Here is a 57671-nt window from a genome sequence, read left to right as displayed (position 1 = left end):
GTTCAACCAGCTAACATTTTTATCAAAGAAATTAATGTAAAAAACGTAATTGACGTTTTAAATAAAGAACAACCAGACGCTCTTATTCCAATTACAGGTGGACTAAGGGCTGTTCATGTTGCTCAAGAATTGATTAATCAAGGAATCCTGGATGACCTAAATGTAAAAGTATTAGGTATTTCAAAGGAATCATTAAAAGTTTTAAATAGTCCAGATAAAATGAAAACTGCAATTAACCGCGTTTCTGAACCTGCAGTTCCATCTAAAATAATTCGCAGTGAATCAGAAGCTTTTGCGGTGGTTAGAGATATTGGTTTTCCGGTTAACATCAAGAAAGTTAACCAAAGAGAAAGCACTGAAAGAATCATTTGTAATAATGCTGAAGATTTATCCGATTTACTTGAAGATGAGTTTAAAGACGACAGTGTATGCGTAATTGAGAAGAGCATTGTTGGATACAAACAGGTCGAAACAGTAGGGGTTAGAGATCAAACCAACACTAAAATACTAATTGCTGGACTTGAAAATATTGATGCTGTTGGAGTCCATTCTGGAGATTCAATGATTATCACTCCAGTTCAAACTTTAAATGATATTGAATATCAAAATATTAGAACTGCGACCTTCAAGATTATGGATTACTTAAACATTATTGGACCTTGTCATATTCAATTTGCTTTAGATACCAATGATGGATCAAATTACTACGTAACTAAAATTAACCCGATTATTAACAGTAACACTGCTTTAGCGGCTCGTTCTACAGGGTATCCGTTGGTTTATGTATGTACTAATTTATTATTGGGTAACTCATTAAATGAAATTAAGTTGCATAATAATTACCATCATTTAACTCCAATTATGGAACCAACTTTAGATCACGTTGTTGTTAAAATGCCGGTTTGGCCATTTGATAATATTCAAGAAGCTGATCAACATCTTGGTACAAAGATGAAATCTGTCGGTTCTACAATTGGTGTGGGAAGAACTGTTGAAGAAGCGTTACTAAAGGCTCTTAGAAGCTCTCAATTTTCTCCTAGAGATGTATTACCAAGTATGAAAGAAATCAGTAATGACGAATTGATTAGTCAATTAATTCATCCAAAGTCTGATCGTTTACTAGTGTTAATTGAAGCCCTTAGACGTGGATATCAAATTGATGAATTAGAAGAGTTAACAAAGATTGACCAATTCTATTTCTATAAGTTAAGAGCTTTACTTGATGTGGAAGAGCTCATTATTAAAGAACCAATGAAGCTTAGCACTATCGAAGTAGCACATGATTTCGGTTTTGGTGATGGTATGATGGCTGAAACATGGCAAGAACCGATTGAATCAGTAAGATCTTTATATCATGCTGAAAATGAATATCCAACTTACAAAACAATTGAACCTTCAGCTGGAGAGTTTGATCAAAATATTAGATCATTTTACAGTAGTTATGAAGTTGAAAACGAATCGCATCAAGAATCTGAAAAGACAGCTTTGGTAATTGGACGTGGGGGAAATAAACTTGGTCCAAATACTGCAGCTGACTATTATACAGCTGAGATGTTAATTCAACTTCATAGAATTGGTTACAAGACAATTGTAATGAACAATAACCCGAATGCTTTATCATTAAGCCCTCAAATCAGTGATAAACAATACATTGAACCAATTCAATTAGGAGCTATTCTTAATATAATTGAACTGGAAAAACCGGTTAGGGTATTTATTCCTGGAAATCGTCACTTCTTATTAAAACAATTAAAGCAATATACCAATTTAAACGTTCAAGTACTTCCACCTGATCAAGAAACAGGGGTTGTTTTACCCAAAGACGTTACTTATGCATTAAATTTCTTTGTTACTAAAGAAGATAGTTACTTCATATCTACTGAAAAGCTTATTAGTAATAATAAGAGTGACTTAGACTATGTTACTGCATATGAAACTCCGTATGTCTTAGATGATAGTACTTTGGAGCAAGATATTAAGCTATCTAAAGAGCATATCGCTAGTTCTAATTGGATTGGTTTAGTTCAAATCTTGTTTAATCAAACTAAAAATGGCAAATCTGAATACGTTGGAATCAGGCCACTAAGACTTACTGAAACCATTTTCCTAAGCAGGGCGACAGGAATTAATTGGGTACGTGCCCTTGTCAGATTCTATACTAAGAAATTAGATATAGACGCCCTTATGGCTTCTATGCCTGATGTTTCAAATAGAACCACGCAAATGCAAGCAACATTCCCATTTAAACAATTAAACGTCAAAGTTGATCATGCGAATAGTTCTCAAGAAGTAGGGGCTAGAATAAAATTTAAAATTGAAGATTAAAAAAGACATTTCATTTTTGAAATGTCTTTTTTATTAATTGTTTTCAAAATATTTATCATCAGGTGTTCGCCCAGTGTTATTTAATACGACACTAATACCATTAACGGATCTGTTATCGCTATCATTTGTTGGTTTAGCTGATACCTGAGCTTGAATGTTATTATGACTATCTAATTGTAAGTTAGAGAATGTTATTGTTAAGGATTCACCATTTGTATCATCACCATCACTGGGTTGATTGATAATTAATTGGTTATTACTTAAACTGTATGAACATTTTTCACCATTAGTCCACTTATCATATTCTGGATATTTATAAGCCATTGAGAAATTACTTAAGTCATCTGAATATAAAACGTCTTTATCATTAAGAAAGTATAAATAAAAGTTATTATCATTGTAAGAAAATGTCCAAATGGTTTTCTTTTCAGTAGTTTCTTGAATGATTTTAGCTGGGGTAGGTCCCAGTTGTGTAGGACTACCGTTAACAACTTGATTTCTAACACCAACAACAACTGTAACTGAAATCAAGACAGTAATTAAATAAAAAAGGTTTTTATGTGCTTCTTTAAATGCTGAAATAAATCCCATAATGTTCACTCCTAATCGTCAGAAATTTTATCACCGGTATTTTTAATGGTTACTCTTTGATTACCTAAAGTAGCGTCGATGTTTTTACCGTTGGTCTCTAAATCAGTGAACTTTAAAGAAGAAAGACTAAAGCTATCATCTGTTAATTTATAATCAGTTGAGTTTGAAACCATTGCAATATGGTATTCATCATCTTTATAATGAGCTTCATCTGAATCCAAATAGAAGTAGATAGTGGCGTCTTCGTTATCTTCATCTTTATATGTAACTTTCCATAAAGTGTGATCTTTAATAGATTGCTTAATTAAAGATGTAGGTGCTTCTGATGCGCTAAAAACATTTCCACTCGTAATAACATTTTTTACTCCGAGCAAAATTAAAATAACGATAACTGCAATTATCGCATAAAAAGCATTTTTATGTGATTTCTTAAAGTTTGTAATATTAGACATATATGAATCCCCCTGTTTTTATATATAATCTATCTATAAGTATATCATAATAAAGGTGAATAATATATATCCATTAGTTTTAATGTATAGATGTATGCAAAATAAAAAGACCACCTTTATATAAAAAGGGGTCTTTAATCAATAATTTATTTAATATATCCATCCTTGCTGATTGTCGCATTTTGTTTAAAGGATGTACTTTCAGAATCAGTTTCAATAACTCCTTTAAATTTGTTATTGTTAACCTTCTTCAAGTTATATATCTTAATGTTGACTTGTTCTTCATCATACTTGATGTTAAACGTGATTTCGCCACCATTATTTTGATATGTTCCAACGTCATCACTGTAATTATTAGGATTCTTGTATATTCCATTTAAATCTGATTTATCTTCAGCAATTAAAACTTGATTATCCTTATTAAAGAATAAATATGTAACGTTTGAGTCGCTGCTTCTAAGCTTCCAAATAACTTTTCCTTTTTGATCAGCCTTAACTAGCAAGCTAGCATTATTATTGGTAAATTGATAGAACTTACCATTATCAATCGTGTTTCTAATTCCCAATCCAATTAAAACAATCACTACAAAAGCAAACAGATAAAATTTTCTGCTTCGTTTAAATATTTTCATAATAACTCTCCAATTCCATAATATGTATGCATTCTATCATATGAACCTTAAAACTAAGATTAATTTGCCTTCAAAAATTAAATAAAAATAAAAGGGCGCATTACACTGCAATTTAATGTATAACTATACACATTAATATAAAAACTCGCAGCACAGAGCTCCCTAAATTTCACCTTATTTATGATTAATCACATCTACAGATATTCCAAGTAACTTATTCGCATAAAGATAATCATCCTTAGTACAATCTTTATTAGAAGTAAGTAGGTGGAACTTTTCGCCAGAATCAATTGAAAATAAGTTTGTGTCAATTAGTCCATTCTTGATATAAAAACGATATCTAGCATCACGTTGTTTAGAATTAGCAAAGCTACCAATTGTAGATTCACATTCTAATATAAAACCATCCTTAAATTTGCTATTTAAAGCATTAAGAACCAATTTACCAAGTCCTTGGCCACGAATACTAGAATCAATAGCAAAGTATAAAATAAAGGCCTTATCATTTAAATCAACTAGATATAAGATACCAGCATGTTTATTGTTATGCTTAATCAAATACATTTTAATACGATGATCAGAATCAGCAAGCTGTATTAAATCATCAAATGAAATTTTTTCATAATCTGGAAAAGAGTCATTATATAACTGATGCCAATAATTTGACTCGTTTAAATCTTTAATTTCGGAAAATGAAATCATATAAAAATCCTTTCAACATTTTATACAAGTTTAACATATTATTTACGAAATCAATAATTACAGTAATAAAATTAAAAATGCTGTTTCTTTCTTACTTTTTAGGTTACTTCGCATAATATATATTATGTAAAGTAGATAAATAAAATTAAACAGAGACATATTTCACATATTCCCCCTTTATATATTTGCAATTAATTAATAGTAAAAATAAAAAAGCATCCAATTTAATGGATGCTTTTAATTATTGATTAAGTTCACTAATAATATCTTGTTCGAACTTACGAGGATTCTTTAATGGTGAATATCTTTTAATAAATTCACCATTCTTATTAATTAAAAATTTAGTATAGTTAAACTTTATACGGCCTTTACCTGAAGCATTTTTCAAGTAAGTAAATAATGGTAATTCATCTTTACCGTTAACTTTCACTTGTTTGCTCATTGGGAAAGTTACACCGTAGTGTAATTGGCAATATTCACTGGTTTTTTGATCATCTTTTAACTCCATGTGGAATTGATTTGATGGAACGCCAATGATAACAAAATTATCGTCTTTATATTTATCGTATAAGTATTGTAGATCTTTTAATTGTCCTGCAAGACCACACTTACTTGCTGTATTAACAACAAGTACTACCTTACCTTTTAAATCATTAAAATCAATGTTTGATCCATTCATTTCAGTTAACTTAAAATCGTAAAAATTTTTAATCATATAACTTCACTCTCAATCGAATTTATTATTTCCAACGAGACTTAATTAGTTTTTGCATGATTGGGTTACCTAGAACAACAACAAGTAATACCATTTGAATTGGTGTTGTAATAACTTGTTTTACTAGTCTAGTCATGATAAATACTTTAAAACTGTATCCTGATGTTAATGGTGATAAAGTTAAGAATAAAGTATTCATAAATGTGTTTACCAATAAGGTAATAATTAATTGAGCTACAATTGCTTTCCATGGGCTGAATTTTTCATTTTTGTATAAAAATAGTCCAAAGATAAATGCTGCTGTCATTGCTGATAGAGTAAAACCTGGTAAGTACATTTGTCCACTCAATAGTGTAAACATTACATCACAGACCCCTGCTACTACTGCTGAAATGATTGGTCCATACATGGATGCCATTACAGCTGTAACTAGGAATGAGAAAGTAAATACAACGATTGGAGTGTGTATTCCAAATTTTCCTAATACATATGACAATGCCATTAAAATAGCAATTGTTGATGCGTCCCTAACGTTAATACGTGGAACTCTAAATAAAGTTGAAGCATTCATAAAAACAAGACATCTCCTAGTGGAGCTGCCACTAAATCATTATAAAAACGATATTATAAAAACGTTGTGGCGAATGCGGGATATACATCGCAACCGTAGTTTTCGTCTAGCGTTCACATTCCGTTCCACTAGCACTTTACGCATATAACCCTACTCCTAAATTTTTTTGCAAAATAACTTGCAACATCTATATTATCATTTATAAAAACATAAAACAACTAACATTTTATACTTTTTGTTCAATTAATGTTTGTGTTTTGGTGAATAATAACCCTAAAATTCTAATTAAGTACGTTTATTTAATGTAAAATATTAACTTATTTGGTTTCTGTATCAATCATCCAGGCTAATGCTAATGATTTATTTCCTAAATGAGTTCCAATAACTGGACCAAAATAACTTTCTTCAATCTTCATATCAGGATAAATAGACTGAATACTTTCTTTCCATTCGTGTCCAGCTTCAGGATCATTTCCATTAATAACGATGGCTTTTACTGGATAATCAACTTTATCAATTGCTTCTTTAAATAGTTCTTCAGTTCTCTTTAATGCTTTTTTACGAGAACGAACTTTTTCAAAAGCTACAATTTCGTTTGATTGCTTATCAAATGTTAGAAGAGGTTTAATTTTTAACAAACTACCTAAAAACGCTGAAGCATTTGACAGTCTTCCACCTCTAACTAGGTTTTGCAAATCATCTACAACAAAAATTTCATCAATGGTATCTCTAACCATATCTAAGTGTTCAATAACTTCTTCAATTGATTTACCTGCTTCAACCTGTTTAGCAGCTTCAATTACCAAGTTCCCCATTAATTTTACTGTAATTTTTGAATTGTAAGGAATTACTTTAATATTTTCAATAGTGGGTGCTAACGCGGATAGTGAATTAAAGAACCCAGAAATAGTACTTGCTAAATGAATACTGATAACTGCATCGTATCCCTCTTCAGCTAGACTATTGTACATATTGATTAATTCTCCCATAGCAGGTTGAGAAGTACTTGGGAATGATTGCGAATTCTTCAATTTTTCATAGAATTCCTCGGTTGAGATATTTACCTCTTCTTCATAACTCTTACCATCAATCATGACAGGCATTGGAATAATATGAATGCCATATTTTTCTTGCTCTTCTTTTGATAAGTAAGAAGTACTATCTGTTACGATTGCAATTTTCATTATTTATCATCCTTTTAATCTTAATACGATCTTTTAATTTATATAAAAATTATAACATTAAACCAGTTTTATATCATGAGAACTCTGTTATTTTTGCTAAGTATAGCTTATTTAAGTTATACTATATTATAAGATTTTTAACGAAAGAGAGATGATAAAATGTCATTTGATGGTTCATTCACACATGCTATGGTCGCTGAATTAAATAACCTAGTTACTGGTGGTCGAATTTCAAAAATTAATCAACCTTATGATAATGAAGTCGTTATCACAATTAGATCTAACCATGAAAATTACCCTATTTTAATTTCTGCGAACCCTAACTATGCACGTGTACAAGTTTCAAGAACTTCATATGTTAATCCCAAGGTTCCAACTAATTTTACAATGACATTGAGAAAACATCTAAGCGGATCAATTTTAAAAAAAGTTACTCAAATTGATAATGATCGAGTAATGGTTTTTCATTTTACAACACGCAATGAAATTGGTGACCTCAAAGAAATGATGTTAGTTGTAGAAATTATGGCTCGTCATAGTAATATTATTTTAGTAGATACTCAAGATGATATGCGTATTATTGACGCTATTAAACGCATTGGTGCTGATAAGAATAGATATAGAACCATTTTACCAGGAGATACCTACATCACCCCTCCAAACCAAAATATGATTAATCCATTCAGTGATGACTTTGACTTTAACATAGTGGAAACATTGCTTTCTAACTATCCTAACCAAGAAGTTTTATCTACTGAATTTCGTAAAACATTTCAAGGTTTAGGAAAGGATACATCACTATTTTTAGCAAAAATGATGCATGTTAGTACAAATCATAGAGATGGATTCAGTGAATTCTTTTCATTTTTTGATAATCCAAATCCTACACTGATTGAACATAATGGATCAGCAATTTTTACAGTTTATCCTTTTGAAGAAAAAGCTACAACCTTTAACTCTTTAAGTGAACTTCTTGATCATTTTTATGAAACTAAAGCTAGATTAGATCGCGTTAAGCAACAAGGTAGTGTTTTAATCAAAGTGGCTAAATCTGAACTTAAGAAAAACAAAACTAAAAAGAAAAAGTTGGAAAAGACTTTAGAAAACACGAAATACGCTGATGATTATAGAATTAAAGGAGAAATTTTAACGACCTATCTACATGAAATTAAAAAAGGGATGACTAAAATCACCCTTCCTAACTTTTATGATAATGGTAATCCGATTGAAATTAGTATTTCTAACCAAATTTCTCCATCAGAAAATGCACAAAAGTATTTCAAAAGATATCAAAAAGAAAAGAATGCTGTATCTTATGTTACTGATCAACTTGAAAAGACGAATAATGAAATCAATTATTTTGATAATATCTTATCTCAAATTGAACTTGCTAATCCATCTGACTTAGATGACATAAAAGTTGAATTTGAAAATGAAGGTTATTTAAAACATCATAATAATCATTCAAACAAAAAAACTACCAATACTAAAATTAGTAAGCCTGAAGAATTTATTACTGATGAAGGTGTTCATATTCTTGTTGGTAAAAATAATTTGCAAAACGATAAGTTAACAATGAAAGATGCTGATAAACGTGACACTTGGTTGCATACTCAAAAGATTCATGGATCACACGTTATTATTAAAGACTTTAATCCGGATGATAAAACGATTGAAGACGCTGCTATGCTTGCAGCATATTTCTCTAAAGCACGTGATTCAGCAACCGTTCCAGTTGACTATGTTCAGGTTAAAAAAATTAGAAAACCTAACGGATCAAAACCTGGCTTCGTTATATATGAAGGTCAACAAACAATTTATGTCACTCCTAGCAAAGAATTCGTTGATAACTTAAGAAAGAACAAATAAAAAAAAGATTGCCGATTGGCAATCTTTTTTTGTTATCTAGCCCATTTTGTATCTTTAAATTGTTGACGACCACCTAATTCTTCTATTTGTGCTCGTAATGGGTTCTTTTTGTAGAAGTCTTGGTGATAATCTTCAGCTGGATAGAATGGTTTTGCATCTTCAATTGAAGTAACAATTGGATCATCAAACATGCCACTTTCAGCTAAAGCTTTTTTAGAAGCTTCTGCCACTTCTCTTTGTTCTTCGCTATTTACGAAGATTACTGGACGGTAGCTGTCACCACGGTCTTGGAATTGACCAGCAGCATCAGTTGGATCAGTTTGTCTCCAGTAAATTTCAACAAGTTCTTTGTATGAAATAATTTCTGGATCAAATGTGATTTCAACTGCTTCAGTATGACCAGTAGTATGGCTACATACTTGTTCGTATGTTGGGTTGGCAACGTGTCCTCCAGTATAACCTGAGATTACACTTTCAATTCCTGGTTGTTGATCAAATGGTTCAACCATACACCAGAAACAACCACCCGCAAAAATTGCTGTTTCTTTACTCATTATAAAATCCCCCTTTTATTTAAATTCAGCTGCGTATTTACCGTAGCCTTCTTCTTCTAATTTATCAACTGGAATAAATCTTAATGAAGCTGAGTTAATGCAGTATCTCAATCCACCCTTATCTTGTGGTCCATCTGGGAAAACATGTCCTAAATGTGAGTTTGCTTCACTACTTCTAACTTCATTTCTAATCATTCCGTGAGAAGTATCTAGATTGCTCTTAATACTGCTTTGTTCGATTGGTTTAGTGAATGCTGGCCATCCACATCCTGAGTTGTACTTATCTTTTGATGTAAACAATGGTTCACCTGAAACAATATCTACATATAATCCATCTTCAAAAAAATCATCGAATTCATTTGTAAATGGTCTTTCAGTACCAGCGTTTTGAGTAACTTCATATTGTTCGTCTGTTAAACGACTTCTTAATTCTTCTTCACTGTATTTTTTCATAATTAACAGCTCCTTTGCTTAATTATGACATATCAAATGCTGATATATCGTACACGACATATCTATAATGATAACGAATATTGAAAATATTGCAACTCATTAGCACAATATATTATTCGGCATCCTTACCCCAATATGCATTACCAGCAAGTGCCATTAGAATGTAATAAATGTATTTTCCAACGTTTGCAAAATTAAATTGACTAAATGCCTTAGCTAATTGAATAAAGTCGTATAATAGCCAGAATTTCCATTGTGTTGAAATCTTCATGGCATTCATAATATTTGCGATTAATGAGATTCCAAATACAAAACTAGTTAATACATATAGGACAGAATCAGATGAATTTAGTTGACCGTATCCAATGTAATTGATACCAAAACTAAATAACAATGATAATAGAGATAAAATGACAAAAAGTATTTTTCCCTTAGCAGTATTCATTAAGTTTGATTTCTTAAATTTATCAGAATTAGTCCATGTCTTAATTGCCCAGATCTGGATAATAAAACTAATTGGGTAAGTTAAAATTGCACCATGATTACCAAGTAAGTAATCAATAATACAACCCAAGATAATCTCAGGAACTCCTATCCAATTACCCCAATTACTAAATCGACCAACTAATCTAGTAGACATAATAGACATACAAGCATCAAATGCACTAATTAAACCAAATGGAACAAAAATTGCCCAGTGTCCCCAATGAGTCACATCATTAAGTGATTCAAATAGATATCCTGATAGAAATGCACAAATAAATATAATTACAATTCCTAATAAATCCATCACTCTTGAAGTTGCTAAATTTCTTAATACTTTTACCATTTTGAAAATCTCCTATTGTTTTTATTTGAGACAGCCGTATTCCGGATGCAACGCTGTCAGATATTTTATATAAATAAAAAGCACATCTCTAGGATGTGCTTTTTACCGTCCTAATACTAATCTAAAACATCAGTTAATTGAGGAACAACTTGTTTCTTTCTTGATACAACACCTGGTAAGGCAATTGTGTCGTCAGAAATAGTTTGGTTAAATGCTTTTTCAACAGCATCTTTAGGTTCACCATATACAATGGCTTCTGAGTTGCTGTCTAAAACATTAGTAGCAATAACTAAGAATAAATCATATCCTTCAGCTTTTGCTTCTTCTTCCATAGCTTTTAGTAAATCAGCTTTACGTTTTAAGACGTCGTTAACATCAACAGTGTTAATTTGGTCGATACGAACAGCTTTACCACCCATAGTGAATGACTTAGCATCACCGTCAATTAGGTCTTTATCAGATCTAGCATCAACGTTAGTACCAGCTTTTAGCATCTTGATACCGTATTCTTCGTAGTCAACATTAGCAATCTTAGCTAATGCTTCAACTGCTTTCTTGTCAACATCTGTAGTTGTTGGTGATTTTAGTAATAATGTATCAGAAATGATTGCTGATAGCATTAGTCCTGCTAATTTTTCAGGAATTTCAACATTTTTTTCGTTAAACATTTCAAAAATTACAGTACTTACACAACCAACTGGTTCTGCGCGATAAAATACTGGTTTTTCAGTATTAAAATCTGCAATTCTGTGATGATCAACAACATGAGTTACAGTTAATTTATCAATATCTGAAACACTTTGTTGAGGTTCATTATGATCCACTAGCATAACAGATTCAACTTCAGATGAAGCTTCACTAATTACACGAGGTGTATCTTGTTTAAAGTAGTCTAAAACAAATTTAGTTTCTTCATTAGGTGTACCTAAAGCAACTGCTTCAACATCGTAACCTAATTTGTTTTGTAGATATGCATATTCGATAGCTGCACAAATTGCATCAGTATCTGGACTTTGGTGTCCGAAAACTAATTCTTTAGCCATGATAAAACTTCCTTTATCTTTTTAGTAGTTGTCCTTTAATCTTGTTAGGTAGTCTCTTTCATCTAAGAATTTATCAAATTCTTCTAGGAATGAACCCACACGAGGAATCATTTTCTTATTTGTTCTGTAGACGAATGCTAGATCAAAATTAATGTTTGGATTCAAACGGGCAACCCATGTATTATTATCTTCCAATTTTTTAACATCTTTGTCAATCATAAATGAACTTGGAAGTGCAGTATTTAATCCAGTGTTAACTGCAAAGCGTAAGATTTGTTCTGGAGTTGAGAAACAAGCACCACTCTTAGGACTATCTAGTAGTTGATCCTTGTATTCAGTTTTTAGAATTGAATCTAAGAAGTAATCTTCTGGATAAGTAACCCATGGTCTATCCAATGTGTCCTTAAATTTAATTTTATCTTTTCCAGCAAATTTTTCATTATGGTGAATGTACATTAAGTCATCACTCATAATCTTTTGTGCTTCATATGGCTTCCAGTTCTTAATTGATGAATCTGGTAAGTACATAATTGCTAAATCAATACGGTTGTTTTCCAAGCTTTCCCAAATTTCCTTACGGGTTAACATTCTTAAGTTAATCTTCAATTCAGGATTCTTTTTGTATAATTCAGCGATGAACTTTTCAAATACTTTAACTTGAATTGATGATAAAACACCAATGTTAATATCACCAGTTGAAGCGCTGTTTGATTGTTCAATTTCGTCAGCAGTTTGGTTTAAAATTTCATAAATATCTTTTGTAGACTTTAGCATAATGTTACCAGCTGATGATAACTTTAATTTTTTACCAATTGAATAAAATAATGGTGCCCCAACAGTCTTTTCAAGCTTTTTAATTTGTTGAGTAAGAGCTGGTTGAGTAATTCCCAAAATTTGTGCTGCTTGAGTGTAATTCATAGTTTCTGCTAATTGCAAAAAGTATGAAAGTGTTTTTGAAGAGAAAATATTTTCTTGCTTAGTTTTTTTCATTTTTTACCCCTATTTATCCATAAAATTATCATATAATAAATTCTTCATTAGAATATAATAACCTAATCATCATAAAATAACAATAAATTTTATGATTTTGATAATAATTATTCTATAGATAATATTACTTAATATTAGCCACTACTTCAGGATGTAATACCATCATATTTAATGGTTGTCCTTCAGCATCAACATCTAATAAAGCAGAACCATTTGATTGTCTATCGTTAATTGGATGTTCCGAAGGCATAATGTCATGGGTACGACGTCTATCAGTAACCACTTGAATTGGATTGTAACTGTCGTTAGATTCTTCAAGCTTAACCAAGTCCACTAATTCATGTGGATTCTTCTTAAGTGGTTTTAGAACTTGAACCCCTCTACGTGCACGACTTGCTAATGGAACTTCACTAACTTTCATATTCTTGTAGAATCCACGTTGGGTAATCATCCCCACAACATCATCTTCTCTTACCAATGCGACATTAGCGACAAATTCATCATCCCTAATATCCATTGATCTAACACCAGTTGAACGAGCACCTGAATAAGATACTTCATCTAATTCAAAACATGTTGCTAATCCGACATTTGAAGCAATAAACACTAATGGATTATCGTCTTGTTTTTCTACATATTCCACATTTAATACATAGGCACTATCATCTTTTAGCTTTTCATAAACAGCTGGTCTAGAACGATAGTTACGTCCAGGTGCTAATTTATCAAATTCGGTTTGTTTGATATAGCCGTCACTAGTTGAAATAACAAACTTACCAGTTTCTTTAAGAGTCTTAAATGACATGACCTTAATGATCGCTTCATCATCACTTAAACCAATTGTTTGAGAAATATGTTCACCAGTTTCCTTCCACTTAGCATCAGTGATTTCATGAACTGGACGGTAAATTAAGTTACCTTTATTAGTAAACATAAACAAATGTTGTAGTGTGGTTAGTTCTTCTAAGAAAATTGGATAGTCATCTTCTTTTAGACCATCATCATCAACATCTGAAGCTTTGTATGAACGAACACTACTACGTTTTAGATAGCCATCATGACTAACCATCACAACAACGTCTTCTTCTGGAACAGTAATTGTCTTACTGATTTTTAGTTCTTCGACTTCGGCTTCAATCTTAGTTAAACGATCATTACCATATGCTTTTTTAATTGCCTTAAATTCATTAGTAAGAACACGATTCAATTCACTATCATCGTTTAAGATCTTATTGAATTCTAAAATATCAGCAGTTAATTTGGCTTTTTCAGTTTCTAGTTCAACCACATCTGTATTAGTTAAACGGTATAGTTGTAACTTAACGATTGCATCTGCTTGTTTTTCAGAGAAATCGAATTTAGTAATCAAATTATTACATGCATCTTTACGATTATCACTTGCTCTAATTGTCTTAATTACATCATCTAGGATAGATAAAGCTTTAATTAAACCATCAACAATATGTTGTCTAGCCATTGCTTTATCTAAATCGTATTGAGTACGTTTAGAAACCACTAATCTTTGATAATCAAGATATGAGTCCAAGATTTCCTTTAAAGATAATCTTTCTGGACGCATTTTGTTGATTGCGACCACGTTAAAGTGATAGTTAATTTGTAAATCGGTGTTTTTAAATAGGTAATTTAAGATTCCGGTAGCATCTACATCTCGTTTTAATTCGATAGCAATAGATAAACCATTACGGTCACTTTCATCTCTAACTTCAGCGATTCCATCAATTTTCTTATTGATTCTGATTTCATCAATTTGTTTTACCAATTGAAGCTTATTAACTTCATATGGTAGTTCACTTACTCTAATTAAAGTTTTATTACCACGTAGTTCTTCAACACTAGTCTTAGAACGAATAATAATCTTTCCACGACCAGTTTCATATGCCTTCTTAATACCATCAAGGCCTTGTACGATTCCTCCAGTTGGGAAGTCAGGACCCTTGATGAATTCCATTAATTCTTCTAATGAAGCATCAGGATGTTTTTGTAAGTGCATTAAAGCATCTAATACTTCTGTTAGGTTGTGAGGTGGAATTTCAGTTGCATATCCTGAAGAAATACCTGTTGCACCGTTTACTAATAAGTTAGGGAAACGTGATGGAAGTACAGTTGGTTCATTTTCAGTGTCATCAAAGTTTGGCACCCAATCAACTGTATCTTTATCAATGTCTCTTAGCATTTCAGATGCAATTTTACTCAATCTAGCTTCGGTATAACGCATCGCCGCAGCTGGATCTCCATCCATTGAACCATTGTTACCGTGCATTTCAATTAATGGTTCTCTGATTTTCCATTCTTGACTCATTCTTACTAATGCTTCATAGATAGAACTATCACCATGGGGATGGAAATTACCCATAACATTACCAACTGACTTAGCTGACTTTCTGAAACCTTTGTCAAAGGTATTTCCATCCTTGTTCATTGCATATAGAATTCTTCGTTGGACAGGCTTTAGTCCGTCACGAACATCTGGTAACGCTCTTTCTTGAATGATTGATTTAGAGTATCTACTAAATCTTTCACTCATGATTTGTTCAAGCGTTAGTTTTTCAATCACTGAATGATTAGCCACTTCGTTTCCTCCTATCTATTCAATTTCTGTTTCTTTAGTTGTATCTAAAATACTGCCGTCTTCTTCTAGTGTGAATTTAACGTTTTCTTCAATCCATTCACGTCTTGGTTCAACTTTGTCACCCATAAGAGTAGTTACACGCTTTTCAGCAAGTGCAGCATCATCAATTTGAACTTGAATTAAAGTTCTGTTATCCGGGTCCATAGTAGTTTCCCATAATTGATCGGCGTTCATTTCGCCAAGACCTTTAAATCTTTGTAAAGCAGGATGTTGGCCAAACGCTTTTAACTTGTCTGTTAATTCGTCGTTAGTCCAAGCATAATCAACTTGGTTCTTCTTACCAGACTTTTGTTGAATCTTATATAAAGGTGGAAGCGCAATGTACACTCTACCTTGTTCAACCATTGGACGCATGTACTTGTAGAAGAATGTTAATAACAGAATTTGAATATGGGCACCATCATCATCGGCATCGGTCATGATGATGACTTTATCATAGTTGGCATCTTCAATATTGAAGTCCGCACCAACACCAGCACCAATTGTATAAATCATGGTACTAATTTCTTCATTTTTTAAGATATCATCTAGTTTTGCTCTTTCAGTATTTAAAACCTTACCACGTAAAGGCAAAATTGCTTGATGCTTACGGTCACGTCCTTGTTTAGCAGAACCACCCGCAGAATCCCCTTCGACTAGGAATAGTTCATTTTTAGAAACATCTTTAGATTGCGCTGGTGTTAATTTACCAGATAGTAATCTTTCCTTCTTGTGTTTCTTCTTACCATTACGACTTTCATCACGAGCTTTACGCGCAGCTTCTCTCGCCTTACGTGCTCTTAATGACTTATGAACTAATTCTTGAGCAAAATCATTGTTTTCCAATAGGAAGTAACCTAATTGTTCTGAAACAATATTATCAACAATAGAACGAACTTCAGGACTTCCTAGTTTTTCTTTGGTTTGACCTTCGAATTGAAGCATTTCCTCAGGCACTTTAATTGAAATAACCGCAGATAGACCTTCTCTAACATCAGTTCCGTCTAAGTTCTTTTCTTTATCCTTTAATAGTTTTACTCGACGCGCAAAATCATTAAAAGACTTGGTCCAGGCACTTCTAAAACCTGATTCGTGAGTTCCACCATCTTTAGTTCTAACGTTATTAACGAATGAAAGTGTGTTTTCTGTATAACCGTCATTGTATTGAGCAGCTACTTCAACTTCAACACCATCTTTTGATCCATCAAAATACATGATGTTACCAAGAGTATGCTTATCTTCGTTCAAGTATTGAACAAACTCTTTAATTCCATCTTTAAAATGGAACTCTTCGCTACGTTCTTGACCCACTCGTTCATCAGTTAAAGTGATTTTTATGCCGTTTAATAAAAATGCTGATTCTCTTAAACGTTGTCTTAAAATATCGTAGTTATAAATAGTGGTTGTAAAAATACTACTATCAGGCTTGAAAGTGACAGTAGTTCCACTATGTTCTTTTGTTTTACCGATTTTCTTAAGGGTGCCAATTGGTTGACCACCATTTTCGAAATCTTCTTCATATTTGTAACCATCTCTAACAATAGTTACACTTAAACTGTTTGAAAGTGCATTAACAACACTGGAACCTACCCCGTGCAAACCACCGGAGGTCTTGTATCCACCATTTTCTGTAAACTTACCACCAGCATGTAATACAGTTAAGATTACTTCTGGAGTGGGTTTACCAGATGAATGCATTCCTACAGGCATTCCACGTCCATGATCCACCACTGTAATACTATTATCATTATGTATAGTAACGTTAATTTCGTCACCATATCCGGCTAATGCTTCATCGACCGCATTATCCACAATTTCGTATACCAAATGATGTAATCCTTTACTATCGGTAGAACCGATGTACATACCAGGACGTTTTCTAACTGCTTCCAATCCTTTAAGAACTTGAATGGAGTCATCATTATAGTTTTCTGACTTATTAGCCATCATTACGCACTCCCTTTCATACAATATAATATATTACATTATTTAAAAACGTTTTAAAAGGGCTTTAGTTTAGGAATTGCGATACTAGGTTGTCTAAATTCGTAAAAATGGTAGAATTAATAGATAGTTATTTTGGGGGAGGAACGTTTTTTGAAACTTATACTATTATTAATAGTGGCTTACTTATTAGGGTCACTACCTAGTGGAATCTGGGTTGGAAAATTATTTTTCCATAAAGATATCACTAAATTGGGTTCCGGAAACATGGGAACCACCAATACGTTTAGAGAATTAGGAAAGACTGCTGGAGCGGTTGTAATGATTCTAGATATTCTAAAAGGAACAATCGCTACATTACTTCCAGCTTTCTTCAATATCTCACACGTATCACCAATTATATTTGGTCTGTTCGCTGTATTAGGCCACACTTTCTCAGTTTTTGCTCATTTTAAAGGTGGTAAAGCTGTTGCAACAAGTGCAGGGATGCTATTAGCAATTCACCCTATTTTATTCTTATGTGCATTTGCTTTTGAAATTATTTTTACTTACTTAACAAGTATGGTTAGTCTTGCTAGTATGATCTCATTCCCACTTATTACCATCTTAATATTAATGGATGGTGATTACTGGTTAGGTTTAATCGGAATCATATTAACTGTCTTCATCTTTGTAAGACACCGCAGTAACATTACAAGAATTAAAAATGGAAACGAAAACTTAGTTCCATTTGGGCTTGTATATAAACATCGTAATAAATAATAAAAAAAGAGCTGTCAATGACAGCTCTTTTTTTTATTTGGTATTTTTAGCATCTAATTGTTTCAAATGTTCTACTTTATCTTTTGATAATATTGGGAATGAAATGGTAAATATTGAACCATAGCCCGCAGAGCTTTCAACATTAATTTGCCCATTATATGCTTCCACTAGACGTTTAGCGATTGATAATCCAAGTCCATTCCCACCTTGATTACGGCTTCTAGCCTTATCTACACGGTAAAAACGGTTAAATATCTTATTGATACTTTCTTGGCTTAATCCTTCACCAAAATCTTGAACGGCAATATCTACGTATCGATACTTTCTAGAAAGAGAAATATGAATTTCTTTTCGTTGTTTAGAGTACTTAACTGCGTTATCCAATAGGATAATCAATATTTGTTCTAAATGATTTCGATAGATTTGTACAATTGTTTCGTCATCAATATCATCATCTAAGATAAACTCATAATCTGGATGAATCATCTTAAAATCATTGTATTGTTGATGAACAACGTCTTGTACATCCGTAGTCTTATTACCATAGTTTATTTCGACTTGTTCAGCTCTTGATAAATCTAACATTTCTTGAACTAAGCTCTTCATTCTATTAATTTCATAAATAGAAGACTTAATAGATTCATCCAAAACTTCTGGATCATCTTTCCCCCATCTAGAAAGCATATCTAAATGGCCTTGAATTACGGCAACTGGGGTTCTTAATTCATGAGATACATCTTCAACGAATTGTTGTTGTTGATCAATATATCTTTGCATAGTGTCAATCATATCATTGAATAGATCACCTAAATCGGTTAACTCATCATTTTGAGTTAACTTAGGCACACGACTATCCGTTTCTGGAGATTCCTTAACACTATGAATAGTGTTAGAAATAATACGAATTGGTCGAAGCATATACGATGATAAAAAGTATGACAATGCAGCTGAGAAGAAGATACCAATTATAAGAATAACAAATAAGATTCCAGCTAATTTATTGATATACAAATTATAATCTGACATTGAATCAACAACTCTTAAATACCCAATTAGAGCGTGCATCTTATCAGATGAATAAATTGGTGAATCTAAAACTAAAACAGTTTTACCATCACTTCTGGTGATTACAGATTTTCTTGATTCTACAGGCTGAAATTTATAAATCTTTTTTGGTGACTTCTTTGATGAAAAGATTGGTTCTGATTGATTATTGTATACACTAACAACGATATCTTTACTGAATAAATTAGTGTAAATAGAATCAGAATATACGTTCATTGCCATTCCGTTATTAGGAGTAGCACCCTTTAAATTATTGTTAGGACTTAAGACGTCATTAACTTTTTCAAAATCTAAAGGTTGATTAACATGACTTAATCTACTAGAGATTGTTACATCTGATTCAACTGTACGTGCGTTTTCCTGATGTAATAAAACATCAGAAAATCGATTATAGATTAAAAAAGAAAAAATTGATAGGATAACAAAAATTATAATTGCTGAACCAATTGACCATTTCCACTTTAGAGAAAACCATCTTCGATTACTACTTACTGTCTTTGATACTTTATCATCATTGAGGGGTATCATGATCTCATCACGTAACCGGTTCCTCTAACAGTTTGGATATAGCTCTTTTGATCTGGTCTATCAATTTTGTTTCTTAGGTAACGAACGTAAACATCAACAACGTTTGTTTCTGCACTTGAATCGTAACCCCATACCTTAGTTAATAAAACATCTCTAGCTAATACAACATTAACGTTTTCCATTAATGTTAATAGTAATTCGTATTCACGTTTAGTTAAATCAATGATGTCGTCGCCGCGTTTAACAATGCGACTTTCTTTTTCTACTGTAATATCCTTAAAGTAAACAACTTTTTGATCTTCAGCACTTTCGTCACCTTCGATATCAATACGACGAAGTAAAGCTCTAACACGTGCTAATAATTCTTCAATAGCAAATGGCTTAACAATGTAGTCGTCAGCACCGTGATCAAAGCCAGAAACACGGTCAATAACTGAATCTCTAGCAGTCATCATAATGATAGGAGTAGTCTTCTTTTCACGAAGTCTTCTAGCAACTTCCATACCATTTAACTTAGGTAACATTAAGTCTAAAAGAATAACGTCATAATCGTTATTAAGAGCTTCTTCTAGCCCTTCACGACCGTCTAAAGCTACTTCGGTATCATAACCTTCATGCTTTAATTCTAACTCTACAAATCTAGCTAAGCTTTTTTCGTCTTCAATTATTAAAATTCGGCTCATTTAAGTACACCTCTCCATTTATTTTAGAAAATCTTAACTTACTTTGTATATTTTATCACAATTTTTCTCATAATAGAAGAGCATAATCCGAATATTATTATTAAAAACTCAACCAAAATGACTCTATTGTCGGATAAAATAAAAAATCGATTTGTTTAATTGATTATAGTTTAATATAAAACTAATAATAAATAAATAATTTTATATTTAAAATAAAAAAAGCTATCAGAACCCATGGTGTTCTGATAGCTTTTATTTAATTAGTTGTTTTCATTAACAACTTGTTTTCCATCATAGTATCCACAACTAGGACATACAATGTGAGGTTTACGTAATTCACCACAGTTTGGGCAAGCACTCAAACCTGGGTTAGCCAACTTAATGTGACCACGACGCATACCCTTCTTAGCTTTTGAAGTTCTTCTTGCTGGTACAGCCAATGCAAAAACCCCCTTTTTATTATAAAATATCCACTAGTGAAAAAAATTTTTAAGTCTTGCAACTAGTTATCACTATCGTTAAAGAAATTCTCTAACTTAGCAAGACGTGGATCTACTTTTTTATCATTTGCCTCTTGTTCAGCGAAGTCGTCTTCTGAAATTACCGCCCAGTCATTACCTTCTGGCATTTCATTACTTTCGATTTCATCCGGAGACAAAATGTGCATTGGAATTTGTAGAATGATGTTATCGGCTACAGATTGATCAAAATCAATTAAACCGTCATCATCTACTAGAAAAGCAACATCATCTTCTCTTTCGCGTTCTTTAAGTCTAGCTTGTGTATCTACATAAACTTCATCAATAGTGAAGTCTAGTGGTAAATCAACAGGCTTTAAAGAACGCGAAGATGGTACAACTACCTTTCCTGTTACATGAGCGTTAACAATCACATCACCTTTTTCATAAAAGACATGTGCTTCAACATGAATGTCATCATCTGCAGAAATAACGTACTTGCTATATCTACTCATGATATCATCTGATAGATTAATGTCTTCACTAGTTGATAGTGGTTGATTCTTGTATTCGGAAAGTTCTTTTACGAACCATTTCATGTCTATTCCTCCTAATGCAACAGCGTTTATTATACATATTAAGACGTTAGTTTGTCAAGGTCATTTCCTTGATACCATCCCTTTTATTAATAAATAATTGGGTGTTTCCCTACATCTTGTTTTCTATTATTAATACTTTCGTAAATTTTACCAGCATTTACATCAAATTTTAGTTCATTTTCAGATAAATGCTTATCAATTTTAGTAATAATAGGTAGATTTATATCCTTTTTAATATGGTTTAAATAACCATTACCAACTTTGTTAAAAGCTAGTATACGAGCGTATTGACTACCTAAATCATCATCTTTTTTCCAATTTAGTAATGTGTAAACACATAACCTTCTAAGACGTGAATAGGTATATCTTTTCGATTTAATTAAATAAATAAACTCATCAAAAGTATTTGATTGATAAATAAATTTCTTAAATCGATATTCTAACCCCTCATTCATTTGATAAATATTTTCCAACTCATGAATTGAACTAGTTGTAACCTTATACTTTAACAATGGCCAAAAATCAGCCCATGAACATATTTTGTTAAATACGCTTTTATCATATGCAGTTGGTAAAAACTTAATAGTTTCATCAATTCGATTAGTTTCAATAGCATCCCTAATTGATGAAGCACTTGCCATTTTAATGTCGTGATTCAATTCCTTATCGTGATGATTTGAACCTTTACGGAGAATCGGCACTAACTGCATATGATGTTCCATACTGTTATTAGCAATTGCGTAGTTTAACGCTAACACATCATTGGGATCACTAATACGTTGTCCAGTTACCCCATCAATAGCTTCTCGAATCAAACCAGCATAGGATTGCTTGTAATCATTATTTACGAATTTTGAATTACTCAAGTCTTTTTTAGCTAATCCTTCGAAGTCTAATTCTGGATGTTCACTACCAAATGCTAACCATTCGCATTTAAAATTAGCTAAAATTTCTACTGCCTTTTGAGCAAATATATCGGCAGGTTGAACCGCTGATTGCACAGGCAATTCAAGGACTATATCGGCTCCATTATTTAATGCAATTTCAGCTCTTTGCCATTTATCAATTATCGCTGGTTGTCCTCTTTGGACCCAGTTTCCAGACATGACAATAATTACTATATCGGCTCCAGTCGTTTTTTTAGCTTGTTCAATCTGATATTTATGACCATTATGAAATGGATTATATTCAGCTATAATTCCGACTGCCTTCATAGTAACTATCCTTTCTTACATTTAAAGAACCATCTAGTGGTATCTTCACTAATCTCTTCATTACCAAAATTAGCAGATACCTCAATTGAACTAAAGCCAACTTTTTTCAATAGATTTAAATATGTTTGTAATTCATATGTTCTTTCGAAATGAGTCTCACTAAACTGATCATATGCATCGATGTCTTCATTGTAGGTGAAGAAAACTAAATCATGTTCAACTGAATGGTCATATTCACCAATGTATGATTGCCATTGAAAAGCATTTTCATCATCATGATAGTTATACATATAACCGGGATACACAACATCAGTTTGATATGGTGTAATCACGTCAAATAAAAATGTTCCATTGTCACTTAAATGATTTAAAACATTTTCGAATGTAGTCTGTAATGTTTCTAAATCTGATAAATAGCATAATGAATCGTCGAAACATGTAATAACGTTGAAATTAGGCAAGTCTGATAAGTCAGTCATATCACCTTGAATTAATTCAACTTTATTTTCTTTATCTCTAAGTCTTTCATCAGCTAATGTAAGCATGTCGTCGGATAAATCCATCCCACTAACCTGATATCCTTCATCAGATAAGAATGATAATAGTCTCCCTGTACCACATGCCATGTCCATGATGGATTCATCTTTAGTTACGTTATTTTTAACATATGATAACCATTTATCATACATTGTTTCATCAAATAACTCATCATAGAATTTAGCAAACTTTTGATAAATCATATTAGTCGTTTACCCAACTGTCGATATCAACGTAGTCTGCATCAGACCATAATTTTTCTAGGTTGTAGTATTCACGTTCATCTTCTTGGAATACATGAACAATAACATCCCCCATATCCAACAAGATCCATTTAGCTGTATCTTTTCCTTCAACAGCTTTAACGTTGATTCCAGCTTCTTCAGCTTTATCGGCAATTTCTTCTGAGATTGATTTTACCTGTCTATTTGAAGCAGCATCCATGATTACAAAGTAATCTGCCATTAAACTCACTTCATGTACATCTAATGCTACGATGTTATGTGCTCTTTTACTGTCTCCAGCTTTTACAAGTACTTCTAATTGTTCTTTACTGTTCATTATTGAACTCCTTATTATTTGATATTTGATCCGTTTACCCATGCATTATAAGTATCAATTGTTTTAGGATAAACTGGTTTATTTTCACTGATTAAAAATTCTAATGTGTGTTTAGTTTGATAAGCAACACCATCAGCTAAATCGTTGAATGTAATCTTTCTAGCTTCTTCTACTCCGGGAAAATCTCTTCCCATTTCAATATAATCGGCCATGTAAACGATTTGTTCTAGTTTAGACATATACTTAGCACCTGTTGTATGGTGCTTAATTGAATTAAGAATATCGATATCGGTTACTCCCAATTCATCTTGAACAAGTAAATATCCTACTTCTCCATGCCAGATGGCATTTCCATAATGCAATAGTAAATCATCCAAATGATATTTTTTGATGACATCTAAAAAGTCATCATCTGGTCTTTGTTTAGCATAATCATGACATAATCCGGCAACACTAGCTTTTTCTACATCTTCTCCATTTTGCTTAGCTAACTCAAATGCCATTTGTTCGACACGTAAAACATGTTCAAATCTAGATTGGGTTAATGCATCATCAAGTTTTTGAATTAATTCTTCTCTTGATAATGGAATATATTTACCAGTGTATGTTAAATCAATATCATTCATATAAATCATGCTCCTTTATATATTTAGCGACTACATCCGGAACCAAGTAACGAATTGATTGACGGTTCTTAACTAATTTACGGATCATAGTTGAAGAAATATCTAACTTAGGTACATCCACCCAAATTACTGGATATTTAGTAGTCATTGGATAGTTTTCTCTTCTGACACCAACAAAATGAGTTAATTTAAAAAGCTCATCTACTTTATACCATTTAGGTAAGTATTCAACCATGTCACCCCCAATTATAAAGTAATATTCATAATCGGGATGTATCCTATTTAATTCTATCATAGTGTTATATGTGTAACTGGTTGTTTGATTAATGATTTCAATCATTTCAATATCGAAATCATCATTATCGTTTATCGCAACATTAACCATGTTTGTTCTATCAGTAGCATCAATTGCCTCTTTATGGTCAATGTGTGGCGGAATAAAATCCGGCATGAAATATACCTTTTCTAAACCTAATTGACTGCGAACTTGTTCGGCAATAAACAAATGACCATTATGAATAGGATTAAAGGTTCCACCAATAATACCAATTTTTCTTTTATGATTTGATACGTTCACTTGACTTACTGTTTGCACTTTTTGATCATGCATGGTTAAAAACACCTCTACATATTTCTAACTTCGACAGAATAAATTTGGAATTTTTCTTTACTTGCAGGCAAGAATAGAAGCAAAGTCTTACCAATAGTTTGAACAACATTAATATTACTATTGCTTTCAATGTATTCTTGAACATCTTCAACTTCTAAGTCTGAGTTTTGTTGGATGTTAACTTTAATTAATTCTCTTCTGTGAAGAGCATCAGTAACTTGTTCCAACCATGTTTCATTTAAACCGTTTTTTCCAATTGAGAAAAGTGGTTTCATTCTATTAGCTTGAGATCTTAAATATCTTTTTTGTTTTCCTCTAAGTTTCAAATTATTACTCCTCTTTAAATCATTGCTTTTCTAATTAATACTGCTACACCTTTTGGTGCCCATCCAGCAACTACAACATCAGCTGGAACAGTAATCCAACCTAACCCTTCAAAAACTAAATCAGATTTTTGATTAGTTTTAAATTCAAATCTAACTAGTTCAGGGAAATCTTCAATTGATTCTGGACTAGGTGGTGTTAATAGTTCACCAAAATGTTTTTCATAAAATGCATCTGCATTTTCTAACTTGGTACGGTGAATCAATAAGTTGTTTTCAACATAAACTGTAAATCCATGTTTTTTATCACCTTGAACATAATCAAATCTAGCGACACCACCGAAGAATAGTGTTTGTGATGGATTAAGTTGATATACCTTAGGCTTAATTGGCTTTTGTGGTTGAACAATTTTTAAGTCCTTACCATTTAAGTAATGTGCCATTTGTTCCTTATGAATGATACCTGGTGTATCAACTAACTCATGACCATCTTCTAAATCAATTGTTATTTTATCCAAAGTAGTACCTGGGAATCTTGAAGTTGTAATCAACTCTTTAATTCCAGTGTTTTGACGGATGATTTGATTAATTAAAGTGGACTTCCCAACGTTAGTAACCCCGACAACATACACGTCTCGATCTTCTCTTAGCTTATTAATGTTATCCAATAAATCATCAACGGATTCATTTGTCTTAGCTGATACTAATTCAACATCAATCGGTCTAATTCCGGCTTCATTAGCTCTTTGACGTAGCCAGTCCTTTAGCTTAGTTCTCTTAAGAGAATTTGGAAGTAAATCAGCTTTGTTACCAACTAACATAATTGGATTATCCCCTACGAATCTGTGTAATCCAGGAATTAAACTACCATTAAAATCAAATACATCAACCAAGTAAACTATTAATGCATCGGCATCACGAATTTGATTTAACAATCTTAAGAAATCATCATCAGTTAAACTAACAGGTGAAATTTCATTATAATGTCTCAATCTAAAACAACGTTGACAGTAAATTTCACCTGTTTCTTTACCTTTTTCAAGAGCAGAATTAGGTGTAAATCCTAAGCCTTCTGGATCGTCTGTTTGAATTACAGCTCCACATCCTATACATCTTAGTTCTTCATCTTGTATTTGATTAATTTCTGTCATTAATATCCTCCTGCCAGTCTAAATCACTGAACTTCTTTCTTAACTTTTTCCATATTACTGATTCAATCATACGATTAGGCTTTGTGTTCCATGCATCAGATTCGATTAGTGGTTTTACCAAAACGCTTCGTACATTTGCGTTGTTTGAAGCCCATACGTCAGTTAACAATTGGTCACCCACCATGATAACTTGTTTTGAATCTAAATTATATTTTTTTAAAGCCTGCTTAATTCCTCTTGGAAGAGGTTTGCAAGCTCTAGAGATGAAGTTAAGCTTTAAACTTTCTAAAGCTCTCTTCACTCTATTATGTTTATTATTAGAGATGACAATCAATTCAATATTGTATTTCTTTAATTGATCAATCCAATCTCTTAGTTGAGGAGTACCATCTGGATTATTCCATGGAATCAATGTATTATCTAAATCACTAAAAACAGCCTTAATGCCCATATCCTGCAATTTAGATGGTGAAATACTGTATATAACTGGAATCATCCAAGTTGGTTTAAATTTAGTTATCATCATAACACTCCTCAAATTTATGTATTATGGGGCACAATTGTTGTGTCCCATATAAGAAAAAAACTCCCACCTACTTACCTTAAGTGGTGAAAGTTTTTATAAATTATTTAATAGCTTTCTTTGCAGTTTCAGCTAATGAAGCAAAAGCTTTTTCGTCGTTAACAGCTAAGTCAGCTAACATCTTACGGTTCATTTCAATGTTTGAAAGTTTCAAACCGTGCATTAATTTACTGTAACTTAGACCGTTCATACGAGCAGCAGCATTGATACGAGCAATCCATAATCTTCTGAAGTTACCCTTGTTTGCTCTACGATCACGGAATGCATATTCACGTGACTTCATAACTTGATCTTTAGCAGTCTTGAATAGACTGTGCTTACCTTCACGGTAACCTTTAGCTTCTTTTAAAACACGCTTACGACGTGCGTGAGTAACTGTTCCACCCTTAACTCTTGGCATATTTAAATCCTCCTAATTGTATGTCTTACTTAAAAGTTTTAATTAAAACATCTTTGTGTATTTGCTTGCTAATGTATCGTTTACCATGCTTGTACCACGTAGGTTACGACGTTGTTTCTTAGTCTTACCGTGGAAACGGTGACTTGTAAATGCGTTAGCACTCTTTAAACCACCTTTGGCAGTCTTCTTGAAACGCTTTGCAATTGCACGATTTGATTTAGTCTTTGGCATTGAAAAAATCCTCCCTTAATTTAACTTTAAGTATTATAAAATACTATCTAATTTTTATCGCTTGATTTAGGTGCGAGCATTAGGAACATACTTCTTCCATCCATCTTTGCTCGTTGAGTAACGCTAGCAACATCTGATGTAGAATCTGCCATTCTGTTTAAAACATCACGACCAATTTCCTTATGTGTGATGGCACGTCCCTTAAAGCGAATTGAAACCCTAACTTTTTCACCTTTTTCGATGAAAGTCTTAGCTCTTTTTAGTTTGGTATTGAAGTCATTAGTATCGATAGTAGGACTCAATCTAATTTCCTTAACACTAACTACTTTTTGCTTCTTACGAGATAGACGAGCTTTCTTTTGTTGTTCAAAACGGTATTTTCCGTAATCAAGTACTTTTGCTACCATTGGCTTAGCCTTAGGAGCAACAACTACTAAGTCAAGACCTGCAGCTTCAGCAATTTGCATTGCTTCGTCCTTTGTCTTAACTCCTAATTGATCACCGTTTGCACCGATTAAACGAAGTTCACGAGCTCGAATTCCATCATTAACCATCATATCGTTTGCTATGGTAATTCACCTCCAAGTTTATTAAAAAGCAGAAAAAAGCGGGAGCCCACAATTGAGCACCCGCTTTTGGTCCCTTAAAAAACATTTTAAGGGTTAAACCGATATCATGCCTAGCCATCTTTAAACGATAACTCAGGCGAGAAGCGGGATGCTTCTGCTTTTTCGTTATTTATATAGTATCAAGATATATGATACTTGTCAACAACATTTAATTATTTTTCTCTTGAGTAGTTATTAATGTCTGCTTGAATTTCTTTTACGAAATCATCAATGCTCATGTTTACAGTATCTTGTTCACCATACTTACGAACTGATACTTCATTAGCATTCTTTTCGTTTTCACCAACAACGATTGTGTATGGAATCTTGTTAGTTTGGGCATCACGAATTAAGTAACCCATCTTTTCATTTCTATCATCAACACTAGTACGGATACCTAGAGCAGCTAATTTGTCATTAACTTCTTTAGCGTAATCACCGTATTTTTCCATGCTAACAGGAATTACTTTAACTTGTTTTGGAGCTAACCAAGTTGGGAATGCACCCTTATAAACTTCAATTAGGTAAGCAATGAATCTTTCCATAGTTGAAACTAATCCACGGTGCATCATAACTGGACGGTGTTCTTGACCATCTTCACCAACATAGCTTAGACCAAATCTTTCAGGTAACATGAAATCTAATTGAATAGTTGATAGTGTTTCTTCATTACCCATTGCAGTGTATGTTTGAACATCAAGCTTTGGACCGTAGAATGCAGCTTCACCTTCAGCTTCAACATAGTCTAATCCTAAATCATCCATAGCACCTTTAAGCATTGATTGTGATCTGTTCCACATTTCTTCATCATCAAAGTACTTTTCAGTATTCTTAGGATCTCTGTAACTTAATCTGAAGTGGTAGTTCTTAATATCGAAGTCTTTGTATACTTCTACCATTAAACCTAAAACCTTCTTAAATTCATCTTGAATTTGTTCTAGAGTTAAGAAAGTGTGACCATCATTTAATGTCATTTCACGAACACGTTGTAGTCCTGATAAAGCACCTGATTTTTCATATCTGTGCATCATTCCTAATTCCGCAATTCTCATTGGTAGTTCACGGTATGAACGAATGTGGTGTTTGAAGATTTGAATATGACTTGGACAGTTCATTGGTCTTAATTCAAGTTCTTCACCATCACCCATGTCCATTGGTGGGAACATGTCTTCACGGTAGTGTTGCCAGTGACCTGAAGTCTTATATGCATCTAGGTTCATTAGAACTGGTGTAATAACATGTTGGTATCCGTTAGCTAATTCCTTATCAATGATGTATCTTTCAACAACACGTCTGATAGTAGCACCATTTGGCATCCAGTAAGCTAAACCGGCACCAACTTTAGGATCAACAAAGAATAGGTCAAGTTTGTTACCAATAACTCTGTGATCTCTTTCTTTAGCTTCTTGACGTCTGTTTAAGTCTTCTTCTAAATCAGCTTTCTTAAAGAATGCAGTTGCAAAAATTCTTTGTAGCATTGGGTTAGAAGATTTACCTTCCCAGTATGCACCAGCAACTGAAAGAAGTTTGTATTCTTTAACTGCCTTAGCTGAAGGTAATACAACACCTTCACCTAGACCAAGGTAATCTCCGATTTGGTAGAATACAACTTCACCATCTTTAGCCATTTCGTTAACTAACTTAGCTTGGTATGGATCGCCATCAACTTGTTTTAGTGCATCATCTAGTGATAATACTTTTCTTTCAATTTTAACGTCGTCTTTTACCATTTTGTTAATACGTTCTTCTGCTAATGGTAATTCGTCAGCACTAACTTGGCTATCGCGTTTATCTGTATCAACAAAGAAGCCATCGTCATTTGCAGTACTTTCACCAAATTGAATGTTATTAAATTGATCTGCTAATGCAGCTTTTAATAATTGAGCAGCAGTTTGACGTAGTACCTTCAAACCATCTTCAGAATCTTTTGTAACGATTTCAATTTTTCCACCTTTTTCTAAAGGTAAATCAATATCAACCATTTCTCCGTCGATTTTACCTGCTACAGATTTTTTAGCTAAACTAATTGAAATTGATTTAGCGATATCTTCTGTAGTTACACCTTGATCAAATTCTTTAATGCTTCCGTCAGGAAACTCAAATGAAATTTTTGCCATTATTATGCACTCCCTTGTCTAATTTTCGAATGAAAACAAAAAACGCCCCCAGTATCTTAAGATACTAGGGACGTCTAAATAAACGTGGTTCCACCCGAATTCTACTCACATATATAAATACGTGAGCCTCATAATAGTTGATAACGAAACAACCCGTGTCAGAATTTTCCTCTGCCTAATAAATAAAAGTGGTAACTTCAATAATAATCATAGAAACACTTCCAGCAAATGTGCTTCCTCCCTGAATGTTAATTATTAAAATCATGTCTTTTATTAACTGTCTTTATTATCAATATTGTAACCACAATTGTCAAGAATAAATTACTAATTTCTATTGAGGTCTTCTATTTTTTCCAAATAAAGATACCTCTTTCGATAAGAAACGAACTCTTTGCATGATTCTCTTCGCCTTCAATGGTTCTTCTTCACCCTTGTTATTTACAGCAAGATGTTCTTTTTCGAACTGATCCATTGAAAAGTTTGAAGTAAAGAATGTGCTAAGTGCATTTTGCATACGATATTCAAGAATAACTCCTAAAATATCATCCCTAACCCATGATGACATTGAATCAGCACCAATATCATCCAAGATTAATACTGGTGTTTTCTTAATTGTATCTAGTTTATCGGATACCATGTTATTGGAAATTGCGCTCTTCATTTCAACAGCAAAACTTGGGAAATGTACTAAAGTCACCTCAGTACCGTTTTTAGCTAATTCATTTGACATTGCAGCAATTAGAAATGTTTTTCCAACACCAAATTCTCCATATAGATACATCCCTTGGTGCCATCCCTTAGGGTCGTTACTATATTCATTAATAAAATCAGTTACTTTAGCCATCGCATCTAAACGGTAGTCATTTTCATCCAAATCAAATTGACTTAGACTAACATTTTTGATGTTCTTAGGCATTGACACTGCATGAATTCTCTTCAAGATCTTATTTTGTTTCATGCTTTCGATCTTTTCTTTAGTAGGAACGTATGATATATCAATTAATCCCTTTGAAACTACTAATATGGGAGTGTATCCCGGAACATTAGTTGGTTCATTGTTGTTAATCTTATTTTTTTGTTGGACAAACTCATAAAGTTTAGAAATTGATTTTCTAACCGCATTTTCTGCTAAATTTTCTTTATTTTCGTCTAAAAATGCTTTTACTTCGTCATCCTGCAAAGCCAAAGAAACTAATTGGTCATATTTTTGACGATACTTAGGTTCATTGATTTTATTACTCATTTCTTCACTTAAGTTTCTCATTATTAACCCTCATTTCTATTGTTTTGCATTTGCTTAATTCTTTCTTGTAATGCTTTTTTCTTATCTGCATTAACTTTACCATAATCCTTGGGTTTATTATCTTCTTTTGCCCAATCAGGTAATGTTTCTTTTACCACATTTTTACGTTGATATCTCTTATTAGACTTAGGCGCAGCACTTGTCTTAGTACGATCTTTAATAAATTGTAATGCTTGTTCAGCACTCTTAATTTTATTTTGTGACCAATCATCAGCAATTGCTTCAAATAAGTTCCTATTGAGTCCTGAATTACCTAAATCGATTAATATGTGATAAGTAATCATGTTAATCACTTCAGAACTAAGGATTTGTCTTTCAACAACACTACTAATGATTCTTTCTTCGTTACTGTGAACATATCCACCCTTAGCTCGTTTTAATGAATTTAAAAATTCCATTGGTGAATATTGACGCATTGATTTAACAAGCTTATTTTCCATTTCGTTTAAATTAACATTAGTATTTTGCTTGTTATTAACATTGTTACTGGAGTTTTCTTGTTTTCTATTGGAAGTAGTATTTTGGAATCTTCTAGAAACAATTACTTTAAACTTCTTCGGATCAAACACGTTATTAGCAACATTAGTAGATTGTTCAATTAATCTAGCTGTCGTGATTTCATCAATACCAAACAATTCATGCTCTGTATTAATTAAATTAATGTTTTTCTTTACGTCAGTAATATTTACAAATGATTGGCTCAAAATATCTAGTAACAAGTTAAAGTCGAAATCGTCACTCTTAGGTAAATCAACAACTTCACTACTACCAACATTTGATGATAAGTTATTCTTGATATTTTTAATTACATCAGGTGTATCTTTAATCTCACTATCTTTAATTTTAAACACTTGAAGAAAGTTTTGTGAGATATCTTCGTAATCTTCAAGATTTATTGTTTCTGTTTTTAATTGTTCAAAGATATCTAAATATCTGTACTCACCAATAATTTGTAATAGTGAAACACTCAATAAATCATCCATGAAGAATTTGGTAGCTTCTAATGGACTAACCAATTGATAAACAAAACTTTCGTTGTCATCTTTTCTTTTTACAAACGTCTTTATTAATCCAACGGCTTCGAGTTTGGTTCTAGCATCTAAAATCGATTTAATATCTGAATTTAAATACGTAAGTAGTTCAACATGGTTATGTTCTTTTAACGGGTTCTTTTCTTGGCTCATTCGCCATAAGACATTAATTAATGTGTACGCCAAAGAACCCACAATTGGCTGGTACAAAATATCAAGAGATTCTCTTTGTGTATCAGATAATTGTGAGTCATTAGTTAGTATAAATTTGGATTGCGGATTAATTTCTAACCATTTCTCGGTCATACATATTCCCCACTACTTTTTATTTTTGTGATCTTTATCTAAAACTTCTTTTAATTCGTTGTAGAAAACGGTCATATCCTTAAATTGACGATAAACACTCGCAAATCTAATGTAGGCAATGTCATCAACATTAACTAGTTCCTTCATCACATATTCACCAATTAATTGACTTGATACTTCGTTTTCACCCAATGATCTAATTTGATTTTCTACTTTATCAGCGATAGATGTCATGGCATCCATAGGTACCGGACGTTTTTCAGCAGATCTGATTATCCCACGGAGGATCTTTTCATGATTAAATTCTTCACGATTACCATTGTTTTTAATTACTAGTAATGGTGTTTGTTCGATTCTTTCAAATGTTGTATATCTGTAATTACAATTTTCGCATTCGCGTCGACGTCTAATCACTTGGCCATTTTCTGCTGGTCGACTATCAACAACTCTGGAAGAGTTTTTATGACAATGAGGACATTGCATATTATCGTTCACCTCAGTTAATCTATATTATTAAATAATTTTACCACTTGAGAGCGTGTTTGCATAATACTACCGTTACTATCAATAACATCGTTAGACAATTGTTCTTTAATATTTAAAGGCCATTGACTATTAATTCTTTTTAGCGCCTCTTCTTTGGTTAAATTATCTCTACTCATTAATCTCTCAATTTGTTTATCTTGATCACATGACACGGTGATTATTCTATCACAAACGAAATGATATCCATTTTCAAATAAAGTGGGTGCGTCTAAAATCACAATTGATTCTTTGGACGAATTAATTTTACTATATATTTCACTACGGATAAACGGATCAATAATTCTGGTTAACTCTACAAGTTGCTTTTTATCTGAGAAAACAATTTGTGCTAATTTGGTTCTATTTAACTCACCATTAGATAATAAAATATCTGGACCAAAAAAGGCAGCAATAGCTTTTAGCCCTTCGCTGCCTTTTGATTGGACATGGTGAGTAATTAAATCAGCATCAATAATTTGATATCCGCAACTTAATAAGTATTGAGAAACAGTGGATTTGCCTGTCGCAATCCCACCAGTTAATCCAATTACTCTAGTCATATTTATTCAACCACTTTTCTTTGGCAATTTGGACAATAAGTTGTTCCTCTTTGAGCAACTTTTATCTTTTCCAATAGTGTATCACATCTTTCACAAGGTTCGCCCTTACGTCCATAAACATGTAGATGGTTTTGGAACTGTCCTGCTTCCCCAAACGCATTGGAGTATGAATGAACAGTAGTTCCATGTCCCTTAATAGCCATTTTAATTTCAGCAATAATATTCTTTCTTAATGCTTCAATTTCTTCATCGGTAATTAAGTTCGTTTGTGTTTCTGGATGAATTGATGTTAACCAAAGAACTTCATCACAGTAAATATTACCTAATCCGGCAATATTACTTTGATTTAATAGGAATGGTTTAATTTTTCCTCTAGCTTTATTCATGATTGATTTCATGTAATCAAAAGTTAAAGTTTCATCAGTTGGTTCTGGACCAATAGTACCTAGTCCGGATAATGTCTTTTCATCCCCATTTTTTACTAAGTACATACGACCAAATTTTCGACTGTCTTTATATCTTAGTTCACGATCATCATCTAAATGGAAAATAATATGAGTGTGTTTGGTTGGTTCAGTTCCATCTGGTTCAACATCATACTTTCCTTCCATTCTCAAATGAGAAACAAGGGTCATATCATTATCAAATCTAAACAATAGATATTTACCACGACGATCAATTCGAATGATTTGATGTTTTTGTAGTACGTCTTTGAATTCCTTTTCAGAAACATTAATCATTTTTGGATATAAAACATCAATAGTATTAACTTTAGCACCCTCTACTAATTGGGTAAGCCCTCTTCTAACAGTTTCAACTTCAGGTAATTCAGGCATCTTTCTAACCTCACTTAAATTATTTCAAGCTGTACCAACTATTCCCATAATGACTTTTTACGTTTAATGGGACGTTTAATTTCACAGCAGAGTCCATTACTTTAGGAACTAACTCTTCTAAAATTTCAATTTCTTCGCTAGGTGCTTCAAAAATCAATTCATCATGAACTTGAAGTAACATCTTAGCTTTTAAATTACGTTTTTCTAGTTCTTGTTCCATTTTAATCATCGCAATTTTGATAATATCAGCAGCACTACCTTGAATTGGTGAATTCATAGCAGTTCTTTCTGCAAATGATCTTAAATTAAAGTTCTTAGCATTAATATCTGGCAGATATCTACGACGATGTAAGATAGTTTCAACATACCCTTTTTCTCTTGCACTGTTGACGCTATCTTCCATGTATTTTTTAACCCCTGGATATTCATCAAAATACTTTTCAATGAATTCTTTAGCATCATTTCTACTAATTCCAGTATTTTTGGCCAATCCAAAATCTGATATTCCGTAGACAATTCCAAAATTAACAGCCTTTGCTTGTCTTCTATATTCTGGAGTAACCTCACTATTATCGGATAATCCAAATATTCTTCTTGCAGTAGAAGCATGAATATCATCATTATGGATAAATTCATCTTGCATATTCTTATCTCCAGAAATAGAAGCTAATACACGTAGCTCAATTTGGGAATAATCTGATGAAAAGATTTGCCAATTACTTTCACTAGGGATGAAAGCTTGTCTAATCTTACGTCCTTCTTCTGTTCTAACTGGAATATTTTGCAAGTTAGGATCAACAGAAGATAATCTACCTGTTTGCGTAAGTGTTTGCAAGTATCTTGTATGGACTTTATTATCAACGTGAATATCTGACAATAATCCTTCGACATAAGTGGATAAAATTTTAGAATATTTGCGGTATTCCAATACTTTTTCTACAATTGGATAATCTGGTGCTAATTGTTCCAAAACACCTACCGCAGTAGAATAACCAGTTTTAGTTTTCTTAACTACTGGTAATTGCATCTTATCAAATAAAATTTCTCCTAATTGTTTAGGAGAAGCAATGTTGAATTCTTCACCTGCATCATTATAAATTGATTGCTTAATCTCCAACAGTTTTTCGGAAATTTTTGATTTCATTGAAATTAAGATGTCTTTATTAATTACAACTCCCGCTATTTCCATTCGTGCTAAAACAAATGATAATGGTAATTCAACATCTCTATATAAGTCTAATTGATCATTTGATTTCAATTCATCAAACAACTTATCTTTTAAGCTATTAATCGCATTAACTTTTCGAGCGAAATGGTCAAACAAAATATCATCATCAGGAATTGCTCGCTTAGCACCTTTTCCATAAACATCCTCGTCAGATTGAACATCAAAATAATCATGGCGATTAGCTACTTTTCCTAAATCATAACTATTATCGTTAGTATCTAATAGATAAGATGCTAAAAGTAAATCGAAATCGACATTGTTTAATTTAATACCTAGCCTATTTAATCCGACGTATGTTCGCTTACCATCAAACACATTTTTACTGATTTTATCACTTTCAAGTAAAGCTTTTAAATTGTCATCCATTAATAATTCGATGTCTCTTGAAATGTAGTTAATTTCATCGACTTTCATCGCAAATCCAATATAATCCGCCGTATGATAGTTATCTCCATCAATTCCGAGGTAAAAACTTACGTTTGAACCATCTTTAACATCAATTTCTTTGGCATTATCCGAGTTTAATTCAACGAATTCAACTTTATCCATTGTTTCAACTTGATCAGCACTCATTTCGCTTAAGAACTTTCTAAAGTTCATTTCACGATAGAAATTAATCAAATCTTCAATATGGTCACCATCATAAACAGTATCGTCTACAGTTATTTCAATAGGTGCATCCCGATTAATAGTGGCTAATTTTTTTGCTAAAAATGCATTTTCTTTATCTTCAGTTAAATGTTCTAGTAACTTCTTACCACTAACTTCATCTAAATGTTCATATAGATTTTCAACACTACCAAATTGAGTAACTAGTTTTAAGGCAGTCTTGTCACCAACTCCAGTTACACCGGAATAATTATCAGAAGAATCACCCTTTAGCGCTTTCCAATCAATGATTTGTGCAGGTGTAATCCCCATTGTTTCTTTAACATAATCAGTGTCGTATCTTACAACTCCAGAAACTCCACGATTTGAAATAGATACAGTTGTTTTATCTGAACATAATTGAGTTAAATCATTATCACCAGTTACGATCGTTGTTTCAAATCCTAGTTGATCTGCTTCCTTTGATAAAGTTCCAATAATATCGTCGGCTTCGTAATTATTTAATTGATAATATTTAATTCCACGATTTTTTAGTAATTTTTTTACATAATCAAATTGTTCTCTTAATTCATCCGGAGTCTTATCACGTCCAGCTTTATAATCAGAATACATTTCAGTTCTAAATGTAGTTTTTCCAGCATCAAAAGCAACCAAAACATTAGTTGGTTTAAATTTATCTAGCATGATGTTTAACATATTGTTAAACCCAAAAACTGCATTAGTATGTATACCTTCGTTATTAACGAAACTGTTAACCTGATTAATTAAAGCAAAGAATGCTTTATAGGTTATACTGTTTCCGTCGATCAATAATAATCTTTTCTCAGACATATAATTCTCCTTATCGTTTTCGATAATTTAATTTTAACATGTACATATACTATTATTATATAAAAAATAAAAAAGATGGTGTTGTAGAAACACCATCTTTTTTTACTATCTATCGTTATTTGCGAATCCAAAAATACTTAGTAAGTGAATAAATAAGTTAATGAAGTCCATGTATAGAATCATTGCCCCACTTATTGCTAAACCATTTTCAGAAACTTCTGAACCATATTCGTTAAATGATTGTTTAATCTTTTGACTGTCATATGCAGTAAAGGCTGTAAAAATAATAACCGCGATAAATGAAATAAATAAATCAAATAGCGGGTTGCCTAGGAAAATGTTGATGATACTTACAATAATTAGCGCAAATAATGCTGCCATTGCTTGAGTACCAACTTTATCCAAGCTCTTCTTTGTAGTAACCCCAATTAATGCCATAACAGCGAAATCAATTGTTGTTGTTAGGAAGGCTTCTGCAATTGCAGTTGAACTGTATGCCATAAAAATGTATGAGAACAATCCACCTGTTAAAGCAGAGAAAACAATCAATGAAATGAACCCTGCAAAAGCATTACGCAATGCAAGATTTTGTGTTGTGAACGCTAATACCATCCAAAGAATAAGTCCAACGATTGATGCACCAGCGTTGAATGTAACATGGTACATTCCACCCATTAGGTAAGCAACAAGTCCTGAAATTAAAACTGAAAGGGTCATCCATCCGTAAGTCTTAGTTAAGAAACGGTTCATACCAAATGCGTCATTAACTAATCTACGTTCTGATTGATCATAGTTATTCATATTTTTTTATAATCCTCCTAAGAATCCTTTAATAGGTTAAAAACATTTTAACAGATTAAATAAAAACTACAAGAATTTAATTCATATTATTTGTAACATCATTTAAAAGATTTTCGTAAATACGTTCATAGTTTTGAATATCTCCAGCACCCATGAAAACAACAACTGCATCATGATATTCCAATAATGGAGACATATTATCTGCTTCAATTAAGCCACCATTTTTAGTGATTTTTGCAGCTAAATCAGCACTAGAAACATTTCCAGATTTTTCTCGAGGTGAACTGTAAATCTTAGTGATGTAAACGTCATCCGCCTTATTCAAACTAGTAGCAAAATCATCTAAGTAAGCGATAGTTCTACTAAATGTATGTGGTTGGAAGACTGCAATAATTTTTTTATTTGGATATTCTTGTCTCGCAGCATCAATAGTTGCATCAATTTCTGATGGATGATGTGCATAATCATCGATAATAGTCATATCTGCTACTTTTCTTTGTGCAAAACGTCTCTTTACACCTTTAAATGTATCAAATTCATTTTGGACTTCTTCCAAATTATCATGTTCAAAATATGAAACAGCAATAACTGCTAAAGCATTTAACACATTGTGTTCACCGTATGAGTGAATTTGGAAGTGACCAATTTTTTCGCCTTTGTATTCAACATCAAATTCTGATCCAGAAGTACTCTTAACAACGTTAACAGCTCTAAAATCATCATCTTCTCTAGTTCCATAGTAATAAATTGGAACATCAGCTTTGATATCTCTTAGATTTTCATCATCGCCCCATGCAAAGATACCTTTCTTTGTTTGGTTAGCAAATGATTGGAATGCACTTTTAACATCATCAATACCTGTATAGTAATCAGGATGATCAAAATCAATGTTAGTCATGATTGCGTAATCAGGACTAGTAGCTAGGAAGTGACGACGATATTCGTCAGCTTCATAAGCAAAAAATCTTGCTTCAGGAACACCTTTACCTGTTCCATCACCAATTAAATAATCAGTAGGAGCAATTCCAGATAATACGTGTGCTAGTAATCCTGTAGTACTAGTTTTACCATGGGCACCACACACACCAATACTAGTATGTCCTTTAATCATTTCGCCAAGAAATTCATGATATCTAAATACTTCTAGACCCATTTCTCTTGATTTTTTGATTTCTGGTTGATCATCTGTAAAAGCATTTCCTGCAATTACAGTTAGTCCTTCTTTAATATTATCAACATTGAAAGGAAGAACTTTAATTCCTGCTTGTTCTAATCCCACTTGAGTAAAAGTATATTTATCAATGTCAGAACCTTGTACTTCATATCCTCTATCTTTTAGGATTCTTGCCATTGCCGCCATTCCAGTACCTTTAATGCCGACAAAATGATATATCTTCTTTGCATCCATATTTAAATGCTCCTTTTATCTCTCGATAAATCTATCATAGCAGATTTATCAACAGATGTTCTCTTTTTTTCTAAATATTTAACTTTTGATAATCACTTTCAGTTAAATAAACATCCCTTGGTTTTGAACCGTGTTGACCAGATACATAATTATGTTGTTCCAAGTCATCAATCAAGCTAGCCGCTCGGTTATAACCAATGGAGAATACTCTTTGTAATTTAGAAGTAGAAACTGTTTCTTCACTAGAAATGTATTCCAAAACATCTGGCATCAATTCGTCTTGTTGTTCAACTTGACTAACTGATTTTAATAATGATTCTGGTTGGAAAGCATACTTAGGTTGTCCTTGTTTTCTGACTTCATTGGTAATTCGTTCAATTTCATCATTAGTTACGAAAGTTCCTTGTAAACGTGAAGACTGACTAGCCCCATTTCCAAGGTATAACATATCACCCTTACCTAATAGTCTTTCCGCCCCTGCTGTGTCAATAATGGTTCTTGAATCAACTTGACTTGAAACCATGAAAGCAACACGAGTAGGAATATTATTTTTAATGGTACCTGTAATAATATCAACACTAGGTCTTTGGGTTGCAACGATTAAATGAATACCAGCCGCTCGTGCCTTTTGAGTAATTCTAACGATGTAGTCTTGAACCTCACTTGATGCAACCATCATTAAATCAGCCAACTCATCAATTACGATTAAGATATAAGGCATCTTTTTAGTGTACTCACCGGCATTCTCAGCCATTTCATTGAATTGCTCAATATTTCTAGCACCTGCTGCGGCTAGTTTTTCATAACGCTCATCCATCTCTTTAACAGACCATTTTAATGCAGCAGAAGCTTGTTTTGGATCTGATATTACTGGTGATAATAGATGAGGTAACTTATCATATGGAGCCATTTCTACGGCTTTTGGATCAATTAAAATCATCTTTAATTGGGCAGGCGTGGCCTTATATAGTAATGAAATTAATAAACTATTTAAGAACACACTCTTACCTGAACCTGTGGCCCCAGCAATCAATCCATGTGGCATCTTACTTAGGTCTGCCATTTGTGGCTTACCCGTTAAATCAACCCCTAACGCGACAGTTAGCGGTTTATCGGTATTCATGAATTGAGGTGTATTGATTACCTCAGATAATTTAACTGGTCTTGGTTTAGGATTTGGAATTTCTATACCAACCGTGGTTTTTCCAGGAATTGGCGCTTCAATTCTAATATCTTTTGCTGCCAATGCCAGTTTTAAATCATCTGTTAGGTTAGTAATCTTACTTACTTTAACCCCGAGTTGAAGTTTAATTTGGAACTGTGTAACCGTTGGACCATTAGTCCAGTCAACAACACTTGCATCTACATTAAATGCTTGTAGCGTTTCATCTAGGATTTCAGCTTGTGATGTAATCCAATCATCCATGCTATCATCTTCAAAAGTGTCTGCAGGTGATAGTAAACTCATTGATGGGAAACGATATCCCCTATCATCGTAATCGGCTGATACACTTTCATCATGACTGTATTCTGCTTCTTCTTGATCCTTCTCTGGTTGATTATTAAAGATAGATAAATCTTTTTGAACATTATGTTCTTGATTTAAGATTGATGATAAAGAGTTACCTAATCCATGTTGTTCAATCGGTTTACGTGCTGCAACAGATTGACTAAGACTATTATCGCTTTGACTATCGGATTGTTGATTATTATATAAATCACCAGCTTCTTCGTCATCGTTCATGGATACGAAGCTATCGCCTTCATCATCATTGTTCAAGTCATCTTTGATATCATCATCATTTTCTTCAACATTATCATGACTATCTTGAACTACGTCTTTATTCAAATCTTCATCAGCTTCATCTTGATGAGTGCTTCTATCAATAAATTCATCAAAAGAAGAGTTGGCTTTATTTTCGAAAGTAGTATTATCTGATTCAACAATATCTGATGCAGCATCAATATCAGCATCTTTCTTTGCCATACTTTCAATGTATGGAGTTGCATAAGAATCTGCTTTTATATCATTGAATTGACTAATTTCATTTGCTTCTTCTTCAACTGCGTAGTTATCTTCTTGTACATCAACCTCAACTGGAATAGTTGGATTAGCTAAGTTAATTGCATCAGTTGAATCGTCAGTAATCAATATCAAAGATTCATTGTCTCTGGTTAATTGCTCTTTTAGTTTTTGGTACTTATTTGAACTTGATGCTTCATAAAACTGTACTTTTGTTGCTGATGAACTATTATGCGTAGGAGTAAATGCAGCTGCTCTTTTAGCAATTGGATTTTCTGTTCTGGTCAATATTTCATCATCAACGCTATGTTTAGATTCTTTAGGGGTATCTATAGTTTGATGGGATGAACTTTGTTCAGACTTATTAGCATGTGTTGGTTCTATCGCATTATGTTTTATATTATATTTTCTGTAAAAAGCCGGTCCATCATAGTGTTCCATTCAAACGTCATCCTTAATTTTGTAATTTATGTATAACAAGAGAGATTATCTCTTATTTTGTAAATAAAGTTTCTGATTTAGCAAAATCAAAAGCTTCTCCTACTTCTTGGTAATCATTAGGTAAGATAAGTGCTCCTGGACGATTTGGGGCGTTCTTAATTAATAATTCACGTCCTGAACAAATCATACCAATGCTTTCTTCACCCTTTAATTCTCCTGGCCAAATAATAAGTCCATCTGGCATCATTGCACCAACTTTAGCAACAACAACCTTGATGTTTTCTTGCATATTTGGTGATCCACTAACAATTTGCAAAGTTTTACCATTGTCAATTTCAGTTTCTGTAATTTTCAAATGATCAGACTTGGGATGTTCTTTAACAGATTTTACATACCCAACAACAAATTTAGGATCTTCATCTAATTCCAATGTATCTGAAAGACCATTGTTTTTTAATACTTCATTTAATGAATTTAAATCATCTTGAGTTAAATCAACTTTACCATCAACATCTTTTAGTCTTGGTAAAGCTTCTGAAGCAGATAAAAAGTTAAATCCAGTAACACGGTCGGAGCTTTCGTCAGAAATTCTAACCACGCTATCTTTATATTCAACTTTTTGTTCTTTGGCATCTTCACCTAAAATAACGACCAAGATGTCACCTGTTTGTTTAGGATTGTAACTTGCAATTAACATTAAATCTTACCTTCCAAATTAGTTTTATAGAGAATCAATAAATTCTTCAACTTGTTTCTTAGTCTTTCTATCTTTGTTTACGAAACGGCCGATTTCTTCCCCGTTTTCAAAAGCGACAAAGCTAGGAATACCAAAAATAGCCATATCTGCGGCTAAGTCAATGTTTTCATCACGATCTACAGTAATAAAAGTGTAATCTGGGTATTCTGCTTCGATTTCTGGCATTGCAGGTTTGATGAATGCACAATCTGGGCACCATCCAGCAGTGAAGAATAACATGTATTTTCCATCACTTAATTTTGTTTTTAGTTCTTCTAAGTTCATAGTTGGTAATTGTTCCATAATTATCTCTCCTATTGTCATTTTCCTTTATTATAACGTATTTAGGCAAAATTATAATGCAGTTTGATTATAAATTTTAGTGTTATATAATATACATTAAGAAAAAGGAAGTGGTATATATTAGAGCGCATAACGCAATTGTGTCTAGTTTAACTATTGGGATTGTTGGGGCAAGTATTTACGTTGCAAAAAAATTAAAAGAAGAACAACACCTCAAAAAAATTAATTTACAAGTAAAGCATGCGAAGGATACATTAGCATCCAACAACGTATGTGGAAGCTGGATTATGAAAAAGAATAATGAAAACGATTATATCGGAGCGATTAACGTTTTAGATAACAACAACAATATAAAAGATCACTATTTTGAAATCAGTTCAAACTATAAGTTTAAATGGGTTTCAGAACTTCAAGAAGACTACTAAACTAGTCTTCTTTTTTATTGAAGTAAGCAACAATCTTATAAATAGGACCCTTACTACTAAACTTGTGTTCATATTCAGTTTCTACGTTATCTTCCATGTAATCACTATTGTGTAAATCTAGAGATAACATATCAAAATACATACCGTAGTTGTTAAAAGTAACTACTGAATATTCGAATAATCCACGATTATCAGTCTTAAATACAACTGGAGCATCTTCTTTTAAGATGGTCTTGTAACTATCTAAAAATGTTGGAGAAGTAAGTCTTCTTTTAGCATGTCTAGATTTAGGCCATGGATCAGAGAAGTTAAGGTATACAGTGTCAATTTCATGTTTACCAAAGAATGTATCTACCCCTGCTCCATCAGTATGAACTAGTTGTAAGTTTGGTAAGTCTGCTTCAACTACCTTCTTAAGAGCAATCGCGATAACAGTCTTTTGGATTTCAATTCCTAAGAAGTTAACTTCTGGATGTCTTTTGGCCATTTCAACAATAAATTGACCTTTTCCAGTACCGATTTCAATGTGAATTGGTTGTTCCTTTTCAAAACGTTGTGACCATTTGCCAATCCAATTTTCTGGTTCAGTCACGATATACTTTTCATTTTCTTTGATAAAATCATCAGCCCAAGGTTTATTTCTAACTCTCATGATTTATCCTCCTCATAAAAAATAGCCAAAACAAAGTTTTGACTAATTATTTTTTGCCAATTGTTCATAATTACTAAAGCTTATTTTACTGGGTTTTCAATGCTTTCGTCAAGCGTATTAGTAATTTGATTGGGCTTTTTTTATTTTATTTGGTACATATATTTTAATTAACACAAAATATTCAATCAATAATAAAACTAACAACTCAATTGAATCAATAATGTTAGTTGATATTATCGATGCGATAAAGAAAATTATAACTATAATGATCATAATTTTAGCAATAACGTTGATGAAAGATTTAATTCTTTGTTCACCATCAATTGGATATATTGCGATAAACACATTGTCGTTAAAGTTATTAAAATATGGAATTAATTGAAATACTATTAGGTACACAAATAGTAATGAAACAATGATTGCAACTACTTGATTATCAATTAAAGCAATAAGTACCCCACCTAAGATTGTTAATCTAAAGACTAATCCACTGATTTCTTTATCACGAATTAATCCTCTGGAGTAAAGCAGACTATATACATCTTTGTTAAACCACTTAAAAATACCATCAAGTGCTTTTCTTCTCTTAACGATTCCTTGCATATTATCGACATCAGTAAACATATTAAAGAATCGATTTAAACTATTTTCATGACTTTCTTCATTTGCGATTACAGTTTTCCAATCAATGCTATGTTCTTTAAGCTTTCTTAACTCAAAATGACTAAAGACAAACATAACAAGTGCAATCATTAAGCTCACAAAAACGTTTAAGTACAAAAAAACAATTAACGTTATCAAGGGAACAATCACTTGATATAGAATTTTGAAGTTCTTTTTCGTGAAATGATAATTATTTAAGAATTGATTATTCAATACATATATTTTAAGAAAAATAAGTGTAATCAAAAGCACAATAACGTCTAATACACTGGTTGTAGCAACACTTTTTTCAAAGAACGGAATCGTTACAAACCAAATCAACACTTGAACAAAAATCGCAATAACTGAACTATAAATTAACCCCTTTTTAAAGAAGTTATAGAAGGCCTTTTCTTTAGGCATCCAAAAAATATAATCAGCTTGTTTGGCAAACGTCGTTACCTTTATCAGAGTTATTGATAACAAGAACACAATTATTAATATCGGTTTTTCCCACCACAATTGTGGAGTAAGTCCTTTAATAAATTGCGAATATTGATATCCTAACCCACCAATAATAAACATTAATGCGATTACGAAAAAATCATTAAAAACATATTTTAAGTATTTACTCATTTGCGTGAAATGGGACTGCAAACGTTGACTAAATAAATTATTCATGGCTGTTTTCTTCCTCAGCTAATTCAAGATAAATATCGTTTAATGAGCTGTCATCCATGCCAAATTCTTTTTGCAACTTTTCAATAGTTCCTTGTGTTCTAACTTCCCCATTATGAATTAGAACAAATTCATCACAAAATCTTTCTGCTGTATCCAATACGTGTGTAGACATTAAGATACTGCTTCCCTTTTTCTTTTGTTCCTCAATCAAATTCAATAAGTCATTTACCGCGACTGGATCTAGGCCTAAAAATGGTTCATCAATTACAAATAATTTGGCATTTGTAATAAATGCACATAAAATCATCACTTTTTGACGCATCCCTTTAGAAAAGTTTGTTGGGAACCAGTCTAGCTTTTTATCTAATCTAAACATCTTCAATAATCGATCTGCACTATTCCAAGCTTCTGTTTCGTCTAAATCATATGCTGAAATTGTGGTTGCGATATGTTCCTTAAGTGTCAATTCTTTGTATAGAATTGGAACTTCAGGGATGTAAGCAATTTGTTTTTTGTATTCATTGACGTCATCATCAATTGAAATACCGTTAATTTTAATTTCACCAGAAAATGGTTTTAGTAATCCGATAATGTGGTTGATTGTAGTAGACTTACCGGCCCCATTCAGTCCGATTAATCCCACTAATTCACCGTTGTTAATCTTAAAGTTAACTTCTTTTAAGACAGGAATTCTTGAATATCCCCCTACTAAATCTTTAACTTCTAAAGTCACGGATAACACCTCTCTATTTTTTCTTAAAACACATTATATCATAAGTCTTTTAAGATAAATTTATGTTACTATGTATATAATTACAGCAATATCAAAGAAAGGAAGAATAATATGAATGATTGTGTATTCTGTAAAATAATTGATGGGCAAATTCCTAGCTATACTATTTATGAAGATGAATATGTAAAAGCATTTTTGGATATTTCCCAGGCTACACCTGGTCACACTTTGGTTATTCCTAAGAAGCACGTCGCCAACATTTATGAATACGATGAAGAACTTGCTGAAAAAGTATTTTCAAGAATTCCAAAGATTGCAAGAGCAATTCAACAATCTGCTCCAGATATCTTAGGGATGAATATCGTTAATAACAATGGCGAATTGGCATACCAATCTGTTTTCCATTCTCATTTCCACCTTATTCCAAGATATAGCAATAAAGATGGCTTCTCAATGACTTTTCAAGACAACTCAGAAAAGTACAATCAAGAAGCTTTTGAGCAAATTAAAAGCAAGATTATTAACTCATTGGAGGCATAATCATGATTAAAACTGCGTTAAAATTAGTTGGTTTGTCTGCTGCTGGATTAGCAGCGTATCTTTATCTATCTGATAGAAAGCCCAGTGAATTTGCCAAAACAACTTATGATTCAACTAAGGATAAGATTCAATCTTTTTCCAACGTTTTAGATCATAAGAACGATTTTTCAGTAAAGTTGACTCAAATGCAAGATGAGCTAAGTAAGTCAAAACCTACTCTGGAAGCAATGAGTCGTGATATTTCTGAATATCAATTTAAAATCAAACCTCATTTGGACTTGATTAATCAAAGAATTAATAACATGACTAAATAAAATTTTAAAATTTCTTAAGAAATTTTGTGATAGAATTTAAATTGTGTTAACTTAATAACCGTCGAACCTAGATGGTTTAATAAAAAAGAAATGGATGTGTATTATTTTATGAACAAGAAAGTTCTAGTTGGTCTTGCAGGTGCACTATTAAGTGTTTCACTTGTTGCCTGTGGAGATAAAACTGTTGCCGTTACAAACGGTGGTAAAATCACAGAAAGTCAATACTACAGTAGTATGAAGAACACATCAAACGGTAAGCAAGTTCTTCAACAAATGATTCTGGACAAAGTATTGAACAAAGAATACGGAGATAAGGTTTCTCAATCAGAAGTTAATGCTCAATACAACCAATACAAGACTCAATATGGTTCAGAATTTGAAACTTTACTTGAACAACAAGGTTTAACTACTGCAAGTTTCAAGAACCAACTAAAATCTAACTTACTTCTAAAGGCTGCTGTTAGAGCAAACATCAGTTACTCAACTGCTGATCTAAAGAAGCAATTCAAATCATACCAACCAAAAGTTACTGTTAACGAAATTTTAGTTTCTGACAAGAAGACTGCTGAAAAAGTTATCTCAGAACTTAAAGACGGTAAGAAGTTCTCAGATTTAGCTAAGAAATACTCAACTGATACTTCAAACAAGAACAAAGGTGGCCGTGTAGCTGCATTTGATAACACTGATACAAGCATCGATTCATCATTCAGAAAAGCTGCTTACAAGTTATCAAACGGTGAATACACTAAGACACCTGTTAAGACTCAATACGGATACCAAGTTATTCAAATGGTTAACCACCCTAAGAAGGGTTCATACACTGACCACATCAATGACTTAAAGGATCAAATTGCTACTTCTAAGTTGAACGATAGCACTACTCTAAAGAACGTTGTATCAAAAGTTCTTAAGAACGGTGGAGTTGAAATTAAAGATAAAGACCTACAAAACATCTTATCTTCATACCTAACTGACAGTTCATCATCAAGCAAAAAATAATTAATAATAAAAGACGTGGATATTTTATTCCACGTCTTTTTTTGTAATCAAAAAAGCCTTCAATTAATTTGAAGGCCTTTTATTTTAACGATTATTTAAATTAAGAATGTATTGTTCATCAACATATTCTTGAATTCTATTATCACAGGTTACATAGATTACTTGAATACTATCACTAATCTTCTTTAAAAGATTAATTGCATTTTGCGTTCTTTCAAAGTCAAATTCTGTTAATCCATCATCAATAATCATTGGAATATGATAGTCCCTTCCAAACACTACTGACAATGCCAAAATCATTGATAAATAAAGTTGTTCAACCGTTCCACGAGAAAGTTCCCCGGCAGCAAACTGCTCTTTATCATTTCTAGTAACTTTTATATTATTTTTTAGATACTTGATTCCAATATATTTATCATCAGTTAGTAACTTAAAGAATTCCTCTGCTTTCTTTTCAAATGATGGAACCCTATCAGCAGTTGCAATATTTAATGATTCATCAATCCACGCATCTGCCAATTTCATTGATAACCACTCATCTGTTAACTCATTAATCTCTGATTCAAGATTACTTTGTTGCTGAATTAGTTCACTGTAAGTTCCGTCTGATATATATTGCTTGATATTGAAGTTAACTGTTTCAAATTCTTGTGATAATGATAAAATTTCATTTTTTAAGGCATCACTATTATTTTTGAATTTAGAAACCTTATCATCAATTTCACGATTATCATTGTATTGTTTTAACAGTTCAATGTCTTCGTCTGTAATTTGATCCTTAATACTATCTCGTTGTTCTTTATTAATCTTAAGTTGCTTTTGTTTTTCAGCAAGCTCTTTGAATGACTCTACATTATCAATATTACGCGAACGAAGAAAATCATTTAGTGAATTCTTAATAGTTGTTTGCTTATCCACTAATTGGGCTTTTTGCGTTAATTGTTCATTCATTTGTTCATTATTACGAATATTAACGCTATTTTCTTCATTCATTTTACTTACAAACGTTCTGACTTTATCCAATTGGACATTGAATGTATCGTCAGTATTAAAATCATTCAAATATGAATCCCATTGCTTAAAGTAATTAGATAAATCAGTAGATATACTCTTATAGTCATTTTCATACTGAATTACCTGATTAGTATTGGGATGATTGATGAAGTATCTTTGTTCGTTTATCCATCCCTGCAATTCACTTAATGTGATGCTGTTCCTAATTGCATAGTCATTAAGTTTAGATTCTAAAATGCTGGAATCATTACCCTTTTTGGTTTTACTTTTCATGAATTTTACAAATCCAAAACCAATTAATAACAGGATTCCCACTAATCTAGAGAAAGTTACGGGAATTATTAAAGCAATAATCGCCACGATTCCAATTAAAAGCGTTGGTAATAAGTTCATAAAGCTAGCCGAAGCGCTTTTATTTTTTGAATCATCAAGCTCATCTAACTTACTTTGAACATTATTTAACTCGTCTTCGCTAACAACGGTTTTTTGTTCGTTTTGGTGATTAATTTCATCAATCATCGATTTTTTAATTTTTAAATCATTAATCATTTCGTTTACTTTCGAAAATGACTGACTTAATTGATCGATTTGATTACGGTTACGATTGTATACTTCAAGTTCTTTATTTTCTTGTCTTTGTACCGTCAATCTTTTAATTGATTCATCAATATTTTTGATTTGCTCTGAAGATAAAAATAATGCGTTTTCTAGCTCTTTTAGCTTAGATACATCTTCTTCATCAAATCCATCCCTAATCGTTTCGTTAGAAGTGTTTATTTGAGATAATCTAGAATATACAGGCCATACTTGTCTTAAATGCAGTAAGTTGGTTAATTCTTTATCAATCTTTTGTAATTCTGCTTTTTGCTTATCAATTTTATTACTGATTGCATTTTTTTCTTCAGTTAATTGATTGTAATTATCTAAATTACCTTTACTTAATTGAACCTTATCAACTAATTCGTCATATTCTTTTAGCTTTTGATTTAATTCAGGTTTTCTACCGGTTGGCGCATATAGTTCTTTAGATTTCTTCTCAATTTTATCTCTCAATTCAAGCCATTGATTACTACCAACAAACCCAACTTTTTGAATTCTGTTTACTAATTCATTCTTACTTAATTTGGAAATAGATTTAATATCTAAATCTCCAAAATAAAATAATTGTTCAAATGTGTTTCGATCAATTGGACCTAAAAGCTTATCTAATAGACTTGGATTAGTTTCAATATCATTATCAACATCATAGACGGAAACATCCCCACCATTTTTACCATCTAATCTGGTAATGATGAAATGACGGTTATCTTCAGTTGTAATCGTTAATTTTCCACCGTATGCTTTAGTTTCTCGTGGCTTGTATTGTTCATAAGAACCGGCTCTTCCGTCTACAAATCCAAATAATATTCCTTCAATTAAACTTAATAATGTTGTTTTTCCTGCTTCATTATTTCCAAAGATAACTTGAAGATTAGACTGGTTAAAATCAAAAGAAATATCATGCCATTTCCCATATCCTAGGACATCAACTTTATTAATCTTCATTAATATCTTCCCTTCCGCTTATCAGTTTCATCTTTGCTAGCGATTTTAAATTGTCATTGCTTTCATCAATATGATTAGCAATGAAGTCATATTTTCTCAATGTTTTAGCTATATCGTTAATTTTTTCTTCTGAGAAAGTATTATTCTCTGCTTCATCCCATATTTCTTGATCAATTGAAGATAATTTGACAGCACTATCTAGCTTGAACTTAACTTCATAAATCCATGCATTCAATTGTCGATATTCACTACGCAACAAGTTATTTAAACGATATATGAAGTCTTGTTGCTTACTATCAGAAATTGCTTCATTCAAGGATAATTCCAGATTAATAAGTTGCATTTTATTAAAGTCTTGTTGTTTTAATTTATCCAAAACTTGATTTAATGTTGATTCAACGTCATTAAACTTAATATTCATTTTCAAACTACTCCAATCGATAACTGAAGTTGGTTTGAATTCAATATCTAGTTTATTTAGATTATCTGTTATTAATAAGTAACCCTTATCACCCGGTTCATTTTTATGTCTTCCCTGTATATTACCCGAATATATGATTGGCGGTGTTTGGTTCAATGTTTGTCTTTTGTGAATATGACCTAATGCCCAATAATCATAATTCTTAGATACTAAATCATTTACACTAAAGGGTGCATAATGATCACCTGTTTGTTCCAATCCACCATGTAACATTCCAATATGCATATCTACATTACCTTTAACTGGATAGTCATCTATTTTTTTATCAGTTATCCATTTACTGGCATAGCTAAATCCGGTAATCGCAATTGTTTTACCATCTACTGTCAATGATTTAGTTTCAACATCATTAGAGAATACATGAACATTTTTAGGGAAACTAATAACGTCTCTATTTAAATCAAAATAGTCGTGGTTACCAAAAATCATGTAAACATCGATATTATTTTCGTTCAGTTTTTCCATTTCTTTTTGGAAAAAATCGTATGTTTTTGGGGTTTGATTATCACGATCAAATAAATCTCCCGCTAATAAAATAAAGTCAACTTGTTCATTAATCGCATCATTTACAATCTTTTGAAACGATATAAAAGTTGAATTGTATATTTCATCCCATAGTTCTTTAGGTGTTTCATCGTTTTTTAATCCTTGAAAAGGACTCTCTAAATGTAAATCTGCAGCATGAATAAATTTCACTAATAATTTCCCCTTTTTTTGTAAAAAACGTCGTATCACATACAACTATGATACGACGTTTTATATTAGTTGGTCAATTTACTTACCAACATATTTTTTAGCTTGGTTCCACCAATTATTGGCGTTTTTCTTTAAGTTATCGATTCCTTTACCAAGGTCTTTAGATACCTCGTTAGCTCCATTTTTAACATCGTTCCAAAAATCAGAACTACTTGAGCTAGAAGATCCTTGTCCTTGATGTGAATCAAGATATGAAGCATCTTTAACTGAGAAACTATTATTACCAGTTGTTGGCAAGATTTGTTCCATTTCGGACTTGAATAACGGACCTACTCCAGTTCCACTTAGGTTCTCTAAATGGTGCCCAGCATTGGTATTATCGAATCCTTCCCAGGTTGCAACAACCACTTTAGGTGTATAACCAATAATCCATTTATCTCTAGTAGCATCAGAATCACCAGTATTATCTGCTTCAGTACTTCCAGTCTTTCCAGCAACTTGATAACCACTTGGTTTTGCTGATACCCCAGTACCATTATCAAAGACACCTAACATCATACTAGTCATTTCATCAGCAACCTTCTTCGACATCACATTTTTAGAAGTTGTGGTGTCATTATCAACAATCACTTTTCCTGATGAATCGACAATTTTTCTAATGTAGTGAGGCGTTGTCATATTTCCTTCGTTAGCAAACGCAGTGTATGCTCCAGCCATTTCTTGTGGAGATACTCCGCTAGATAAGCCGCCAAGTGCCAAAGCAAGATTCTTATCTTTCTTTTGCACCGGCAAACCGAATGACTTAACTGATTGATATCCCTTATCAACACCAATCTTATGCAATAGCCAAACAGCAGGCGCATTCATACTTTGAGCTAAAGCTGTATACATTGGGATTGTCCCTGTATATACATTATTGTAATTTTGTGGTGTATATTTATTGGATCCATATGATATCTTTTTATTTTGTAAGATATCGTTATAACTATAACCATTTTCCAAAGCTGGTACATAAACCGCTAATGGTTTAATTGTAGAACCAGGTTGACGCTTGATTTGTGTAGCACGATTATATCCTCTAAACACGTGTTGGCCACGGCCACCCACAACCGCTGTTACTCCACCAGTTGTTGGATCTAATGCAATTGAAGCAGCTTGAACTTTAGTACCATCAGCTGCATTACTAGGAAACATGCTATCGTTTTTAAAGTCATCTTGAAGGCTATTTTGTTGGCTTTGATTTAATGTTGTATAAATCTTGTAACCACGGTTCATAATATCAGATTCAGATAATCCGTATTTATTAATCGCTTCATCAATAACTGCATCAAAGTAGTATGGATACTTATATCCATCCTTATATTGATAAGTGTTTTTAACGACAATTGGTGTTTTCTTCAAACGATTAGCTTCAGATTGGCTTATCTTATTATTATCAGCCATCAATTGGAGAACAACGTTTCGACGTTTCAACGCAAGTTTAGGATGATCTACTGGATTATATGCACTAGGATTAGTTAGCATTCCAGCAATTACCGCAGCATCTTGCACTGGTAAGTCTTTAGCGTTCATACCGAAATATCTTCTAGAAGCATCTTCAACACCATAAACACCATTACCAAAATATGAATTATTCATGTACATAGTTAATATTTGTTGCTTAGTATATACATTTTCAACCTGAATTGATAAAAATAATTCTTTTAACTTACGGCTAAAGGTTTGTTGTTGCGTTAAATATGCATTTTTTACTAGCTGTTGGGTTAAAGTACTCCCACCACCACTAATGTATTCTCGATGTAAAATCTTATTCTTAATCATTAATAGAACAGCTCTACCGAATCCCTTAATAGAGAATCCATGTTCATTGTAAAAGTTACGATCTTCAGTTGATAGAATCGCATTTGGAATATTGGATGATATATCTTTATATCCCACGTAGGTTCCTTTTTGAGAATAAATTTTACCAGCTTTTTGGTTTTTAGAATCGTATATAACTGTTGATTGTTCCAATGACGATTGTAGATTTTGCACATGTGTTGTTTTAGCAATGAATGTGCAGTATGCGCTGATAACAAAAATAAGCGTTAATACAGCGATGATTATCCATCTAGTCAATTGGTAACGGTGCCAGAAAATTTTTAGGGCACTTTTATTTCTGTCAATTTTCATCTAGTTTTATTACTCCTTCACCGATGATGATATTAATACTATTTTAACCCAAAATCGGTTTAAAAGCTTAAATAAAAAACAGATTTAACTAAATGTTAAATCTGTTTTTTTATTACATTTCGTCTGGTGCTTTAACACCTAGTAATCTTAGTGATTCTTTTAGAACAATTGAAACAGACTTAACTAATGCTAGTCTTGCATCACGTTCTTCGTCATCTTGTAAAATCTTAGTATGTGCATAGTACTTGTTAAAGGCTTTAGCTAGTCTTAATGAGTATTTTGCAATTACTGAAGGTTCAAATTCATCACAAGCCATCTTAACTCTTGCTGGAAAATCATTTAGTAACTTAATTACGTTCCATGATTCAGCATCATTAAGTGTCTTATCTGCATTTTCTAAATCAACATCTCCGGCTTTACGTAAAATACTTTCAGCACGAGCTCTAGCATATTGTACGTAAGGACCTGTTTCACCTTCAAATCTTAATTGATCTTCTAGGTTGAAATCAATGTTGTTAATCTTTTCGTTCTTTAAATCACCGAAAACAATTGCTCCAACCCCAACTTCTTTAGCGACTTCATCCTTGTTTGGTAAGTCAGGATTCTTTTCAGCAATTTGTTTCTTAGCAATATCAATTGATTCGTTTAGAACTTCGTCAAGTAAGATAATTCTTCCTGAACGAGTTGATAACTTCTTACCATCAACAGTGATTAAACCAAATGGAATATGGTGTAAATCCTTAGCAGAAGGAATACCCATTTCCATTAATACAGCTTTAAGTTGCTTAAAGTAATAAGTTTGTTCTGAACCAACAACATATAAGTTCATTGCTGGATGGTATGTTTGATCACGGTAAATTGCAGTAGCGATATCTCTAGTAATGTATAGTGATGCACCATCACTCTTAAGAATTAAAGCAGGGTTTAAATCGTATTTTTCAAGGTCAACAATAGTTGCTCCTTGTGACTTGCTTAATAATCCCTTTTCTTGTAGAGAATCAACGACATCTTGAAGCTTATCATTGTAGAAAGCTTCACCATTATAAGTATCAAAAGTGATACCTAGCTTGTCATAAATTTCACCAAATGCTTCAAGTGAAACTTCTCTAAACCACTTCCATAGAGCGGTAGCTTGTTCATCACCATTTTCAAGTTTTCTGAACCAATCTCTAGCAACATCATCTAGTTCAGGTTGTTCTTTATCAATCTTATGGAATTTAACGTAGTACTTAACCAAGTTGTTGATAGGGTCTTTCTTAACGTCTTCTTCATTTCCCCACATTAAGTAAGCAGTAATTAACTTACCAAATTGAGTACCCCAGTCACCTAAATGGTTATCCTTAATTGGATTGTAACCATTTTTACGTAAAATTTCAGCAACTGAATTACCAATAACTGTAGATCTTAAATGACCCATAGAAATTGGTTTAGCGATATTTGGTGAAGACATATCGATGGTAACATTGCCACCCTTACCGTCTTCATTTTGTCCATAATTTTCTTTTTGTTCTAAAACAGCTGATAAAACATCTGAACTGAAATTAGATTTGTTCAAGAAGAAGTTAACATATGGACCTGCAGCTTCAATATGATCAAATTCATCTTGATTAATTTTTTCTACGATATCACTCGCAATTTGTTGCGGAGCTTTTCTAAATTGTTTAGCTAAAATAAAAGTAGGAAATGCTAAATCTCCCATCTTTGAATCCTTTGGTCTTTCAATTTTAGGTAGAATATCTTCTACTGAAAGTTCATTATCCAATGCATTGCTTAACGCACTAGCAACTAAATCTTTATTATCCATTATCCAAAACCTCCAAAATATAAAAAAATCCCTTACAATCCAATTAATTGTAAGAGACGGAATAACCCGCGGTACCACTCTATTTGATATAAAATATCCGCTTTAGTATTTAATTCTTGTTAATTCTAAAAAGTGCGATTCAAAATACCCTAGTCATTGGCTTACACCGCCCCAATGTCGCTTCAAATGGAATATTTTTACTAGTCTTTTATCATTGAATTGTATCTGTTAGTAAGCGGGTAACGGGAATCGGACCCGCGACTTAAGCTTGGGAAGCTCATATTTTACCACTAAACTATACCCGCAGATACAAACAATATTATATCACACGATTTAAGTTTTGGTAATAAATGTTAAGCCGTTTTTTTCTTAGCTGGTTTAGCAGCTTTCTTGCTAACAATCGCACGTTTATTATATTCATTAACAACAATGCCGTCTTCTTCATGGTGTTCATCGATAAATACCATTACTGAGTTTTCATAAACCTTTTCTACGGTTCCAGCAAAGTCATGTTTTAAATAACCAAATCTAGGTGCAGAAACGTGGTCGCCAACTTCAAATTCTTTTGGTTCAGCCATCCTTTTGCCTCCTTAATAAAAAATAACGCGATATTGATAATATCAAATGGTGTTATTAATATCAAGATATTTTTTATATTTATCATTCATTATTAATTGTTCTCATGAAAATCTCTTTAAAAGGCTGTTTATGACGTCATTTTAAAAATAAATTAAAAAAGAAAGTATTAGTAATGTTAATAAAGTGTTTGTGATAAAATTGATTTTGGGAGGCGGTATTATGTGGGCTTCTTTAACTATTGCAATGCTATTTATATACATTGTTGTTACCACAATTGGTTTAACTAGATATTCAGCTAAACGTGTAATTCAATGGCTAATTGCTAGTCGTTTGTCATATATAGTAGTGATTGTTACTCAAATAGTTATCACATTTAGAACTGTTGATACTCATTTAATATCAAGTCTTATAACTGATGGGTTGTCAATAATTCTCGGTGGATTAACTGAATTGAACTATAGTAATAAACAACGAAATAACTTATATAGCTTTAATATCCTAATGTTAGTAACAAATGTTGTAGTATTAATCTGCATCACTAACATTAATATAAAATAAAAAAGTCATCGAAATTAATCGATGGCTTTTTTTCTGTTTTCTAATGCTTTTTCAATTGAACGATCAACTAATACAGATTGGGCATCAATGACTTTAAAATCATGATTAGATGCCCTTTCTTCTGCAACAGAAAGTTCAGTACAACCAAGAATAACAACGTCACTGTCTAATTCATTTTGCATCTCATCTAAAATGTGATGATATAAATCAGCATTAACTTCATTTTTTTCTTTTACATATTTATAAATCAATTCCATCGTTTCTTCCTGGATATGTTTAGTGGGTTTCACAATTTCATATCCGGCTTCTTGTACTTCATGATCATAAATACCATCAAAAATGGTTCCATTGGTTGC

The 57671-nt window shown here is 32.4% G+C and carries 58 protein-coding genes, 1 tRNA gene, 1 riboswitch and 1 other annotated feature (1 of these 61 cut by a window edge); of the genes, 8 read left to right on the top strand and 51 right to left on the bottom strand.

Annotated elements, in window-relative coordinates; all coding sequences use genetic code 11:
• Window positions 1–2325 carry the 3' portion of a carbamoyl phosphate synthase preATP-grasp domain-containing protein gene (locus M3005_RS00350; RefSeq protein WP_293792700.1) on the top strand. The gene continues 171 nt to the left of window position 1, outside the view, so only the last 2325 of its 2496 coding nucleotides appear in the window; its start codon lies beyond the left edge, outside the window; it ends in the stop codon at window positions 2323–2325.
• A 33-nt stretch (window positions 2326–2358) separates the two neighbouring features.
• On the opposite strand, the gene M3005_RS00345 is transcribed toward M3005_RS00350, so the two are convergent.
• The 7 genes from M3005_RS00345 to M3005_RS00315 form a co-directional block, all read right to left on the bottom strand.
• Window positions 2359–2916: a hypothetical protein gene (locus M3005_RS00345; RefSeq protein ID WP_293792699.1), complete on the bottom strand. Its 558-nt coding sequence runs from the start codon at window positions 2914–2916 to the stop codon at window positions 2359–2361.
• Window positions 2917–2927: 11 nt separating this feature from the next.
• A complete protein-coding gene (locus tag M3005_RS00340) occupies window positions 2928–3368 on the bottom strand; it encodes a hypothetical protein (RefSeq protein WP_293792698.1) in 441 nt (146 codons plus the stop codon).
• Between the two features lie 146 nt (window positions 3369–3514).
• Window positions 3515–4000, bottom strand: a complete 486-nt coding sequence (locus tag M3005_RS00335; protein WP_293792697.1) for a hypothetical protein — start codon at window positions 3998–4000, stop codon at window positions 3515–3517.
• Window positions 4001–4174: 174 nt separating this feature from the next.
• A complete protein-coding gene (locus M3005_RS00330; RefSeq protein ID WP_293792695.1) occupies window positions 4175–4702 on the bottom strand; it encodes a GNAT family N-acetyltransferase in 528 nt (175 codons plus the stop codon).
• A gap of 241 nt (window positions 4703–4943) precedes the next feature.
• A complete protein-coding gene (locus tag M3005_RS00325; RefSeq protein WP_293792959.1) occupies window positions 4944–5414 on the bottom strand; it encodes a glutathione peroxidase in 471 nt (156 codons plus the stop codon).
• 28 nt (window positions 5415–5442) lie between these two features.
• Entirely contained in the window at window positions 5443–5988 is a 546-nt protein-coding gene (locus M3005_RS00320) for a folate family ECF transporter S component (RefSeq protein WP_053949988.1), read from the bottom strand.
• A gap of 65 nt (window positions 5989–6053) precedes the next feature.
• A riboswitch (THF riboswitch) is annotated at window positions 6054–6148 on the bottom strand.
• Window positions 6149–6305: 157 nt separating this feature from the next.
• Window positions 6306–7172, bottom strand: coding sequence for a DegV family protein (locus M3005_RS00315; protein ID WP_293792694.1), 867 nt, complete (start codon window positions 7170–7172; stop codon window positions 6306–6308).
• Window positions 7173–7331: 159 nt separating this feature from the next.
• Here M3005_RS00315 and M3005_RS00310 point away from each other — a divergent pair, with 159 nt between their 5' ends.
• On the top strand, window positions 7332–9041 hold the full coding sequence (locus M3005_RS00310; protein WP_293792692.1) for an NFACT RNA binding domain-containing protein: 1710 nt from the start codon (window positions 7332–7334) through the stop codon (window positions 9039–9041).
• Window positions 9042–9073: 32 nt separating this feature from the next.
• Here the strand turns inward: M3005_RS00310 and msrA are convergent, their stop codons facing one another.
• The 7 genes from msrA to parE all read right to left on the bottom strand — a co-directional run bounded on the left by msrA (window position 9074) and on the right by parE (window position 17486).
• Window positions 9074–9595 carry a peptide-methionine (S)-S-oxide reductase MsrA gene (msrA, locus tag M3005_RS00305; protein ID WP_293792690.1) on the bottom strand — a complete coding sequence of 174 codons (522 nt, stop codon included), beginning with the start codon at window positions 9593–9595 and terminating at the stop codon, window positions 9074–9076.
• Between the two features lie 15 nt (window positions 9596–9610).
• Complete coding sequence (msrB, locus tag M3005_RS00300; RefSeq protein ID WP_053949984.1) at window positions 9611–10048, bottom strand: peptide-methionine (R)-S-oxide reductase MsrB; 438 nt, start codon at window positions 10046–10048, stop codon at window positions 9611–9613.
• 112 nt (window positions 10049–10160) lie between these two features.
• On the bottom strand, window positions 10161–10877 hold the full coding sequence (locus M3005_RS00295; protein ID WP_293792688.1) for a nicotinamide mononucleotide transporter: 717 nt from the start codon (window positions 10875–10877) through the stop codon (window positions 10161–10163).
• A 116-nt stretch (window positions 10878–10993) separates the two neighbouring features.
• The gene (locus tag M3005_RS00290) at window positions 10994–11920 is read right to left on the bottom strand and encodes a manganese-dependent inorganic pyrophosphatase (protein WP_293792686.1); all 927 of its coding nucleotides are present in this window, start codon (window positions 11918–11920) and stop codon (window positions 10994–10996) included.
• A gap of 21 nt (window positions 11921–11941) precedes the next feature.
• Window positions 11942–12910 (bottom strand): LysR family transcriptional regulator, encoded by a 969-nt coding sequence (locus M3005_RS00285; RefSeq protein WP_293792685.1) that lies wholly within the window; start codon window positions 12908–12910, stop codon window positions 11942–11944.
• A 124-nt stretch (window positions 12911–13034) separates the two neighbouring features.
• Window positions 13035–15500, bottom strand: coding sequence for a DNA topoisomerase IV subunit A (gene parC / locus M3005_RS00280; protein ID WP_293792683.1), 2466 nt, complete (start codon window positions 15498–15500; stop codon window positions 13035–13037).
• A gap of 15 nt (window positions 15501–15515) precedes the next feature.
• A complete protein-coding gene (parE, locus tag M3005_RS00275) occupies window positions 15516–17486 on the bottom strand; it encodes a DNA topoisomerase IV subunit B (protein ID WP_293792681.1) in 1971 nt (656 codons plus the stop codon).
• 150 nt (window positions 17487–17636) lie between these two features.
• Between parE and plsY the strand changes: the two genes are divergently transcribed.
• Window positions 17637–18245, top strand: a complete 609-nt coding sequence (gene plsY, locus M3005_RS00270; RefSeq protein ID WP_293792680.1) for a glycerol-3-phosphate 1-O-acyltransferase PlsY — start codon at window positions 17637–17639, stop codon at window positions 18243–18245.
• 33 nt (window positions 18246–18278) lie between these two features.
• On the opposite strand, the gene M3005_RS00265 is transcribed toward plsY, so the two are convergent.
• The 27 genes from M3005_RS00265 to M3005_RS00135 all read right to left on the bottom strand — a co-directional run bounded on the left by M3005_RS00265 (window position 18279) and on the right by M3005_RS00135 (window position 43480).
• Entirely contained in the window at window positions 18279–19838 is a 1560-nt protein-coding gene (locus M3005_RS00265; RefSeq protein WP_293792679.1) for a HAMP domain-containing sensor histidine kinase, read from the bottom strand.
• Complete coding sequence (locus M3005_RS00260) at window positions 19835–20521, bottom strand: response regulator transcription factor (RefSeq protein WP_053949977.1); 687 nt, start codon at window positions 20519–20521, stop codon at window positions 19835–19837. The genes M3005_RS00265 and M3005_RS00260 overlap by 4 nt, the downstream gene beginning before the upstream one ends.
• Window positions 20522–20781: 260 nt before the next feature.
• A complete protein-coding gene (rpmF, locus tag M3005_RS00255) occupies window positions 20782–20961 on the bottom strand; it encodes a 50S ribosomal protein L32 (RefSeq protein ID WP_041152237.1) in 180 nt (59 codons plus the stop codon).
• 62 nt (window positions 20962–21023) lie between these two features.
• Complete coding sequence (locus M3005_RS00250) at window positions 21024–21578, bottom strand: YceD family protein (RefSeq protein ID WP_293792675.1); 555 nt, start codon at window positions 21576–21578, stop codon at window positions 21024–21026.
• An 86-nt stretch (window positions 21579–21664) separates the two neighbouring features.
• Window positions 21665–22792 (bottom strand): nucleotidyltransferase, encoded by a 1128-nt coding sequence (locus M3005_RS00245; RefSeq protein ID WP_293792673.1) that lies wholly within the window; start codon window positions 22790–22792, stop codon window positions 21665–21667.
• Between the two features lie 5 nt (window positions 22793–22797).
• Window positions 22798–23532 carry a class I SAM-dependent DNA methyltransferase gene (locus tag M3005_RS00240; protein ID WP_293792672.1) on the bottom strand — a complete coding sequence of 245 codons (735 nt, stop codon included), beginning with the start codon at window positions 23530–23532 and terminating at the stop codon, window positions 22798–22800.
• A 1-nt stretch (window position 23533) separates the two neighbouring features.
• On the bottom strand, window positions 23534–23890 hold the full coding sequence (gene rsfS, locus M3005_RS00235; protein WP_293792670.1) for a ribosome silencing factor: 357 nt from the start codon (window positions 23888–23890) through the stop codon (window positions 23534–23536).
• 14 nt (window positions 23891–23904) lie between these two features.
• A complete protein-coding gene (gene yqeK, locus M3005_RS00230) occupies window positions 23905–24516 on the bottom strand; it encodes a bis(5'-nucleosyl)-tetraphosphatase (symmetrical) YqeK (RefSeq protein ID WP_293792669.1) in 612 nt (203 codons plus the stop codon).
• A complete protein-coding gene (locus tag M3005_RS00225; protein WP_293792668.1) occupies window positions 24509–25126 on the bottom strand; it encodes a nicotinate-nucleotide adenylyltransferase in 618 nt (205 codons plus the stop codon). The genes yqeK and M3005_RS00225 overlap by 8 nt, the downstream gene beginning before the upstream one ends.
• Before the next feature lie 14 nt (window positions 25127–25140).
• On the bottom strand, window positions 25141–25452 hold the full coding sequence (gene yhbY / locus M3005_RS00220; RefSeq protein ID WP_293792667.1) for a ribosome assembly RNA-binding protein YhbY: 312 nt from the start codon (window positions 25450–25452) through the stop codon (window positions 25141–25143).
• Window positions 25453–25466: 14 nt separating this feature from the next.
• Window positions 25467–26600, bottom strand: a complete 1134-nt coding sequence (yqeH, locus tag M3005_RS00215; RefSeq protein ID WP_293792665.1) for a ribosome biogenesis GTPase YqeH — start codon at window positions 26598–26600, stop codon at window positions 25467–25469.
• Window positions 26587–27123: a YqeG family HAD IIIA-type phosphatase gene (locus M3005_RS00210; protein WP_053949967.1), complete on the bottom strand. Its 537-nt coding sequence runs from the start codon at window positions 27121–27123 to the stop codon at window positions 26587–26589. Before M3005_RS00210 ends, yqeH begins: the two co-directional genes overlap by 14 nt.
• 103 nt (window positions 27124–27226) lie before the next feature.
• Window positions 27227–27583 carry a 50S ribosomal protein L20 gene (gene rplT, locus M3005_RS00205; RefSeq protein WP_034531196.1) on the bottom strand — a complete coding sequence of 119 codons (357 nt, stop codon included), beginning with the start codon at window positions 27581–27583 and terminating at the stop codon, window positions 27227–27229.
• Window positions 27584–27625: 42 nt separating this feature from the next.
• Complete coding sequence (rpmI, locus tag M3005_RS00200) at window positions 27626–27814, bottom strand: 50S ribosomal protein L35 (RefSeq protein WP_034531197.1); 189 nt, start codon at window positions 27812–27814, stop codon at window positions 27626–27628.
• Window positions 27815–27861: 47 nt separating this feature from the next.
• Complete coding sequence (gene infC, locus M3005_RS00195; RefSeq protein WP_053949966.1) at window positions 27862–28371, bottom strand: translation initiation factor IF-3; 510 nt, start codon at window positions 28369–28371, stop codon at window positions 27862–27864.
• A gap of 38 nt (window positions 28372–28409) precedes the next feature.
• Window positions 28410–28549 (bottom strand) — a sequence feature (ribosomal protein L20 leader region).
• A gap of 46 nt (window positions 28550–28595) precedes the next feature.
• Complete coding sequence (gene thrS / locus M3005_RS00190; protein ID WP_293792629.1) at window positions 28596–30539, bottom strand: threonine--tRNA ligase; 1944 nt, start codon at window positions 30537–30539, stop codon at window positions 28596–28598.
• Between the two features lie 331 nt (window positions 30540–30870).
• Complete coding sequence (gene dnaI, locus M3005_RS00185) at window positions 30871–31803, bottom strand: primosomal protein DnaI (RefSeq protein ID WP_293792627.1); 933 nt, start codon at window positions 31801–31803, stop codon at window positions 30871–30873.
• A gap of 2 nt (window positions 31804–31805) precedes the next feature.
• Entirely contained in the window at window positions 31806–33179 is a 1374-nt protein-coding gene (locus tag M3005_RS00180; RefSeq protein WP_293792624.1) for a replication initiation and membrane attachment family protein, read from the bottom strand.
• 12 nt (window positions 33180–33191) lie between these two features.
• The gene (nrdR, locus tag M3005_RS00175; RefSeq protein WP_293792622.1) at window positions 33192–33662 is read right to left on the bottom strand and encodes a transcriptional regulator NrdR; all 471 of its coding nucleotides are present in this window, start codon (window positions 33660–33662) and stop codon (window positions 33192–33194) included.
• 17 nt (window positions 33663–33679) lie between these two features.
• The gene (coaE, locus tag M3005_RS00170) at window positions 33680–34264 is read right to left on the bottom strand and encodes a dephospho-CoA kinase (RefSeq protein ID WP_293792620.1); all 585 of its coding nucleotides are present in this window, start codon (window positions 34262–34264) and stop codon (window positions 33680–33682) included.
• A gap of 2 nt (window positions 34265–34266) precedes the next feature.
• Entirely contained in the window at window positions 34267–35100 is an 834-nt protein-coding gene (gene mutM, locus M3005_RS00165; protein WP_293792618.1) for a bifunctional DNA-formamidopyrimidine glycosylase/DNA-(apurinic or apyrimidinic site) lyase, read from the bottom strand.
• A 19-nt stretch (window positions 35101–35119) separates the two neighbouring features.
• Window positions 35120–37768 carry a DNA polymerase I gene (polA, locus tag M3005_RS00160; RefSeq protein WP_293792616.1) on the bottom strand — a complete coding sequence of 883 codons (2649 nt, stop codon included), beginning with the start codon at window positions 37766–37768 and terminating at the stop codon, window positions 35120–35122.
• 105 nt (window positions 37769–37873) lie between these two features.
• On the bottom strand, window positions 37874–38569 hold the full coding sequence (locus M3005_RS00155; RefSeq protein ID WP_053949958.1) for a Bax inhibitor-1/YccA family protein: 696 nt from the start codon (window positions 38567–38569) through the stop codon (window positions 37874–37876).
• Window positions 38570–38645: 76 nt separating this feature from the next.
• Window positions 38646–39977 (bottom strand): UDP-N-acetylmuramate--L-alanine ligase, encoded by a 1332-nt coding sequence (murC, locus tag M3005_RS00150; protein ID WP_293792612.1) that lies wholly within the window; start codon window positions 39975–39977, stop codon window positions 38646–38648.
• Window positions 39978–40047: 70 nt separating this feature from the next.
• Window positions 40048–42441: a DNA translocase FtsK gene (locus tag M3005_RS00145; RefSeq protein WP_293792610.1), complete on the bottom strand. Its 2394-nt coding sequence runs from the start codon at window positions 42439–42441 to the stop codon at window positions 40048–40050.
• Between the two features lie 52 nt (window positions 42442–42493).
• The gene (ytpR, locus tag M3005_RS00140) at window positions 42494–43138 is read right to left on the bottom strand and encodes a YtpR family tRNA-binding protein (protein ID WP_293792608.1); all 645 of its coding nucleotides are present in this window, start codon (window positions 43136–43138) and stop codon (window positions 42494–42496) included.
• A gap of 24 nt (window positions 43139–43162) precedes the next feature.
• Entirely contained in the window at window positions 43163–43480 is a 318-nt protein-coding gene (locus M3005_RS00135; protein ID WP_293792606.1) for a thioredoxin family protein, read from the bottom strand.
• A gap of 110 nt (window positions 43481–43590) precedes the next feature.
• On the opposite strand from M3005_RS00135, the gene M3005_RS00130 reads away from it, so the two are divergent.
• A complete protein-coding gene (locus M3005_RS00130; RefSeq protein ID WP_148562071.1) occupies window positions 43591–43905 on the top strand; it encodes a hypothetical protein in 315 nt (104 codons plus the stop codon).
• Window position 43906: 1 nt separating this feature from the next.
• On the opposite strand, the gene trmB is transcribed toward M3005_RS00130, so the two are convergent.
• The 3 genes from trmB to M3005_RS00115 form a co-directional block, all read right to left on the bottom strand.
• A complete protein-coding gene (trmB, locus tag M3005_RS00125; RefSeq protein ID WP_053949952.1) occupies window positions 43907–44557 on the bottom strand; it encodes a tRNA (guanosine(46)-N7)-methyltransferase TrmB in 651 nt (216 codons plus the stop codon).
• Between the two features lie 117 nt (window positions 44558–44674).
• Window positions 44675–45880, bottom strand: coding sequence for an ABC transporter permease (locus M3005_RS00120; RefSeq protein ID WP_293792600.1), 1206 nt, complete (start codon window positions 45878–45880; stop codon window positions 44675–44677).
• On the bottom strand, window positions 45873–46613 hold the full coding sequence (locus M3005_RS00115; RefSeq protein WP_293792598.1) for an ABC transporter ATP-binding protein: 741 nt from the start codon (window positions 46611–46613) through the stop codon (window positions 45873–45875). Before M3005_RS00115 ends, M3005_RS00120 begins: the two co-directional genes overlap by 8 nt.
• A gap of 111 nt (window positions 46614–46724) precedes the next feature.
• On the opposite strand from M3005_RS00115, the gene M3005_RS00110 reads away from it, so the two are divergent.
• The 3 genes from M3005_RS00110 to M3005_RS00100 all read left to right on the top strand — a co-directional run bounded on the left by M3005_RS00110 (window position 46725) and on the right by M3005_RS00100 (window position 48466).
• Complete coding sequence (locus M3005_RS00110; RefSeq protein ID WP_293792596.1) at window positions 46725–47153, top strand: HIT family protein; 429 nt, start codon at window positions 46725–46727, stop codon at window positions 47151–47153.
• A 2-nt stretch (window positions 47154–47155) separates the two neighbouring features.
• On the top strand, window positions 47156–47467 hold the full coding sequence (locus M3005_RS00105) for a hypothetical protein (RefSeq protein WP_293792595.1): 312 nt from the start codon (window positions 47156–47158) through the stop codon (window positions 47465–47467).
• A gap of 108 nt (window positions 47468–47575) precedes the next feature.
• A complete protein-coding gene (locus M3005_RS00100; RefSeq protein WP_293792593.1) occupies window positions 47576–48466 on the top strand; it encodes a peptidylprolyl isomerase in 891 nt (296 codons plus the stop codon).
• Window positions 48467–48550: 84 nt separating this feature from the next.
• On the opposite strand, the gene M3005_RS00095 is transcribed toward M3005_RS00100, so the two are convergent.
• From M3005_RS00095 to M3005_RS00070, 6 genes are all read right to left on the bottom strand, one after another.
• Entirely contained in the window at window positions 48551–51025 is a 2475-nt protein-coding gene (locus M3005_RS00095; protein WP_293792592.1) for an ATP-binding protein, read from the bottom strand.
• The gene (locus M3005_RS00090; RefSeq protein ID WP_293792590.1) at window positions 51015–52202 is read right to left on the bottom strand and encodes a metallophosphoesterase family protein; all 1188 of its coding nucleotides are present in this window, start codon (window positions 52200–52202) and stop codon (window positions 51015–51017) included. Before M3005_RS00090 ends, M3005_RS00095 begins: the two co-directional genes overlap by 11 nt.
• Before the next feature lie 78 nt (window positions 52203–52280).
• On the bottom strand, window positions 52281–54374 hold the full coding sequence (locus M3005_RS00085) for a transglycosylase domain-containing protein (RefSeq protein ID WP_293792589.1): 2094 nt from the start codon (window positions 54372–54374) through the stop codon (window positions 52281–52283).
• A 112-nt stretch (window positions 54375–54486) separates the two neighbouring features.
• Window positions 54487–56178, bottom strand: a complete 1692-nt coding sequence (gene argS, locus M3005_RS00080; protein ID WP_293792588.1) for an arginine--tRNA ligase — start codon at window positions 56176–56178, stop codon at window positions 54487–54489.
• A 234-nt stretch (window positions 56179–56412) separates the two neighbouring features.
• Window positions 56413–56483 (bottom strand) — tRNA-Gly (locus M3005_RS00075).
• A gap of 48 nt (window positions 56484–56531) precedes the next feature.
• Entirely contained in the window at window positions 56532–56756 is a 225-nt protein-coding gene (locus tag M3005_RS00070) for a hypothetical protein (protein ID WP_053949943.1), read from the bottom strand.
• Between the two features lie 220 nt (window positions 56757–56976).
• Between M3005_RS00070 and M3005_RS00065 the strand changes: the two genes are divergently transcribed.
• Window positions 56977–57315, top strand: coding sequence for a DUF1516 family protein (locus tag M3005_RS00065; protein ID WP_293792584.1), 339 nt, complete (start codon window positions 56977–56979; stop codon window positions 57313–57315).
• 14 nt (window positions 57316–57329) lie between these two features.
• On the opposite strand, the gene M3005_RS00060 is transcribed toward M3005_RS00065, so the two are convergent.
• The coding region (locus tag M3005_RS00060; RefSeq protein ID WP_293792582.1) for an amino acid racemase at window positions 57330–57671 on the bottom strand (342 nt) is incomplete at its 5' end.

This window comes from Apilactobacillus sp., from assembly GCF_025290035.1.
GTDB lineage: Bacteria > Bacillota > Bacilli > Lactobacillales > Lactobacillaceae > Apilactobacillus.
The sequence above is the reverse complement of the archived record's forward strand: the minus strand, read 5'-3'. Positions and strand labels throughout refer to the sequence as shown.

Coding starts and splice junctions, on each gene's coding strand:
- M3005_RS00345 (WP_293792699.1), bottom strand. CDS start 2,916: ATGGGATTTATTTCAGCATTTAAAGAAGCACATAAAAACCTTTTTTAT.
- M3005_RS00340 (WP_293792698.1), bottom strand. CDS start 3,368: ATGTCTAATATTACAAACTTTAAGAAATCACATAAAAATGCTTTTTAT.
- M3005_RS00335 (WP_293792697.1), bottom strand. CDS start 4,000: ATGAAAATATTTAAACGAAGCAGAAAATTTTATCTGTTTGCTTTTGTA.
- M3005_RS00330 (WP_293792695.1), bottom strand. CDS start 4,702: ATGATTTCATTTTCCGAAATTAAAGATTTAAACGAGTCAAATTATTGG.
- M3005_RS00320 (WP_053949988.1), bottom strand. CDS start 5,988: ATGAATGCTTCAACTTTATTTAGAGTTCCACGTATTAACGTTAGGGAC.
- M3005_RS00315 (WP_293792694.1), bottom strand. CDS start 7,172: ATGAAAATTGCAATCGTAACAGATAGTACTTCTTACTTATCAAAAGAA.
- M3005_RS00310 (WP_293792692.1), top strand. CDS start 7,332: ATGTCATTTGATGGTTCATTCACACATGCTATGGTCGCTGAATTAAAT.
- msrA (WP_293792690.1), bottom strand. CDS start 9,595: ATGAGTAAAGAAACAGCAATTTTTGCGGGTGGTTGTTTCTGGTGTATG.
- msrB (WP_053949984.1), bottom strand. CDS start 10,048: ATGAAAAAATACAGTGAAGAAGAATTAAGAAGTCGTTTAACAGACGAA.
- M3005_RS00295 (WP_293792688.1), bottom strand. CDS start 10,877: ATGGTAAAAGTATTAAGAAATTTAGCAACTTCAAGAGTGATGGATTTA.
- M3005_RS00290 (WP_293792686.1), bottom strand. CDS start 11,920: ATGGCTAAAGAATTAGTTTTCGGACACCAAAGTCCAGATACTGATGCA.
- M3005_RS00285 (WP_293792685.1), bottom strand. CDS start 12,910: ATGAAAAAAACTAAGCAAGAAAATATTTTCTCTTCAAAAACACTTTCA.
- parE (WP_293792681.1), bottom strand. CDS start 17,486: ATGGCTAATAAGTCAGAAAACTATAATGATGACTCCATTCAAGTTCTT.
- M3005_RS00265 (WP_293792679.1), bottom strand. CDS start 19,838: ATGATACCCCTCAATGATGATAAAGTATCAAAGACAGTAAGTAGTAAT.
- M3005_RS00260 (WP_053949977.1), bottom strand. CDS start 20,521: ATGAGCCGAATTTTAATAATTGAAGACGAAAAAAGCTTAGCTAGATTT.
- M3005_RS00250 (WP_293792675.1), bottom strand. CDS start 21,578: ATGAAATGGTTCGTAAAAGAACTTTCCGAATACAAGAATCAACCACTA.
- M3005_RS00245 (WP_293792673.1), bottom strand. CDS start 22,792: ATGAAGGCAGTCGGAATTATAGCTGAATATAATCCATTTCATAATGGT.
- M3005_RS00240 (WP_293792672.1), bottom strand. CDS start 23,532: ATGATTTATCAAAAGTTTGCTAAATTCTATGATGAGTTATTTGATGAA.
- rsfS (WP_293792670.1), bottom strand. CDS start 23,890: ATGAACAGTAAAGAACAATTAGAAGTACTTGTAAAAGCTGGAGACAGT.
- yqeK (WP_293792669.1), bottom strand. CDS start 24,516: ATGAATGATATTGATTTAACATACACTGGTAAATATATTCCATTATCA.
- M3005_RS00225 (WP_293792668.1), bottom strand. CDS start 25,126: ATGCATGATCAAAAAGTGCAAACAGTAAGTCAAGTGAACGTATCAAAT.
- yqeH (WP_293792665.1), bottom strand. CDS start 26,600: ATGACAGAAATTAATCAAATACAAGATGAAGAACTAAGATGTATAGGA.
- M3005_RS00210 (WP_053949967.1), bottom strand. CDS start 27,123: ATGATAACTAAATTTAAACCAACTTGGATGATTCCAGTTATATACAGT.
- rplT (WP_034531196.1), bottom strand. CDS start 27,583: ATGCCAAGAGTTAAGGGTGGAACAGTTACTCACGCACGTCGTAAGCGT.
- rpmI (WP_034531197.1), bottom strand. CDS start 27,814: ATGCCAAAGACTAAATCAAATCGTGCAATTGCAAAGCGTTTCAAGAAG.
- infC (WP_053949966.1), bottom strand. CDS start 28,371: ATGATGGTTAATGATGGAATTCGAGCTCGTGAACTTCGTTTAATCGGT.
- thrS (WP_293792629.1), bottom strand. CDS start 30,539: ATGGCAAAAATTTCATTTGAGTTTCCTGACGGAAGCATTAAAGAATTT.
- dnaI (WP_293792627.1), bottom strand. CDS start 31,803: ATGAGAAACTTAAGTGAAGAAATGAGTAATAAAATCAATGAACCTAAG.
- M3005_RS00180 (WP_293792624.1), bottom strand. CDS start 33,179: ATGACCGAGAAATGGTTAGAAATTAATCCGCAATCCAAATTTATACTA.
- nrdR (WP_293792622.1), bottom strand. CDS start 33,662: ATGCAATGTCCTCATTGTCATAAAAACTCTTCCAGAGTTGTTGATAGT.
- coaE (WP_293792620.1), bottom strand. CDS start 34,264: ATGACTAGAGTAATTGGATTAACTGGTGGGATTGCGACAGGCAAATCC.
- mutM (WP_293792618.1), bottom strand. CDS start 35,100: ATGCCTGAATTACCTGAAGTTGAAACTGTTAGAAGAGGGCTTACCCAA.
- polA (WP_293792616.1), bottom strand. CDS start 37,768: ATGTCTGAGAAAAGATTATTATTGATCGACGGAAACAGTATAACCTAT.
- M3005_RS00155 (WP_053949958.1), bottom strand. CDS start 38,569: ATGAATAACTATGATCAATCAGAACGTAGATTAGTTAATGACGCATTT.
- murC (WP_293792612.1), bottom strand. CDS start 39,977: ATGGATGCAAAGAAGATATATCATTTTGTCGGCATTAAAGGTACTGGA.
- M3005_RS00145 (WP_293792610.1), bottom strand. CDS start 42,441: ATGGAACACTATGATGGACCGGCTTTTTACAGAAAATATAATATAAAA.
- ytpR (WP_293792608.1), bottom strand. CDS start 43,138: ATGTTAATTGCAAGTTACAATCCTAAACAAACAGGTGACATCTTGGTC.
- M3005_RS00135 (WP_293792606.1), bottom strand. CDS start 43,480: ATGGAACAATTACCAACTATGAACTTAGAAGAACTAAAAACAAAATTA.
- trmB (WP_053949952.1), bottom strand. CDS start 44,557: ATGAGAGTTAGAAATAAACCTTGGGCTGATGATTTTATCAAAGAAAAT.
- M3005_RS00120 (WP_293792600.1), bottom strand. CDS start 45,880: ATGAATAATTTATTTAGTCAACGTTTGCAGTCCCATTTCACGCAAATG.
- M3005_RS00110 (WP_293792596.1), top strand. CDS start 46,725: ATGAATGATTGTGTATTCTGTAAAATAATTGATGGGCAAATTCCTAGC.
- M3005_RS00105 (WP_293792595.1), top strand. CDS start 47,156: ATGATTAAAACTGCGTTAAAATTAGTTGGTTTGTCTGCTGCTGGATTA.
- M3005_RS00100 (WP_293792593.1), top strand. CDS start 47,576: ATGAACAAGAAAGTTCTAGTTGGTCTTGCAGGTGCACTATTAAGTGTT.
- M3005_RS00095 (WP_293792592.1), bottom strand. CDS start 51,025: ATGAAGATTAATAAAGTTGATGTCCTAGGATATGGGAAATGGCATGAT.
- M3005_RS00085 (WP_293792589.1), bottom strand. CDS start 54,374: ATGAAAATTGACAGAAATAAAAGTGCCCTAAAAATTTTCTGGCACCGT.
- argS (WP_293792588.1), bottom strand. CDS start 56,178: ATGGATAATAAAGATTTAGTTGCTAGTGCGTTAAGCAATGCATTGGAT.
- M3005_RS00070 (WP_053949943.1), bottom strand. CDS start 56,756: ATGGCTGAACCAAAAGAATTTGAAGTTGGCGACCACGTTTCTGCACCT.
- M3005_RS00065 (WP_293792584.1), top strand. CDS start 56,977: ATGTGGGCTTCTTTAACTATTGCAATGCTATTTATATACATTGTTGTT.